The organism is Thiohalobacter sp. COW1 (assembly GCF_016629505.1).
GTDB classification, from domain to species: domain Bacteria; phylum Pseudomonadota; class Gammaproteobacteria; order Thiohalobacterales; family Thiohalobacteraceae; genus Thiohalobacter; species Thiohalobacter thiocyanaticus_A.
The window spans coordinates 2,350,893-2,408,563 of sequence record NZ_AP024239.1; the positions used below are offsets into that span (position 1 = coordinate 2,350,893).

General features: G+C 64.8%; 53 protein-coding genes (2 of these 53 cut by a window edge). 18 read left to right on the forward strand and 35 right to left on the reverse strand.

The genetic code is table 11. The annotated features are described in order from the left end of the window. On the reverse strand, positions 1–56 hold the beginning of the coding sequence (locus tag COW1_RS11040) for a mechanosensitive ion channel family protein (protein WP_096364490.1). It extends 1,231 nt beyond the left edge of the window; the window shows 56 of its 1,287 coding nt (coding positions 1–56); its start codon is at positions 54–56; the stop codon falls past the left edge of the window. Between the two features lie 209 nt (positions 57–265). On the opposite strand from COW1_RS11040, the gene trmB reads away from it, so the two are divergent. The 4 genes from trmB to COW1_RS11060 all read left to right on the forward strand — a co-directional run bounded on the left by trmB (position 266) and on the right by COW1_RS11060 (position 4,805). Beyond that, positions 266–964, forward strand: a complete 699-nt coding sequence (trmB, locus tag COW1_RS11045) for a tRNA (guanosine(46)-N7)-methyltransferase TrmB (protein WP_096364488.1) — start codon at positions 266–268, stop codon at positions 962–964. A gap of 217 nt (positions 965–1,181) precedes the next feature. Then, positions 1,182–2,054 (forward strand): phosphoribulokinase, encoded by an 873-nt coding sequence (locus COW1_RS11050; RefSeq protein ID WP_096364486.1) that lies wholly within the window; start codon positions 1,182–1,184, stop codon positions 2,052–2,054. A 373-nt stretch (positions 2,055–2,427) separates the two neighbouring features. Then, positions 2,428–3,579, forward strand: a complete 1,152-nt coding sequence (locus COW1_RS11055; RefSeq protein WP_201344222.1) for an FIST N-terminal domain-containing protein — start codon at positions 2,428–2,430, stop codon at positions 3,577–3,579. A gap of 188 nt (positions 3,580–3,767) precedes the next feature. Then, positions 3,768–4,805 carry an NADP(H)-dependent aldo-keto reductase gene (locus COW1_RS11060; RefSeq protein ID WP_201344223.1) on the forward strand — a complete coding sequence of 346 codons (1,038 nt, stop codon included), beginning with the start codon at positions 3,768–3,770 and terminating at the stop codon, positions 4,803–4,805. A gap of 110 nt (positions 4,806–4,915) precedes the next feature. Here COW1_RS11060 and COW1_RS11065 read toward each other — a convergent pair whose 3' ends face one another. Beyond that, positions 4,916–5,407, reverse strand: a complete 492-nt coding sequence (locus COW1_RS11065) for a DsrE family protein (RefSeq protein WP_201344224.1) — start codon at positions 5,405–5,407, stop codon at positions 4,916–4,918. A 67-nt stretch (positions 5,408–5,474) separates the two neighbouring features. On the opposite strand from COW1_RS11065, the gene COW1_RS11070 reads away from it, so the two are divergent. From COW1_RS11070 to COW1_RS11080, 3 genes are all read left to right on the forward strand, one after another. Next, positions 5,475–6,515 (forward strand): COX15/CtaA family protein, encoded by a 1,041-nt coding sequence (locus COW1_RS11070; protein WP_201344225.1) that lies wholly within the window; start codon positions 5,475–5,477, stop codon positions 6,513–6,515. Between the two features lie 190 nt (positions 6,516–6,705). After that, positions 6,706–7,041, forward strand: a complete 336-nt coding sequence (locus COW1_RS11075) for a hypothetical protein (protein WP_201344226.1) — start codon at positions 6,706–6,708, stop codon at positions 7,039–7,041. Continuing rightward, positions 7,031–7,891 (forward strand): HDOD domain-containing protein, encoded by an 861-nt coding sequence (locus COW1_RS11080; protein ID WP_201344227.1) that lies wholly within the window; start codon positions 7,031–7,033, stop codon positions 7,889–7,891. Before COW1_RS11075 ends, COW1_RS11080 begins: the two co-directional genes overlap by 11 nt. A gap of 458 nt (positions 7,892–8,349) precedes the next feature. On the opposite strand, the gene COW1_RS11085 is transcribed toward COW1_RS11080, so the two are convergent. The 9 genes from COW1_RS11085 to COW1_RS11125 form a co-directional block, all read right to left on the reverse strand. Next, positions 8,350–9,003, reverse strand: coding sequence for a pentapeptide repeat-containing protein (locus tag COW1_RS11085; RefSeq protein WP_201344228.1), 654 nt, complete (start codon positions 9,001–9,003; stop codon positions 8,350–8,352). Next, complete coding sequence (locus COW1_RS11090) at positions 8,966–9,442, reverse strand: hypothetical protein (RefSeq protein WP_201344229.1); 477 nt, start codon at positions 9,440–9,442, stop codon at positions 8,966–8,968. The genes COW1_RS11085 and COW1_RS11090 overlap by 38 nt, the downstream gene beginning before the upstream one ends. A 60-nt stretch (positions 9,443–9,502) precedes the next feature. Further along, a complete protein-coding gene (locus COW1_RS11095; RefSeq protein WP_201344230.1) occupies positions 9,503–10,969 on the reverse strand; it encodes a twin-arginine translocation signal domain-containing protein in 1,467 nt (488 codons plus the stop codon). 30 nt (positions 10,970–10,999) lie between these two features. Beyond that, a complete protein-coding gene (locus COW1_RS11100) occupies positions 11,000–11,623 on the reverse strand; it encodes a redoxin family protein (RefSeq protein ID WP_201344231.1) in 624 nt (207 codons plus the stop codon). A gap of 433 nt (positions 11,624–12,056) precedes the next feature. Further along, complete coding sequence (locus COW1_RS11105; protein ID WP_201344232.1) at positions 12,057–13,427, reverse strand: sigma-54 dependent transcriptional regulator; 1,371 nt, start codon at positions 13,425–13,427, stop codon at positions 12,057–12,059. After that, entirely contained in the window at positions 13,424–16,060 is a 2,637-nt protein-coding gene (locus COW1_RS11110) for an ATP-binding protein (RefSeq protein ID WP_201344233.1), read from the reverse strand. Before COW1_RS11110 ends, COW1_RS11105 begins: the two co-directional genes overlap by 4 nt. Before the next feature lie 63 nt (positions 16,061–16,123). After that, the gene (locus COW1_RS11115; RefSeq protein WP_201344234.1) at positions 16,124–19,237 is read right to left on the reverse strand and encodes an efflux RND transporter permease subunit; all 3,114 of its coding nucleotides are present in this window, start codon (positions 19,235–19,237) and stop codon (positions 16,124–16,126) included. A 13-nt stretch (positions 19,238–19,250) separates the two neighbouring features. Continuing rightward, positions 19,251–20,390: an efflux RND transporter periplasmic adaptor subunit gene (locus tag COW1_RS11120; RefSeq protein ID WP_201344235.1), complete on the reverse strand. Its 1,140-nt coding sequence runs from the start codon at positions 20,388–20,390 to the stop codon at positions 19,251–19,253. Beyond that, positions 20,380–21,249 carry an efflux RND transporter periplasmic adaptor subunit gene (locus COW1_RS11125; RefSeq protein WP_201344236.1) on the reverse strand — a complete coding sequence of 290 codons (870 nt, stop codon included), beginning with the start codon at positions 21,247–21,249 and terminating at the stop codon, positions 20,380–20,382. Before COW1_RS11125 ends, COW1_RS11120 begins: the two co-directional genes overlap by 11 nt. 291 nt (positions 21,250–21,540) lie before the next feature. Here COW1_RS11125 and COW1_RS11130 point away from each other — a divergent pair, with 291 nt between their 5' ends. The 3 genes from COW1_RS11130 (at position 21,541) to COW1_RS11140 (ending at position 24,652) form a co-directional block, all read left to right on the forward strand. Continuing rightward, positions 21,541–22,824, forward strand: a complete 1,284-nt coding sequence (locus tag COW1_RS11130) for a hypothetical protein (RefSeq protein WP_201344237.1) — start codon at positions 21,541–21,543, stop codon at positions 22,822–22,824. Positions 22,825–23,390: 566 nt separating this feature from the next. Beyond that, positions 23,391–23,975, forward strand: a complete 585-nt coding sequence (locus COW1_RS11135; protein WP_201344238.1) for a DUF302 domain-containing protein — start codon at positions 23,391–23,393, stop codon at positions 23,973–23,975. Between the two features lie 65 nt (positions 23,976–24,040). Then, the gene (locus COW1_RS11140; protein ID WP_096364448.1) at positions 24,041–24,652 is read left to right on the forward strand and encodes an RNA polymerase sigma factor; all 612 of its coding nucleotides are present in this window, start codon (positions 24,041–24,043) and stop codon (positions 24,650–24,652) included. A gap of 145 nt (positions 24,653–24,797) precedes the next feature. On the opposite strand, the gene COW1_RS11145 is transcribed toward COW1_RS11140, so the two are convergent. Continuing rightward, complete coding sequence (locus COW1_RS11145; protein ID WP_197702983.1) at positions 24,798–27,032, reverse strand: heavy metal translocating P-type ATPase; 2,235 nt, start codon at positions 27,030–27,032, stop codon at positions 24,798–24,800. Between the two features lie 70 nt (positions 27,033–27,102). Between COW1_RS11145 and COW1_RS11150 the strand changes: the two genes are divergently transcribed. The 3 genes from COW1_RS11150 (at position 27,103) to COW1_RS11160 (ending at position 29,052) form a co-directional block, all read left to right on the forward strand. Next, positions 27,103–27,810, forward strand: a complete 708-nt coding sequence (locus COW1_RS11150; RefSeq protein ID WP_096367454.1) for an MOSC domain-containing protein — start codon at positions 27,103–27,105, stop codon at positions 27,808–27,810. Positions 27,811–27,922: 112 nt separating this feature from the next. Continuing rightward, positions 27,923–28,630: a type 1 glutamine amidotransferase gene (locus tag COW1_RS11155; RefSeq protein ID WP_201344239.1), complete on the forward strand. Its 708-nt coding sequence runs from the start codon at positions 27,923–27,925 to the stop codon at positions 28,628–28,630. 2 nt (positions 28,631–28,632) lie between these two features. After that, positions 28,633–29,052 carry a CBS domain-containing protein gene (locus COW1_RS11160; RefSeq protein WP_201344240.1) on the forward strand — a complete coding sequence of 140 codons (420 nt, stop codon included), beginning with the start codon at positions 28,633–28,635 and terminating at the stop codon, positions 29,050–29,052. A gap of 75 nt (positions 29,053–29,127) precedes the next feature. On the opposite strand, the gene COW1_RS11165 is transcribed toward COW1_RS11160, so the two are convergent. The 22 genes from COW1_RS11165 to COW1_RS11270 all read right to left on the reverse strand — a co-directional run bounded on the left by COW1_RS11165 (position 29,128) and on the right by COW1_RS11270 (position 50,349). Beyond that, positions 29,128–29,325, reverse strand: coding sequence for a hypothetical protein (locus tag COW1_RS11165; protein ID WP_201344241.1), 198 nt, complete (start codon positions 29,323–29,325; stop codon positions 29,128–29,130). A gap of 479 nt (positions 29,326–29,804) precedes the next feature. Further along, the gene (locus COW1_RS11170; protein WP_096364438.1) at positions 29,805–30,140 is read right to left on the reverse strand and encodes a hypothetical protein; all 336 of its coding nucleotides are present in this window, start codon (positions 30,138–30,140) and stop codon (positions 29,805–29,807) included. Between the two features lie 80 nt (positions 30,141–30,220). Then, on the reverse strand, positions 30,221–30,622 hold the full coding sequence (locus COW1_RS11175) for a DUF302 domain-containing protein (RefSeq protein WP_172844317.1): 402 nt from the start codon (positions 30,620–30,622) through the stop codon (positions 30,221–30,223). Between the two features lie 97 nt (positions 30,623–30,719). Next, entirely contained in the window at positions 30,720–31,619 is a 900-nt protein-coding gene (locus COW1_RS11180; RefSeq protein ID WP_201344242.1) for a copper resistance protein B, read from the reverse strand. A gap of 13 nt (positions 31,620–31,632) precedes the next feature. Continuing rightward, positions 31,633–33,477, reverse strand: coding sequence for a copper resistance system multicopper oxidase (locus tag COW1_RS11185; RefSeq protein WP_197702982.1), 1,845 nt, complete (start codon positions 33,475–33,477; stop codon positions 31,633–31,635). A gap of 180 nt (positions 33,478–33,657) precedes the next feature. After that, positions 33,658–34,602 (reverse strand): cation diffusion facilitator family transporter, encoded by a 945-nt coding sequence (locus COW1_RS11190; RefSeq protein ID WP_096364434.1) that lies wholly within the window; start codon positions 34,600–34,602, stop codon positions 33,658–33,660. Positions 34,603–34,615: 13 nt separating this feature from the next. After that, positions 34,616–35,320: a DsbA family protein gene (locus tag COW1_RS11195; protein WP_096364432.1), complete on the reverse strand. Its 705-nt coding sequence runs from the start codon at positions 35,318–35,320 to the stop codon at positions 34,616–34,618. A gap of 52 nt (positions 35,321–35,372) precedes the next feature. Continuing rightward, on the reverse strand, positions 35,373–35,603 hold the full coding sequence (locus COW1_RS11200; protein ID WP_096364430.1) for an SHOCT domain-containing protein: 231 nt from the start codon (positions 35,601–35,603) through the stop codon (positions 35,373–35,375). Positions 35,604–35,750: 147 nt separating this feature from the next. Further along, the gene (locus tag COW1_RS11205) at positions 35,751–36,785 is read right to left on the reverse strand and encodes an IS481 family transposase (RefSeq protein ID WP_201344243.1); all 1,035 of its coding nucleotides are present in this window, start codon (positions 36,783–36,785) and stop codon (positions 35,751–35,753) included. A 104-nt stretch (positions 36,786–36,889) separates the two neighbouring features. Next, positions 36,890–37,402 carry a hypothetical protein gene (locus COW1_RS11210; RefSeq protein ID WP_096364428.1) on the reverse strand — a complete coding sequence of 171 codons (513 nt, stop codon included), beginning with the start codon at positions 37,400–37,402 and terminating at the stop codon, positions 36,890–36,892. A 143-nt stretch (positions 37,403–37,545) separates the two neighbouring features. After that, positions 37,546–38,502, reverse strand: coding sequence for a DMT family transporter (locus COW1_RS11215; protein WP_096364426.1), 957 nt, complete (start codon positions 38,500–38,502; stop codon positions 37,546–37,548). Next, positions 38,499–40,550, reverse strand: a complete 2,052-nt coding sequence (locus tag COW1_RS11220) for a heavy metal translocating P-type ATPase (RefSeq protein ID WP_242466425.1) — start codon at positions 40,548–40,550, stop codon at positions 38,499–38,501. Before COW1_RS11220 ends, COW1_RS11215 begins: the two co-directional genes overlap by 4 nt. 24 nt (positions 40,551–40,574) lie before the next feature. Continuing rightward, complete coding sequence (locus COW1_RS11225; protein ID WP_201344245.1) at positions 40,575–40,814, reverse strand: thioredoxin family protein; 240 nt, start codon at positions 40,812–40,814, stop codon at positions 40,575–40,577. A 52-nt stretch (positions 40,815–40,866) separates the two neighbouring features. Continuing rightward, complete coding sequence (locus tag COW1_RS11230) at positions 40,867–41,379, reverse strand: YHS domain-containing protein (RefSeq protein ID WP_201344246.1); 513 nt, start codon at positions 41,377–41,379, stop codon at positions 40,867–40,869. A 15-nt stretch (positions 41,380–41,394) separates the two neighbouring features. Further along, on the reverse strand, positions 41,395–41,871 hold the full coding sequence (locus tag COW1_RS11235; RefSeq protein ID WP_201344247.1) for a hypothetical protein: 477 nt from the start codon (positions 41,869–41,871) through the stop codon (positions 41,395–41,397). Positions 41,872–41,905: 34 nt separating this feature from the next. After that, positions 41,906–42,316, reverse strand: a complete 411-nt coding sequence (locus tag COW1_RS11240) for a P-II family nitrogen regulator (RefSeq protein ID WP_096364418.1) — start codon at positions 42,314–42,316, stop codon at positions 41,906–41,908. Between the two features lie 70 nt (positions 42,317–42,386). Continuing rightward, a complete protein-coding gene (locus COW1_RS11245) occupies positions 42,387–42,797 on the reverse strand; it encodes a hypothetical protein (RefSeq protein WP_096364416.1) in 411 nt (136 codons plus the stop codon). Between the two features lie 157 nt (positions 42,798–42,954). Then, positions 42,955–46,098, reverse strand: coding sequence for an efflux RND transporter permease subunit (locus tag COW1_RS11250; protein WP_201344248.1), 3,144 nt, complete (start codon positions 46,096–46,098; stop codon positions 42,955–42,957). A gap of 152 nt (positions 46,099–46,250) precedes the next feature. Continuing rightward, the gene (locus COW1_RS11255; protein WP_201344249.1) at positions 46,251–47,531 is read right to left on the reverse strand and encodes an efflux RND transporter periplasmic adaptor subunit; all 1,281 of its coding nucleotides are present in this window, start codon (positions 47,529–47,531) and stop codon (positions 46,251–46,253) included. Next, a complete protein-coding gene (locus tag COW1_RS11260) occupies positions 47,528–48,778 on the reverse strand; it encodes a TolC family protein (protein ID WP_201344250.1) in 1,251 nt (416 codons plus the stop codon). The genes COW1_RS11255 and COW1_RS11260 overlap by 4 nt, the downstream gene beginning before the upstream one ends. A gap of 49 nt (positions 48,779–48,827) precedes the next feature. Beyond that, positions 48,828–49,223 carry a hypothetical protein gene (locus tag COW1_RS11265; RefSeq protein ID WP_096364408.1) on the reverse strand — a complete coding sequence of 132 codons (396 nt, stop codon included), beginning with the start codon at positions 49,221–49,223 and terminating at the stop codon, positions 48,828–48,830. A 238-nt stretch (positions 49,224–49,461) separates the two neighbouring features. Beyond that, positions 49,462–50,349 (reverse strand): phosphoribosylaminoimidazolesuccinocarboxamide synthase, encoded by an 888-nt coding sequence (locus COW1_RS11270; protein ID WP_201344251.1) that lies wholly within the window; start codon positions 50,347–50,349, stop codon positions 49,462–49,464. A gap of 322 nt (positions 50,350–50,671) precedes the next feature. On the opposite strand from COW1_RS11270, the gene purE reads away from it, so the two are divergent. The 4 genes from purE (at position 50,672) to gorA (ending at position 54,924) form a co-directional block, all read left to right on the forward strand. Next, a complete protein-coding gene (purE, locus tag COW1_RS11275; protein WP_201344252.1) occupies positions 50,672–51,172 on the forward strand; it encodes a 5-(carboxyamino)imidazole ribonucleotide mutase in 501 nt (166 codons plus the stop codon). After that, on the forward strand, positions 51,169–52,299 hold the full coding sequence (locus tag COW1_RS11280) for a 5-(carboxyamino)imidazole ribonucleotide synthase (RefSeq protein ID WP_201344253.1): 1,131 nt from the start codon (positions 51,169–51,171) through the stop codon (positions 52,297–52,299). The genes purE and COW1_RS11280 overlap by 4 nt, the downstream gene beginning before the upstream one ends. Before the next feature lie 352 nt (positions 52,300–52,651). Beyond that, positions 52,652–53,395, forward strand: coding sequence for a glutathione peroxidase (locus tag COW1_RS11285; protein WP_201344254.1), 744 nt, complete (start codon positions 52,652–52,654; stop codon positions 53,393–53,395). A 146-nt stretch (positions 53,396–53,541) separates the two neighbouring features. Further along, entirely contained in the window at positions 53,542–54,924 is a 1,383-nt protein-coding gene (gene gorA, locus COW1_RS11290; protein WP_201344255.1) for a glutathione-disulfide reductase, read from the forward strand. A 202-nt stretch (positions 54,925–55,126) separates the two neighbouring features. Here the strand turns inward: gorA and COW1_RS11295 are convergent, their stop codons facing one another. Further along, complete coding sequence (locus COW1_RS11295; protein ID WP_096364396.1) at positions 55,127–56,068, reverse strand: LysR family transcriptional regulator; 942 nt, start codon at positions 56,066–56,068, stop codon at positions 55,127–55,129. A gap of 157 nt (positions 56,069–56,225) precedes the next feature. Here COW1_RS11295 and COW1_RS11300 point away from each other — a divergent pair, with 157 nt between their 5' ends. Beyond that, a protein-coding gene (locus tag COW1_RS11300) for a bifunctional diguanylate cyclase/phosphodiesterase (RefSeq protein ID WP_201344256.1) crosses the window boundary here: on the forward strand, positions 56,226–57,671 show its 5' portion. The gene runs 501 nt beyond the window's last position; 1,446 of the gene's 1,947 nt are visible here — the first part of the coding sequence; it begins with the start codon at positions 56,226–56,228; its stop codon lies beyond the right edge, outside the window.

Here is a 57,671-nt window from a genome sequence, read left to right on the forward strand (position 1 = left end):
TCGGGGTTCTGGATGCGTTCCAGCCAGACGCGGTAGTCGAGTTCGATGCCGTTCATGGGCTCCGGGTGCCAGTTCCTCAGGCGTAGGCTGGGTGGAGGCGCATGACGCCGTAATCCATCGCCCTACCGGGCCTGATGGGTTGCGCTGCGCTCCACCCATCCTACGTCATTGCGAGCGCAGCGCGGCAATCTCATAATGCGACGCCTATCGCTTGGAGATTGCCACGGCGCTGCGCGCCTAGCAATGACGGACTATCAGGATTCTAATGACCACAACCGACCACCTCCGCCGCATCCGCTCCTTCGTGCGCCGCGAGGGACGGCTCACACCGTCCCAGCAGCGGGCACTGGACGAACTGCTGCCCCGCTACGGCCTGGCCCCGGACGCCCCGCTGGACCTGGACGCGGTCTTCGGCAGGGCCGCGCCGCGCACCCTGGAAATCGGCTTCGGCAACGGCGACAGCCTGGCCACCATGGCCGCGGCCGCACCGGAGCAGGATTTCATCGGCATCGAGGTCCACCGGCCGGGGGTGGGCCATCTGCTGCGCCTGATCGCCGAGCGGGAACTGACCAATATACGGGTCGTCTGCGCCGACGCCGTCGAGGTGCTGCGCGCCGCCATCCCGGAGGCCGGCCTGAACCGGGTGCTGCTGTTCTTCCCCGATCCCTGGCCCAAGAAGAAGCACCACAAGCGGCGCATCCTGCAGCCGGAATTCGTCGCCCTGGTCGCGCGCAAGCTCGCCCCGGGCGGCATCTTCCACCTGGCCACCGACTGGGAGGACTATGCCGGACAGATGCTGGAGGTCATGGAGGCCAGCCCCGATTTCACCAACCCGGCAGGGCCGGGGCGGTTCGCCGAACGTCCGGCCGACCGCCCCCTGACCAAATTCGAGCAGCGCGGCCAGCGCCTGGGGCACGGGGTATGGGACCTGCTGTACCGCCGCGTCCATGCGCCTGCCCCCTAAAGGGTGCCGACCGGGACCGACTGTGGTAGGATGCCGGGCTTTTCCACGGGCGGAAATGGCTCCCCCCTGCCGGGGTCTGCGGAGCCCGTCCCGGGCCCGAGGGGCGCCCGAAATTTATCAATTTAGATCAAGAATTTAGTCCTGCGCCAGCGGCGCGGGCACGGCGCCTCCGGGCAGCCGATCCAGGATTTCAAAACCTTGGCTTGAGGAGAACAGCATGTCCAAAAAGCATCCCGTGATCGCGGTCACCGGCTCGTCCGGCGCCGGCACGACCACCGTCAAGGTGGCATTCGAGCACATCTTCCGCCGCGAGGGCATCAACCCCCTGGTCATCGAGGGCGACAGCTACCACCGCTATGACCGCGCGGCCATGAAGGAGGCCATGAAAAAGGCCGAGGCCGAAGGCAACCGCAACTTCAGCCACTTCGGGCCCGAGGCCAACATCTTCGACAAGCTCGAGGAGACCTTCAAGACCTATGGCGAGACCGGTGCCTGCCAGCGCCGCTACTACCTGCACAGCGACGAAGAGGCCGCCCCCTACGGCCAGAAGCCGGGCGAATTCACCCCCTGGGAGGACATCCCGGCCGGCACCGACCTGCTGTTCTACGAAGGCCTGCACGGCGGCGTGGTGACCGAGGACGCCAACGTGGCCCAGTTCGTGGACCTGCTGATCGGCGTGGTGCCGCTGGTCAACCTGGAGTGGATCCAGAAGATCCACCGCGACGCGGCCGAGCGCGGCTACTCCGCCGAGGCCATCGTCGACACCATCCTGCGCCGCATGCACGACTACGTGAACTACATCACCCCGCAGTTCTCGCGCACCGACATCAACTTCCAGCGCGTGCCGACGGTCGACACCTCCAACCCCTTCATCGCCCGCGACATCCCTACGGCCGACGAGTCCTTCGTGGTGATCCGCTTCCGCGATCCGAAGAAGCACAGCGTCGACTTCCCCTACCTGCTGAACATGCTGGAGGGGTCGTTCATGTCGCGGCGCAACACCATCGTGGTGCCGGGCGGCAAGATGGGCTTCGCCATGGAGATCATCCTGGCGCCGATCATCGAGCAGATGCTGGCCGGACGCGGCTGAAGTCGAGCACCATCGCAACACGCAAACCCCCGGCTGGTCCGGGGGTTTTTGCTGTAGGACGATAGCTTCAACCCGGACACTGGTGTATTTTTCCCTTAACATTACCGAAGCGCCTGGTGCCGGCACGGGAATGACGGGAAGAGGCGTAGGTCGGGTTAGCCCGGCAGGGCGTAACCCGACAGGGGACGCGGCTCATGTCGGGTTACGCTGCGCTAACCCGACCTACAGGATTAGATTTTTCCGTCATTCCCGCGAAGGCGGGAATCCAGGTGTTCCCGAGGCATGGATGCCCGCCTGCACGGGCATGACGGCAGGGGTAATGATCTGAATTTTCTCAGCGGAATCCGTTCATCCATGACCCCCGGTAAACGGCATGAAGGAACAGCCCCACAAACAGGCCGACACACAGCGCTTCCGTTACGGCCACAGCGCCGGCGCGGACTGGGAACAGAGCGCTGAGCAGTGCCTGCGCCAGATCGGCTACATCCCGCCGGAGACCAATCTGGGCTTTCTCTACGTCACCGACGAGCACGCCGCCATCCTGCCCTCCATCCTGGAGCACTTCCGCGAACAGACCGGGATCGACGACTGGGTGGGCACGGTCGGCATGGGCATCTGCGCCACCGGCACCGAGTACTACGAAACCCTGGCCATAGCCGCCATGGTCGGCGCCTTCGGACCGGACGACTACCGCATCCTGCCCACCCTGCAGTCGCTGGAGATGAGCGAGCTCGACGCCCTGGACAACTGGTTGGCGGACAGCGCCGCCCACCTGGGCATCGTCCATGGCGATCCGCGCAATGCCGCCGGCCCCGAACTGATCGAACGCCTGGCCGCGCGCCTGCCCGGCGGCTTTCTGGTCGGCGGCCTGAGTTCCTCGCGCGACCAGGAACCGCAGATCGCCAACCGCATCGTCCAGGGCGGCCTGTCCGGCGTGGTCTTCTCCGACCGCGTCCGGGTCGTGACCGGCCTGAGCCAGGGCTGCACCCCCATCGCCGGCAAGCACGAAATCACCGAGTGCGAACGCAATGTCATCAGCCGCATCGACGACCGCCCGGCGCTGGAGGTGTTCTACGAGGACATCGGCGAGATCCTGGCCCGCGACCTCAACCGGGTGGCCGGCTACATCTTCGCCGGCCTGCCGCTGCAGGGCTCGGACACCGCCGACTACCTGGTGCGCAACCTGGTCGGGGTGGATACCCGCAACCAGCTGCTGGCCGTCGGCGACCTGCTGCAGCCGGGCCAGGAAATCCAGTTCTGCCGCCGCGACGGCGCCTCGGCCTGGGAGGATCTGGAACGCATGCTCGCCGATCTGAAGCAACGCACCGGCGACCGCCCCATTCGCGGCGGCGTCTATTACTCCTGTCTGGGCCGGGGCAAGAATCTGTTCGGCGAGGAGTCCGACGAATTGCGCGCCATCCGCGACCGGCTGGGCGAGTTCCCGCTGGTGGGCTTCTTCGCCAACGGCGAGATCTTCCACAACCGGCTCTACGGCTATACCGGGGTGCTGACATTGTTCTTGTAAATGCCCCGTCTACCGGCATCCAGGGGTAGGTCGGGTTGCGCCCTGCCGGGCTAACCCGACCTACTGCTTGCGCAGGACGGGTGGAGCGCAAGCGCAACCCATCGCTGGCCGCCGGCCGATGGGTTACGGCGCGGAGCGCCTTCACCCATCCTACACACTGAATACCACCTGGCAACGGAACCCATACCATGCACTACCGCAAACTCGGCCGCACCGATATCGACGTCAGCCTGATCTGCCTCGGCACCATGACCTTCGGCGAGCAGAACAGCGAGCGCGATGCGCATGAACAACTCGACCGCGCCGTGGCGGCGGGGGTGAACTTCATCGACACCGCCGAGCTCTACCCGGTGCCGCCGCGCGGGGAGACCCAGGGGCGCACCGAGGCGTACATCGGCAGCTGGCTGGCGCGGCGCGGCAAACGCGACGATCTGGTCATCGCCAGCAAGGTGGCCGGTCCCACCGACTGGTGCCCGCACATCCGCGGCGGCAGCAGCCATCCCGATGCGGCCAACATCAAGATCGCGCTCAATGACAGCCTGCGCCGGCTGCAGACCGACTATATCGATCTCTACCAGGTGCACTGGCCGGACCGCAGCGCCAACTTCTTCGGCAAACTGGGCTATGAATACGACGCCAGTCCATCGCTGCCCATCGAGGATACCCTGGAGGCGCTGGCGCGCCAGGTCGAGGCAGGTAAGATCCGCCACATCGGCATCTCCAACGAGACGCCCTGGGGCACCATGCGCTACCTGCAGCTGGCCGAGGCGCGCGGCTGGCCGCGCATCGTCAGCATCCAGAATCCCTACAGCCTGCTGAACCGCTCATTCGAAGTGGGCCTGGCCGAGATCAGCCAGCGCGAGGAGGTGGGCCTGCTGGCCTACTCGCCCCTGGGCTTCGGGGTGCTGAGCGGCAAGTACCTGGACGGCGCCCGACCCGAGGGCGCGCGCCTGAGCCTGTTCGAGCGCTTCAGCCGCTATTCCAACCCCCAGGGTGAGCGCGCCACCGCGGCCTACGTGGCATTGGCCCGCGACCACGGCCTGGACCCGGCGCAGATGGCGCTGGCCTACGTCAACAGCCGGCCCTTCGTGACCGCCAACATCATCGGCGCGACCCGGCTGGAGCAGCTGGAGAGCAATCTGGGGAGTGCGGATCTGACGCTGTCGGAGGAAGTCCTGGAGGGGATCGAAGCGATTCATCAGGCGCATCCCAATCCCTGCCCCTGAAACCACCTGCGCCGTAGGATGGGTGAAGCGCAGCGCAACCCATCATTCGCACTTCAAACCGATGGGTTGCGGCGCAAAGGCGCCTCCACCCATCCTACGAATAGCGACAGCTACATCCTGACGTAACCCTCCCGCTCCAGCCGCTCCACCTCGGCCGGGCCGAAGGGCACGATCTCGATGAAGGCGGGCAGGTCATCGCTACTCAGACCGAGAGACTCCATGCGGGTCTGGCAGGCCTTGACCTCAATCACCCCGAAGGCGTCCAGGCGGGCGGCCAGATCCACCATGTCCCGGTATTCGGCGTAGTTGGCGATGGCGAAGAATTCGATCTCGGGGCCGTGCAGCACCAGGGCGATGCGGGACGGGTTCGAACCCGGACTGGGGCCGGGCGTGACCTCATCCAGGCGCTGCAGCAACCGGCGCAATTCCTGTGGCTCATGCAGGTTGATGTCATAGAGCCGGTGCCGCTGTTCCAGTGTCTCGGGAATCGGTTGAGCGCGTGGGGCATCGCCGCCCGCAGGCAGCGGCGCTGCCTGCAACACCCCGGGCCCGCCGCCTGTCAGCAGCACCAGGACCAGCAGGAAATTCCGCCTCTGCTTCATGCCTTCCCCCGAAGTCGGTATAGTTCACGGCTGGGATGAGCCTCCCAGGACAGAAAATAACCCCATCATGACAGAACAACAAACCCGCAACCGCATCATCGCCTGGTGGCTGTTCCTGTGCTGCGCCATGGTCTTCTCCATGATCGTGCTGGGCGGGCTGACCCGGCTGACCGGCTCCGGGCTGTCGATGGTGGAGTGGGACCCGATCTTCGGCATCCTGCCGCCGCTCAACGAGGCCGAGTGGCAGGAGGTGTTCGACAAGTACCGCGGCTCGCCCGAGTACCTGCACGTCAACGCCGGCATGAGCCTGGAGGGGTTCAAATCCATCTACTGGTACGAGTTCGCCCACCGGCTGTTCGGGCGCACCATCGGCACCGTCTTTCTGCTGCCCTTCCTGTTCTTTCTCTGGCGCGGCTGGATTCAGCGCCCGCTCATCCCGAAACTGGCCGCCCTGTTCGTACTCGGCGGGCTGCAGGGCGTGCTGGGCTGGTACATGGTGATGAGCGGCCTGGTGGACAGACCGCACGTCAGCCAGTACCGCCTGACCGCCCACCTGATGCTGGCGGTGCTGATCTACGCCTGGATGTTCTGGCTGGCGCTGGACCTGTATCACAACCGTGCCGACCACCGCTGGCGCGCCGGGGTCCGCTTCGGCTGGCCGGCGCTGGGGCTGATCCTGCTCACCATCGCCTCCGGCGGCCTGGTGGCCGGGCTCAAGGCCGGCCTGGCCTACAACACCTTCCCGCTGATGGACGGCCGGCTGCTGCCGGAGGTGATGTTTCCCTTCGAGCCCTGGTGGCGCAACTTCTTCGACCATGTGGCCACGGTGCAGTTCGACCACCGGCTGCTGGCCCTGACCACCTTCAGCGTCATCCAGCTGGGCTGGCTGCTGACCCGCCCCGGCCTGCCCCCCGGGCGGGCCCGTCTGAGCCTGCACCTGCTGGCGCTGATGGCCCTGGTCCAGGTCTCGCTGGGCATCGCCACCCTGCTGCACCAGGTGCCGGTCAACCTGGCCAGCGCCCACCAGGCCGGCGCCATCCTGTTGCTTACATTGGCAATTATCCATCTCCACGCCCTGACCCAGGCGGCCCCGCCCAGGTCCGACTGAACATCGCCGATCACCGCCGGCGGCACTGCTGGACAAAATTCCACCATTGCTTCACCCTTGAACAGGGTAATAACAACAAGCCGTCCGGTCGCGCCCCGCGATCCGAGGCATGCGCGCGCAAGACCGCGACCCCGTCAGCAGGGTGAGGGGCAGTTGCCCGCGCGCGAATACAACGGGGTCTGAAACAGCTGTGGCAACAATAACAAAGGATCTCGGCGAACTGCGGGAAGGCATGGTCCTGGGTGCGGACGTGTCCTCGCCCCGCGGCCAGATGCTGCTGGCCGCCGGCGCCACCCTGACCGATCGCCACCTGCGGCTGCTCGCCGCCAACGGGGTGGCCCGAGTCGAGGTCGACGTCGCCGGCGACGACACGGTGCAGCCGACCGGCCCGGCGCTGAATCCCGTACAGCTGGAGGCCCGACTGGAAACGCGCTTTGCGCACAATGACCCGGCGCATCCCCTGATCAGGGAACTCAAACGGATTTGCCGCAGCCGCAACGAGGGTGGAGAAACGGATGGAGACTGAACTCAACGCACTGGTGCACCGGGCCAACGAACTGGCCTCCCTGCCGGAGGTGGTCATGCGGGCCGTGGACATGATCAACGACCCGGAGGCCTCGGCGGCCGACATCGGCAACGTCATCGCCGACGACCCCGCCCTGACCGCCCGACTGCTGAAGATCGTCAACAGCCCCTTCTACGGCTTCCCCTCGCGCATCGACACCGTCTCCCGCGCCATCACCGTGATCGGCACCCTGGAACTGCTGGACCTGATCCTGGCCACCAGCGTGATCAAGGCCTTCAGCGGCATCCCGCCGGAACTGGTGAACATGGACGAGTTCTGGGAGCACAGCCTCTACACCGGTGTGGTATCACGCGTCCTGGCCACCCGCCACCGCGCCCCGAGCAGCGAACGCTTCTTCATCGCCGGTCTGCTGCACGACATCGGCTCGCTGGTGATCTATCGCCATCGCCCGGAACAGGCCGCCATGATCCTGGAACAGGCCCGCGGCAGCGTGGTGCCACTGCATGTACTGGAACGGGAGGCCTTCGGCTTCGACCACGGCCAGGTCGGTGCCGCGCTGATGCAGACCTGGCACCTGCCCGAACACCTGATCGCCAGCGCCTGCTGGCATCACCAGCCGCTGGAGGTCGACGAACACCGGCTCGAGGTGGCCATGGTGCATCTGGCCGACGTCATCGCCAGCGCAGTGCATTCCACTGCCTCGGAAACCGAACGGGTCCCGCCCATGGATGCGCGCGCCTGGGATCTGGTCGGACTGCCGGCGGACAGCGTGGATGCCATCATCAGCGAGGCGGACAAGCAGTTCGCCGATGCCCGTGCGGCGATTCTGCCCAGCGCCTCGGCGGCGTAGGGCAGCATTCCCGGCAATATTCGGCGGCAAACCAAAGGAACCTCTGATTTATTCGTCATGCCCGCGAAGGCGGGCATCCATGTCGCTGAAACCACTGGATTCCCGCCTTCGCGGGAATGACGGCAGGGGAACTAATCAGCGTTCCCCAAAAAAAAGGTTCTTCGCAGATTTGCGGGGTTGCTCAAGAGTCGCTGCAGCCCCCACAGGTAAACCAAGCCAGCATCCGTCATTGCGGCGCAGGCCGCAATCCAGAGGCCGCCGAGGTATCTGGATCCCGGCCGGAGCCTGTGCCGGCGCAGGCCGGTACCGGGATGACGGCTCTGGGTTACCGGCCTGCCGGCTGGGCTGGTTCGCTTGCCTTGCCCGGAAATGCGCGATGAACCAAAAAAAAACGGGACGCGAAGGTCCCGTTAAGAGGGTGGAGGAGCACATCCCACACAGCAAAAACAAATCTTGTTCTACCAGTCACACGGGCCCTGGCTGCGGTCGGGGCACACGGTCAGCGAATCCGTCACCGCCCCCCCGAGCATCGCTTCGCCCAGGTCCGCCGAGTTCATGTCCGCGCCCTGCAGCTGCGCGTCGCTGAGGTCGGCGAAGAAGAACCTGGCACTGTAGAGATCCGCCTCGCGCAGATCGGCGCCGACCAGGCTGGCCCCGTCCAGATTGGCATTGTCCAGGCGCGCATACCGCAGGCCGGCCCCGTCCAGATTGGCCCGCTGCAGCCGGGCGCGGGTGAGGAAGGCGTCCTCCAGGCGCGCCTCGGTGAGCACCGCGTCGGCCAGGTTGCAGCCGCCCAGAATGGCGCCGCGCAGATCAGCGCCGGTCAGATCGGCCTCGTGCAGATCCGACCCCGTGACCGCGGTGTCCGCCAACTTAACCTGGCGCAGGCTGGCCCCGTGCAGATCCGCCCCCAGCAGGTTCTTCCCGGACAGATCGGTCCCGTCGAGATTGCAGCCGGGACAGGCGTTGGTCTCCAGCAGCCGCTGCACCGCCTGCGCACCCGAATCCGGCGCGGCGAACACAGCCCCCAGGGGCAGCAGCAGCGCGAGCGTGAGCCCGGTTTTCAAGGCGCGATCAATGCGCATGGTCAGCGTGACCATGATCGTGCTCATGATCGCTCTCGGTCTTGGCCTTCGCCTTCGTCAACTCGGCGTAGCGCACCTGCAGCGGCGCCTGGCCGCGCATGCTCAGGGTCAACACCGCGCGCGGGGAATCGGTCGCGCTGATGCGTGAATCCTCGGCCAGCATCCGGCTGTCGCCGTCCGGCTCGAGATCGAGGACGACGCGCTCACCGTCCTGGAACAGGATCAGCTGACCCTGTGCGCCCGCGGTCGGCCGCGGCTGATTGGCGTGATCCATGACCCAGACCACCGCCCTGCCTGACTCCACCACCAGTTCCAGGTGATAGGGCCCTGACATGCGCATCATGCCGCCATGCACGGCACCATGCTGGTCAAGATATTCGTCGGTGTGCGCCTGCAGCGCAGGCTGAACGGCCACCAGGCCGGCGATCATGAACAGCGCTTTCACTACCTGACTGATGATTTTCATAATCGACTCCAGATTGCATAAAGAAGTGACCCGGCAGATGCCGGGTCACGACAAACGGCCTCAGACCGAAGTACTGCGCGAGGACTTCAGGCCCTCCCAGCTCTCCGGCACCACCACGTGGTCGTGCATGCCGCCGGGGTTCGGCAGGCGTGCGACGATCTCGTCGGTGTCGGCGTGGATCACCACCATGCCGGACTGACCGGACTGGTGACCACTGTACACCGTGGTGATGAACTCGCCGTCGATGGTGCAGTCGCAGGTGTGCGGATCCGGACCGGTATCCCACTTGGCGACCACCTTCCAGGTCTTCGGATCGACCTTGCAGATGTAGCCGTTGTGCGGCTTGCGCGCCCAGATGGTGAAAAAGGCCCAGCGCGAATCCGGCACGTTGCCCATGTGCAGGGGCAGGTACTTGCGCCCGAAGCCCTCGACGAAGGCCTCCTTCTTCCACTTCATCGGGTCCGGATCCTCGGAACGGTAGACCGCGATGTTGTTCTGCAGCACGTTGTTGCAGGCCAGGAAGTACTCGCCGCTGGTGATGAAGCCTGCTTCGTGCAGCGGGGTCAGCACGGACGGCACCGAGTAGGTCCAGGTGTAGCCCTGCTGCTTGACCAGCGGGAAGTTGTCCGGGGCGCCCTTGCCGGTGGACAGCATGGCCTTCACTTCCCAGGTCTTGGTGTCGACGATGGCGCAGCAACCCAGACGGCGGATCAGAATCGCGCCCAGCGCGTGCTCGGGGTGCCAGGTGAAGGCGTCGACGAACACAGCGGTCGGGTCGGCCGGCATCAGCTCCTCGCCCAGCATCGCCTCGTGGCTGGTCTTCATGCCCTTGCGGTCGATGTAGTCGAACTTGCCGGTCGACTGGTCCGGGAATACATGGGAGACGTTGACCTGACGGGCGACCGGATCGTAGTCCACGCGGAAGGCCTTGACGATCTTCGGGTTGTCGCTGATGTCGGTGATCAGCACCATGTCCTTCTGGCCGTCGGCGAAGGCGACATACTTGTTGGCGTTCGGGCCCACGCCGATGGAGACGTGCACACCCAGGGCCATGCCGGTGGTCTCGCTGACGTCGTTGACCACGGAGATCTTGTTCTGCTTGCCGCTGCCGTCGTAGCGCATCTTGTACATCTTGAACGCGCCGCGGTCACGCCACTCGGGTGAGTTCTCGTTGACGTAGGGGGCCGCGGGCGGCTGCATGGTCTGGTAGAAATCGAAGGTCTTGTAAGGATCGGCCGAGGGCATGGCGGCGATATGGTGCGGGATCGGCATGTCGATCCCGGCCAGGCCGTAGTTGTACCAGGCCAGGGTCTCGGGCACGGACAGATCCAGCGCGGAGACCGAACCGCTGTACTTGCCGGGCAGCAGGATGACGTTGCCCTTGAACTGCTTGAACAGGTCGTGCTGGCGCTCGCCGGTGGCGTCGTGCACCGCGGCCATGGCCGGGTTCATGGCAAAGCTGCCGGCGGTGCCGGCAACGCCGGCGGCCATGGCGCCCTTCATGAAATTGCGTCGGGAAATACTCATTGAAAATTCTCCTACGATTCGCTGACTGTCTCAGACCCTGGTGTCAGACCAGTCCTGCGGTCCGACATAGACTTTTTCCACCTTGCCGTTCTTGTCGATGACGAACACCGTCGGCAGACCGCGGAAACCGAGCTTGTTGGACAGGCCGGTCGGGCTCAGGGCGTCGTTGGGCGCGACAAACATCGGATGCTTGATGTTCTCCTCACGCTTGATCACACGCACGGTGCGGGCGGTCTCCTGGACCGGGTCCACGCCGAGCAGCTTGCCGCCGACCTGATCGGAATTCACGAACAGCAGCTGGGTGTCGCCCTTGCCGGTAAAGGCGTTCTGCAGCTTCTTCAACTCTTCCACGGACACGGGCACGGCGGAGATGAAGAACGCCAGCACGGTGCGCTTGCCCTTGATCAGCTTGCTGACATCGGTCTTGTTGCCGTTGGCATCGTAGATGTCCCAGTCGGTGGGGAACCGGTCTCCGGCCTGCACGCCTCTGGGGAACACTTCGCCGCCGACTTCGTCGGCCGTGGGGAAGTTTCCGTCGATGCTATCGGCCACTGCAGTGCCCGGAGCAGCGAGTGCGAGCATAAGTGCACCGGCCGCAGCCGAACACCCGACAGTCAGCCGACCGCCCCGGGCCGGATGTCTGGATGTTTTCATGTTGATTCCTCCTTCAGTTTCGATGTGTACTCACTTGAGTTGGCAGGAAGCTGCGTGCTGTCCGTCTGCAAAGCGAGAACTGGAACGACCCGGCGCACCTGCCGCCAATCCCTACACTCAAGTTCCATGCCAGACTTTGTCACAACGCTATCTGAATGATTTAACAGGAATGTCATAAACCACGCGGGATATCACCCATACCCTCGTTTCAGATTGAACCGAGGTGAAAACGCACTACGGGTTTCAGTAAGAAACACCCGCCGGGGAAGCGGGTGCAGAGGGGAATGGAACTTACATAAGCCGGACTTCAGTCTATCCGTCATTCCCGCGCAGGCGGGAATCCAGCATTTGCGGGTTCTGCCAGGCACTGGATCCCCGCCTGCGCGGGGATGACGCGGCTGAAGTAAGTGCCATTCGGTGCAGAGGGGGGGATTCAGGATCTGCTGCGCGAGGTGCCGCGCGGGCCGCGGCTGATATTGTACTGGCGCAGCTTGCGCCACAGGGTGGTGCGTCCGATGCCGAGGTTGCGTGCCACCTCGGTAAGGCTGTCGTAACGTTCCAGCGCCGCTTCGATTACCTGCTGCTCGTTCTCGGCCAGGCTCGTGGGCTGTTCCCTGCGCGCAGGCTCTTCAGCGGCGCGGCCGCTCTGCTGCAGCACTTCCTCGGGCAGGGCATCCAGATCGATCACGCCCGAATCGTCCGCGAACACGACCATCTGCTCCACCATGGTCTCGAGTTGCCTGACATTGCCGGGAAAGGCATAGCCCAGCAGCCGCTGCAGCGCCGCGTCTGACAGGCTCAGTCCGGAACGGCCGTAACGGGCGGCGTATTTATCCAGGAAATGCGTCAGCAGCTGCTCGATGTCCTCCACCCGGTCGCGCAGGGGCGGCAGGTTGATGTGATAGCCGTTGACCCGGTAATACAGGTCGGGCCTGAATTCACCGTTCTCGATCAGTATCGACAGGTCGCGGTTGGCCGCGGTGATCACACGGATATCGACCTTGCGCGGCTGATTGGTGCCCAGGCGGCGGATTTCACGGTCCTGCAGCACGCTCAGCAGCTTGGCCTGGATGGCCGGGGTCAGGGTATCGATCTCGTCGAGGAAGATGGTGCCGCCGTCGGCCTCCTCGAACAGGCCCTTGCGGGTCTCGCTGGCGCCGGTGAAGCTGCCCTTGGCATGCCCGAACAATTCACTCTCCAGCAGCTGCTCCGGCAGACTGGCGCAGTTGAGGCTGACGAAGGTCTTGCCGGCGCGCTGGCTGCGTTCGTGGATATAGCGTGCCAGCAGGCTCTTGCCGGTTCCGGTCTCGCCGGTGATGAGGATACTCAGTTCGGTGCCGGCAATCCGCTCGGTGCGGATCAGCACGCCGCGCATGACCGGGCTGTTGGCAATCAACCCGCCATCGGTCACGGCCGCCGCGCCGCCCGCCGGCCCGGCCTGGGCCAGGGCATGGGCCTGCTGGATCTTCTCCAGCACCTCGTCCTCATCGAAAGGCTTGGTCAGGTAATCGTAGGCACCCAGCCGCATCGCCTCGACCGCGCTTTCGATGCTGCCGTAGGCGGTGATCAGGATCACCGGCAGCTGCGGAAAGCGATTCTTGACCTCGCGCAGCAGATCGATACCGGACATGCCGTCCATGCGCAGATCACTGACGATGAGATCGTAGCCACCGTCCTTCAATGCCGTCAGGGCCTCTTCGCCGCTTGCCGCCTCCCCGGCCTGCATGCCGGCGTTCTTCAGCAGCAGGCCCAGGCTGCGGCGCGGACTGCGCTGATCATCGACCACCAGTACGCGCAGACTCATGATGCCAGCTCCCGGTCGACGGCCCGCGATTCAGCCACAGGGAAGCGCATGGCGAAGCAGGCCCCGGGCGGCCCCCAGATGCGCAGCCGGCCGCCCCATGCCTCCACGTGCTGCAGCACGATCGCCAGCCCCAGACCGGCGCCCTCGGAGCGCTGGCTGAAGAAAGGCTCGAAGATCTGCGTGCGTTTTTCGGGCGGGATACCCGGGCCGTCGTCGGCGACGGCCAGGAAGGCATGACTGCCATTCTGATTCAGGCGCACCCGCAGCCGGCCACTGCCGTGCATCGCCTGCACCGCGTTCAGCATCAGGTTCCACAGCACTTCCTGAAAACCGTCTGCATCGAATATCACCGGGGCATAGCCGCCTATGACCTCCTGCTCCACGCTCACCTTCATTTCCTCATGCTGAATGTGGCGCTCGATACGTTCGCATACCCGGGCGACCAGCCCGCCCAGATGGACACGGCTTGCGGCGCTCCGGGGCGAACGGCCGAAGCTCATGAAGTTGTGCGTCAGCCGGTCGAGGCGATGCACCTCGTCATCGATGATCTCGATGGCCGACCCGACGCTGTCGTTGCCGTCGTGGACGTTGCGGCGCAACACGGCCAGGCAGTTGTTGATGGCACTGAGCGGGTTGCGCACCTCGTGGGCCACGCTGGCCGCCATCTGGCCGAGCACGGCCAGCCGCTCGGCACGCAGGCGTTCCTGTTCCGAATGGCGCAGTTGCGCGTTGGTCTCCCTGAGCGCCTCGTAGGCGCGGGCGTTGACCAGTGCCACCCGCACCTGTTCGGCGAGCAGTTCGCCCTGTTCCAGGGTGGCGGTGCTGAACGGAATCCGCTCCCTGCGCATGATCAGCATCACTCCGATGAGCCGGCCGGCATCCAGCATGGGGAACAGTGCCACCGCACCCCATATGCAGCCGCTGGTGCCCAGCGGGAAGGGTGGCGGCTGATCCTCCGCCTCGGGCCTGACCAGGGCCAGGGGACGGCCGGCTTCGCGCAGTTGACGAAACAGTTCGCGGCCCGCCTCACTGGCGATCCACTCAGGCTGCGCGGGTGCCGCATCCTCCCCGGCTGCGTCCGGCATGCAGCGGCTGACCAGCTGCATCTCATCGGTCTGTTCGTCGGCAAGCAGCATGCCGGAGGCCTCGCTGGCCAGCATGTGCGCACTTTCACCGCATACCGCTTCCAGCACGCGGGGCAATTCCAGGGTCGAGCCCAGCATGGCCGTGACCCGCAGCAATGCGGCCCGGAAGGCGATGGCCTGGGTCCAGCGGTAATGCAGCAGGGCGTTGAACAGAATCGGACCGACCTCGGCGGCGACCACGTTGAGCTGCTCCACCCGCGCCGGTTCCGGGTGCCCGCCGGCGATCTCCAGACGCAGATAGCCGAACACCTCGTCATGGGCGCGCAGCGTCAGGCACATGCAGGCGCGGCCATCGGCGCTGCGGCTGCAGCTGTAGACCGTATGCTCGTCATTGCCCCCGACCGCCTGCACCAGCCGCACACAGGGCATGTGCTCGGCCCTGACACGCACGTTCCAGCGCAGGGTCTGACGCTGCAGGCCGCGCTGGAACTCCTCGACCTCGTCCTCGGCCACGCGCAGCACCAGCGAGTAGCGGCACTTGCCCACGAATTCGGACAGGGTGTTCTCGATCACCTCCAGGGTCTGATCCAGGCTGCGCGCCCCGATACTGGCGTTGACCATGGTGTTGCGCAGCCGCAGTTCCCGGTTCATGTCATCGAGCCTGTCGTGCGTGACCCGCAATTGACGGTTGATATTGTCCTGCACCACGCGCGCGCGCTGCACGGCGCGCAGCGACAGTACCAGGCCGGCGGCGATCACCACCAGGCTGCCCAGGTACAACCCGACCTTGACGAAATGCCAGGTCCACCAGGCCGAGTCCCACATCTGGGAGAAGCGGAACAGGTAGGCGCTCTCGGCGAACAACATCAGGATGGCGCCGATGACCAGGATCAGCCGCTGCCCGGTCCCCCGGTAATAGAGAAAGGCCAGCAGCGCGGCGAAGGCATACAGGATCCCGGAGAATTCATGGGCACGGTAGGCCCAGATGGAAAAGGTATAGAGGTTCTCCAGCGAGCCCACCGGCAGGATGATGTGATAGGCCAGTACCAGGCCGATCAGCAGCATCAGGGTGAAGGCCGCCTCGCGCGACAGCCACAGCGGCAGCCCCGGCAGGCGGTGCCTGCGATAATGCAGGACGGTACCCAGGCAGAACAGCACGCCGCCGAACAGGGTGGAGAGGGTGTGGGCGGAGACGAACAATCCCGGGTACACATCCGGCGGCGTGACCGCATGCACCACGTCCAGCAGCCCCATCACCAGGAAGCCGAGCGCGAACAGCAGCAGCGTGCGTTCGCGTTTGTGCCGCGACAGAGCCAGAACCAGCCCGGCGATCAGCAGGGCCATGATGCCGCAGAACAGTTCGATGACCGCATGCATGCGGACATCGATCAGGTACTCCGGCACCAGCAGGGTGCCGGAGTCCAGTCCGTGCAGCAGCAGCGGCATGGCCACCAGCGCCACCACCCAGGCATAGAGCAGCCACTGCTGCCAGCGCGCGGCGCCGGCGTCGCGCGCCTCGCCGGCACTGAGCGTCGGTAGAAGGTTCATTCCAGCCTGTGGATTCGTCTGCATGGGGTTCTGAGGGCAGGTTCAGCCTTTCAGCATACACCCTCAGCCCCGGCCGGCGTAAGCCAGGCGTCCCGGCCAGCGTCGCAGCGCCCAGGCATAAACCGACGGTAAAACCAGCAGATTCAACAGGGTGGAACTTATCATGCCGCCCAGCAGGACGATCGCCAGGGGCCGCTGCAACTCCTTGCCGGTGGGATCGCCGATCAGGAAGGGGATCACCGCCAGCGCCGTGGTCAGGGCGGTCATCAGGATCGGCAGCATGCGGTCCAGCGCCCCCTGCATGGCCAGGGCCTCCGGCGTCGAGCCATCCTGCTCGCGGGCGATGCGCTGGTAGCGCGTCACCAGCAGGATGCTGTTGCGGGTGGCGATGCCCAGCAGGGCGATCAGCCCCAGCAGCGAGGAGACGTTGAGGTTCTCGCCGGTGACGACCAGGGCGAACACGCCACCGATCAGGGCGAACGGCAGATTGGTCAGGATCAGGCCGACCAGGGTGGTGTTGCGGAAGGCGCGCAGCAGCACCGCGATCACCAGCACCACCGCCACGGCCCCGGAGATCATCAGGTCGCGGGTGGCGCGCTGCTGGCCTTCCCAGTCGCCGCCGTACTCGATGGAGTAACCCGGCGGCAGCGTCATCTGCTCCGCCACCCGCTCGCGCACCTCTCCGACCACGGCGTTCAGGTCACGCCCGTCGACATTCCACTGCACCACTGCCCGGCGGGCGCCGCCGTCGCGGTTGATCATGTAGGGCTCGCGCACCGGCACCACCTCGGCCACGGCCTCCAGCGGCACCACGGCGTCGCTCGATGCCTGCAGGGGCAGCCGGCCCAGATCCTCCATGCTGTCACGGGCATCGGCCTCGATGCGCACGAACAGATCATAGGTGCGGTCATGCTCCTGCACCTGCGAGACCGCCACACCGTTGAGCGCCTCGCCGACCTGGCGCACCACCTCGCCCGGCGTGAGGCCGTAGGCGGCGGCCGCGTCGCGGTCCACGCGCAGGTCCACGCCGGGCACGGTCACCATCGGCTCGGACTGCAGGTCGACCACGCCCTCGACGCCTTCCACCGCCCCGTGCAGTTCCTGCTGCAGATGGGCGAGCATGTTCAGGTCCGGGCCGAAGATCTTGACCACCATCTGGGCGCGCACGCCGGACATGATCTCCTGCATGCGGTGGGTGATGAACTGGGAGACGTTCATCGAGGCGCCGGGAATGGTCCGGAGCTGTTCGCGGATCGCGTCCATCACCGCCGGCACGTCCTCCACCTCCGGCTTGAGGGTGACGTCGAACTCGCTGAAGTTGACCGGCTGGGCGTCCTCGTCCAGGCGCGAGCGGCCGGCGCGCTGGGCGATGCTCTTCACCTCGGGCATGGCGCCGACCAGGTTGTTCACCTGACGGCCGATGCGCAGGCTCTCCTCCAGCGAAGTGCCCGGCATCAGGGTCATGGCGATGACGATATTGCCCTCGTGAAAGCCGGGGATGAAGGAGCGCCCGAGCGACAGGATCAGCACCAGGCTCAGGCCGAAGGCGACGATCGCGCCGCCGAACATCAGCCGCGGCACGGCCAGGGTGCGCTGCAGCAGCCCCTGGTAGCGGGCCTGCAGCCAGCGGGAGAAACCGCCCAGCCTGGCCTGCTGCTCGGCCTGGCGGCCGCCGAAGAACCAGGAGCACAGCACCGGCACCAGGGTCAGCGCCACCAGCAGCGAGCCGGCCACGGCGGCCAGGTAGGCGATGGCCAGCGGCGCGAACACCCGGCCCTCGATGTCGCTGAGGAAGAACACCGGCATGAAGGCGATCACGATGATGAAGGTGGCGAAGACCACCGAGTTGCGGATCTCGCTGGAGCCCTCGAACACGATATCCAGCAGCGGCCGCGGCTGCCGTGCCTGGCGGTTCTCGCGCAGCCGCCGCAGGATGTTCTCCACGTCGATGATGGCGTCGTCGACCACCTCGCCGATGGCGAACACCAGTCCGCCCAGCGTGAGGGCATTGAGGCCCACGTCCAGCAGCCACAGCACCAGGATGCCCATCATCAGCGAGGTGGGGATGGCGATGAGACTGATGACGGTCGGGCGCCAGCGCACCAGGAACAGGAACAGCACCAGGGCCACGATGATGGCCGCGTGCAGCAGCGCTTCCTCCAGGTTGTCGATGGAGCGCTCGATGAAGCTGGCCTGACGGAACACGTCGGGGACCAGTTCCACGCCCTCCGGCAGGGTGGCGGCCAGCTCGTCCAGGGTCTGCTCCACCCGCTGGGTGGTGGCCAGGGTATCGCTGCCCCAGAGCTTGGAGACGGTGCCGATCACGGCCGGGCCGCCGTACATCTGGCCGTCGCCGCGCTTGATCTCGCCGCCGAAACGCACCTCGGCCACGTCGCCGAGGGTCAGCGGGCTGTTGCCCGGCAGGCCCAGGCTGCTGCGGGCGATGTCCTGCAGCGAGCGCACCCGGCCCTCACTGCGCAGGAAGTATTCCTCCTCCGGGGTCGGGTACAGGAAGGCGCCCGGCGCGACCCGGTTGGCCGCGCGCGCGGCATCGACCACCTGGCTGAAGGGCAGGCCCAGCCGCATCAGGGCGTCGGGGTCGACCTGCACCTGATACTGCTTGACTTCGCCGCCGACCGCGACCACCGAGGCCACGCCCTCCTGCGCCAGCAGCCGGTTGCGGAACTCCCAGTCCACCAGGCTGCGCAACTCATAGCTGCGGTCCTCGCCGGACCAGTCGATCAGAGCGAACTTGAGCAGCCAGCTGATGGCGGAGGTCACCGGCATCAGCTCCGGCTCCTGCACACTCGCCGGCAGGGTGCCGCGCGCCAGCTGCAGGCGCTCCTGGGCCAGCACCCGGGCGTTGTAGATGTCCACGTCGGGGTCGAACACGATGGTGATGCGCGACAGCCCGATGGAGGAGTTGGAACGGATCTGGTCGACATTGGGCATGCCCTGCAGCGCCACCTCCAGCGGCCGGGTGACCAGCAGTTCCACGTCCTGCGCGGCGAAGCCCGGGGCCTCGGTCTGAATCTGCACCTGCGGCGGGGCGAATTCGGGGAACACATCCACCACCATACGGCTCAGGGCGAACAGCGATGCCACCGCCAGCACGATATACAGCAGGACGACGACGACCCGATTGCGCAGCGCCCCGGAAATGATCCAGTCGAACATCTTGCCTCCTCGCTCAGTGATGGTGGTCGTCGGTCGGGACGCCGGCGCGCTGCAGCCGGTAGGCGCCTTCCAGCGCCATCTTGCCGTGGGTCACGACGCGGGCGCCGGCCTCCAGGCCGTCCACCGGGACCCAGTCGCCGACTGCCGGCCCCGGCTCCACGCTGCGGCGCTCATACCGGCCGGGCTCCAGTTCCACGAACACGACCGACTCGAAGCCCTGGCGCATCAGGGCCGCGCGCGGCAGCCAGGTCTCTTCCCAGCGCGGCACCAGCAACTCGACCTGCAGCGGCTGGCCGGGGAACAGCCCCGCGCGCGCCTCGAGCCTGGTCATGAGCCGCACCAGCTGGCGCTGCGGATCCAGCGAGGGCGAAACCGCCTCCACCGCCTCCTCGACCAGGCTGCCGTCCGGCAACTGCACCTGCAGCCGGGCATCGCCGGGCCGCACGCCGGCGGCGGCATCGGGGAAGATCAGGGTTTCCAGCCACAGGGAGCGGGCATCCGGCACGATGCGGGCCAGTGCCTGACCCATCACCACGAAGTTGGCCATGTTGCGGTCGCCGGCGTTGAGCAGCTCGCCCGGCTGCACCAGGACCTCGGTGATGATGCCGTCATCCGGCGCCCGGATCGTGATGCCCTCCAGCGGGATACCGGTCTGCTCCAGCGCGAAGATCTCCTCCTCGGTCAGCCCCCACCAGCGCAGGTTCTCGCGCGCGTCCTCCATGTAGTTGCCAAGCCGGCCCTCGCCTTCCAGGATCGCGAGCTTCTCGTCGTTGCCCAGCAGGGCGACATAGGCCTTCTGGGTGAGCACGAACTCCGGGCTCTGGATCTGGGCGATGGGATCGCCCTCGCTGACCCGGCTGCCGGGACGCACATGGATCTCGATCACCTGGCCGCTGATGAAGGAATTGATGTCGTGGGTGGAATTGGCCGGGGTGACCACCGTGCCGATGCCGGCGCGCCGGTCCTGCAGTTCGCGCTGTTCGACATCGGCAACGCGGATCAGGCTGCTGTCGACCTCGATGGCGCCGGGCGCGGCCGGCTGCTCGGCGTGATCATGTTCGTCCTGCTCGGCGAATCCGGTGGCGTCCGAATGGGCCTGAGCCAGGCCCGGCAGTGTCAGGGCGACGGCGAATATCAGGGCTTCAATGCGCATGTCCGGCCTCCTCCTGCTGCGTCTGTTCGGGCTGCAGGGACACGCTGAGCCGCTGGCCGTCGCGCAGCCCCAGCAGGCGCGCACTGGCCAGCGGCTCCAGACGCACGGTGCGCCGCAACCCCGTGCCGCCCACCATGGGCACCACCTCGGAGACACTGGCCTCCAGCGGCGGCGCCGATGGCGACGGATACACCCAGGCGGCATCGCCGGTCGAGAGCCGCGCAGCCACTTCCAGCGGCAGCTCGACGTCGATCGTCACCGCCTGGTCGCTGGCGATACGCATCAGGGTGGTGCCGCTGAGATTGAACAGACCGGCCTGGGCGCCGGGGTTGACCACCTGCCCCTCGGTGACATTGACGTCCAGCAGGTAGCCGTCGCGCGGCGCCTTCACCCGCAGCCGCTTGACCGGTTCACGCTCCTGCTCGAGCCTCTCGATATCCTCGGGATACAGGCCGCGCCACTGCAGGTTCATGCGGCCCTCGATCAGCTTCTCCTCGGCAGTCACACTGATCTCGCGGATGTACTCCATGTTGGCGTAGGTCTCGGCGTAGGAACGCTGCACCGTTTCCAGTTCGGCGCTTTCGTACTCCGCCAGCACCTCGCCCGCACGCACGGGGCGGCCGATGTAGAGGTCATGCAGATCGGTGATCCTGGCATTGACCTTGAGCACCACGCCGGCGATCTCGCGCGGATCGACCCGCACCTGCGCGGCGTAACGCCGCGGCCCCTGCGACTCGGCCCCGCCGCCGAAGCGCGACATCTCGTCGGCAAAGCCGCTGGCGTCGCTGTGCGCATACACACCTGCCGCCATCCACCAGAACAGCAGCAATACCCGTGTGACAAAGCCTGTTGCAGACATATTCGCTCCCGGACCCGTGTTCCCAGTTGCACGCCTTACCTGTATTCAGGCGATAGCAACATGCATGCCACGGGATAAACAGCGCAATTACGGGAAATAACTGTTTCAGCACAGCGGAGCGTTTCAATTTTTCGTTTCGTTCTGAAACGCAGGCCTGCATTCGTCGGCAGATACACGCACAAGTTCGCGTATTTTCACCCCCGGGCACACTGGCACAGGCATTGCTCATGCCCCGTCACGATTTCGATTACCACCCCACCGAAAAACACCAAATCGAGAGGAATGGACAACATGGCCGATAAGAACAACATCCACCGACTGCTATCCCTGGCCGGAACCGGCATCCTCATGGCCGCCGGCACCGCCGCAGCCGGGCCGCAGCCGCAGGCCACAGGCCTGACAGAGGCAATCACCCAGGGCAGCGTCTATGGCCAGATTCGCCCGCGTTATGAATACGTCGATGAACAGAGTCTGAGCAAGAACGCCAATGCCTTCACCCTGCGCACCCGGCTGGGTTATCGCACCGCCAACCTGAACGGTTTCGAGGGTCAGCTGGAATTCGAGGACGTCAGAAGCCTGGGCAGCGAGAAGTTCAACAGCACCACCAACGGCAAGGCGCGTTATCCCCTGGTGTCCGATCCGGAATCCACCGAGGTCAACCAGGCCATCCTGGCCTATACCGGAATTGCCGACACCCGGCTGCAACTCGGCCGTCAATACATCAGCCTCGACAACGAGCGCTGGGTGGGTCCGGTCGGATGGCGCCAGAACTCGGTGACCATGGATGCGTTCAGCCTGACCAACCAGTCACTGACCGGGCTGGAGGTGTTCTATGCCTACGTGGACAATGTCAATCGACTGTTCGGCGAGAAACACCCGACCATGGATGACTGGGACATGGACAGCCACATCGTCCACCTCGCCTATAGCAGCCTGCCGTACGTCAAGCTCGTGGGCTACGGCTACTTCCTGGAGTTCGAGGACCAGGCCAGCCAGGCACTGTCCACCCGTACCCTGGGCGGGCGCTTGAGCGGTGGCTATCCGCTGAACGATGACCTGAAGTTGCTGTACGCCGCCGAATACGCTGAACAGGACGACTACGCCGACGGCCGGACGCGTGACGCCGAGTACTACTGGCTGAGCGCGGGCGTGAATTTCAATGGTGTCACGGTAAAGGTCAGCCAGGAGCAGCTGAGCGGCAACGGCACCTACAGCCTCACCACGCCGCTGGCAACAGTGCATGCACACAACGGCTGGGCCGACCAGTTCCTGGCCAGCGCCCTCTCCGCCAACGGCGTGCCCGACGGCCTGATTGACACCCGGGTGCATATCAGCGGGAAACTCGCCGGGATCAAGCTGGTCGCCAGGTATCACGACTACTCCAGCGACAACGACGACTATGACTACGGCACGGAGTGGAACCTGCTCGCGGTCAAGCCGATCAGCAAGCAGCTGAAGGTGGTCGCCAAGTACGCGGACTACTCGGCCGACGACAACGCCACCAACAGCGCGCGCAACCCGGTGCAGAGCACCGATACGCGCAAGTTCATGCTGATGGGCGACTTCATGTTCTGAGGTCCGAACCGGAGACAACCGCACCCCTCGCCCCTGTGTGGGGCTCTTTGCAGGGTGGGAACCCGAACCTCCCTCTCCCTGCCTTATCCCCTCCCGTCCTCCGGGAGGGGATTTTTTTGTGCGCCTCTGACGGCCACGCAGGATCCGGGCCTCCGCCTGTCCCCGGCCCAGCCAGAACCACCAGATGAAGAAGACGATCAGCCCGGCACCGGCCAGGTTCACCAGCAGGTCGGTCATGCCTTCACCCCCCCGCCGCCGCAACCGCCTCACTCCGGTCACACGCGCGTGATCGATTTGACTTTGTACAGATCCTGAAGGTTGGCGTCACAGCCATGGTGGTTGCTCAAAAGCAGGGAGAACAGCCATATCAACTGTCAGCTTCCGTTATACCTGAAGCCGCAAGCCCGCTCACCTGTTCCGAACCAACATACATACGCCTGCAGATGTTCCATCTGGAAACAGGATCGGTGCCGGTATGGCGGAACAGCCGGGTTATTCGTGCACCACTCATCACTGGCACAGATGTTGCTATTAGCCAAACACTTCGCAGAAGGAGGCATACCGCAGTGCAGACAGAAGCCGGCTCATTTCCGACATCCCTCCACAGGAGTGGACGCATATTGCGCCGAGCGATGCGTGATATTCGTGACTCTGCGGCACGACTGCTTTGGGCGACACTGCTGGGTGCAACTACAGTCACCACTGCTGTCGCCCAGGAAACGCCCGGCACAGGCATTCAGGTCACACAGCTGGCATACAGCGCCACGATGGACGATGATATCACCTCCGTTAAGGACAGTTTCGTCTCCGCCCTGGAGGGACGCAACTACACCATCGTCAATATCCTTGACGTTCAGCGGGCACTCGAAAACCGCGGCATTGAGGCCGAACCAATTGTGCTCGTTGAATTCATCAACCTTTCCAAGGCCTACCTGGTCACAAGATCGGACAAACGCTTCGAGCTGTTCGCACCGCTGCGCGCGGCCATATTCGGGGAGCAGGACGGGGTAAGGCTGCTCATCCTGCGTCCGAAGTTCATCGGCGATACGCTTGGCCAAGAGCATCTCTCCGATCCCGCGCGCGCAGTATTGAAAGAGTTCGACCGGGATCTGCGCGATGTGGCCGAAACGGTCCGGAACGGAGGATTCTGACCTTCGTTCACAGGGGATTCACGGCATCTGCCGACACTGCCCCTGAAGCACGGCGACTCAGCACAATGGATATCTTGAACCGCTTCGCCAGGAACCGGCGGCTGCGCAGGGCACTCGATGACAGCCGTGACCGGCTCTATCGAATGGCCCTGGCCTGGTCCCGGAACCCGGTATTGGCGACCAGGCTGACAGATAAGGTCATCGAGCGCGAACTCCGGAGCGGGCAGGCACAGCATGAACCCGGCCAACTCCTGTTGCAGCTGTTCGGCTCCCTGTCCAGGTGCTGGCATGAGCACAGACAACTCATGGCGCCTGGCGAACCTGAATGCGGGTTCGAACCGGCTGTGCACCCGCTGCCGGTGCAGACGCACGAGGACACGTCCGCCAGCACCCGGGCCGCAATCGGCCGGCTGCCTGTTGTCGAATGCCAGGTTTTGACCCTGGTCAATATCGAACAACTGTCCTATGAACAGACAGCGCAGGTCCTGGAAATGCCGAAAAGCGCGGTGATTCACAGCCTGAACCAGGCCCGTCTCAGGCTACTCGGCATGCTGGCGCCAGAGATATCGCAACAGGCCCGCTGCACTGACTGCTGGTGCAGCAGCAGTCCGGCGCAGTGCGGAAGCGCGCGCAACTCAGACCCGACTGCTCAGCCGCGGCGTTCGAGCCAACCGTAATACCTGGGCCGACGCCGGCTGGCGGGTCGAGTGGCAACATGCTGCCCGCCACGGGTCCGGTCTCAACCCTGCGGTTTTCTCCAGAACCAGCGGACAATGAACACAACCAGCCCGAGCCCCGCCAGATTCACGATCAGATCGACCATCATTGCACCCTGTCCGGCGTGAACCTGCGCAGCCGATTGGCGTTGGTCACCACCGTGACCGAGGAAAACGCCATGGCCGCGCCGCCGATCATGGGATTGAGCAGCATGCCCAGCGCCGGATAGAGCACGCCGGCGGCGACGGGGATACCGAGACTGTTGTAGATGAAGGCGCCGAACAGATTCTGCCAGATGTTGCGCACCGTGGCGCGCGACAGCTGGATCGCTGTGAGCACACCCTGAAGCGAGGCGCGCATCAGAGTGACATCGGCGCTCTCTATCGCGACATCGGTACCGGCGCCGATGGCAAAGCCGACGTCGGCCTGGGACAGGGCCGGGGCGTCGTTGATGCCGTCTCCCACCATCGCCACCACCTCGCCTTTCGCCTGCAGCTGCTGCACATAGTCGATCTTGCCCTCGGGCAGCACCTCGGCCCGGACCTCGTCGATGCCGATCTGCCCGGCCACGGCCTGCGCAGTGATGCGGTGGTCGCCAGTGACCAGCGCCACCTTCAATCCCATTCCGTGCATGGCGCGGATGATGTCGGTCATGCCGGGTCGGATCGGGTCTTCGATAGCGACCAGACCGATCAACTCGCCGTCCGCGGCCACGCAGACGGGTGTAGCGCCGCGCCCGGCCAGCGCCTCGATGCGCGCGGCCCAGGCCGCTTCCGACACACCCTGTTCCCGCATGAAGGCGGCCTGCCCGACCAGGACCTCCCGCTCGCCGATTCGTCCGCGCAGCCCCTTCCCGGTCAGGTTCTCGAACCCTTCAGCCTTCGGCAGTTCCAGCGTGCGCGCCTCGGCGGCGGCCAGGATGGCGGCGGCCAGCGGATGGTTGGAGCCTGCCTCCAGGGCGGCGGCCAAGCGCAGCACCTCATTTTCATTCCTCCCGGATGCGGCCTCGACCGCGGTCACTGTCGGTCGGCCCTCAGTGACCGTGCCGGTCTTGTCCAGCACCAGGGTGGTCAGGCGTCCGGCCTGCTGCAGGGCGTCGCCGCTGCGGATGAGGATGCCGTGCTCGGCCGCCTTGCCGATGCCGACCATGATGGAGATGGGCGTGGCCAGCCCCAGCGCGCAGGGACAGGCGATGACCAGCACCGTGATGCCGGTGACCAGGGCATAGCTGAGCTGCGGCGACGGGCCGAGGTTGTACCAGACCAGGAAGGTGAGCACGGCGATGATCATCACCACCGGCACGAACACCCCGCTGACCCGGTCGGCCAGGCGGCCGATGGCCGGCTTGGAGGCCTGGGCCTGGCGCACCAGTTCGATGATGCGCGCCAGCGCCATGTCGCGGCCGATGCGGCTGGCCTGGAACAGCAGGGTGCCGGACTGGTTGATGGTGCCGCCGATGACCTCGTCGCCGGCCTGCTTGGCCACCGGGATCGGCTCGCCGGTGAGCATGGACTCGTCCACCGCCGACTCGCCCTCGATCACCTTCCCGTCGACCGGGATGCGGTCGCCGGGCCGTACCCGCAGCGTCTCCTCCAGCCCGACCTCCTCGATCGGCACGTCGATCTCCTTACCCTCGCGCACCACCCGCGCGGTCTTGGGCTGCAGCCCCAGCAGGCGCTTGATCGCCTCCGAGGTCTTGCCGCGGGCGCGCATCTCCAGCGCCCCGCCCAGGTTGATCAGCGCCAGGATGACCACGGCGGCCTCGAAATAGGCATGGCGCGCCAGCACCGGCACACTGTCGGGAAACAGGGCCACCACCATGGAATAGAGCCAGGCGCTGCCCGTGCCCAGCGCGATCAGGGTATCCATGTTGGCCTGGTGGTGGCGGAAGGCCGACCAGGCGCCGCGGAAGAAATGCCCGCCGGAGTAGATCAGCACGCCGAGTGTGAGCAGGCCGGTGATGAGCCAGAACACCTGTCCGGCCGGCGTGTCGATGGGCGGCAGTACATGGAACACCATCTCGCCCAGCATCAGCGGCACGGCCAGCAGCGCGGCCACGCCGGTCATGCGCAGGCGCTTGCGGTAATGGGCCATCTCCATGGCCTCCTTGTCCGCCTCATCGGCCAGGCCGCGCAGCTCGGCGGCCTCGTAGCCGGCCTGGCGCACCGCTTCGACCAGGCGCTCCGGCGGCGCCGTGCCGGTGACCCGGGCGGTGTGCTCGACGAAATTCACCGTTGCTTCCTGCACGCCCTCGACCCGGCGCAGGGCCTCCTCGACGGCGGCCACACAACCGGCGCAACTCATGCCGGCAACGGACAATCGTATGGATTCATCACTCATGGGGGACTCGCGCGGACGGATGGGTTTTGCGAAGATTGAGGATACCACAACCTGCCCGGGCATCCGGACCATGACCATACACATCCTGAGGGGTATTTATGCCGGCCGGATCGATCCCGACTATGGCCGGGGCCGCGCCAGCGCCATCGCCAAGCAGCCGCTGGACGGCGAGGTCCGGATCGGCGCAGACGGCATCGCCGGGGATGAACAGGCCGACCCGGTCAATCACGGCGGTCCGGAACGCGCCCTGCTGCATTACAGCCTGGACAACTATCGCTGGTGGCAGGCGCAGTATCCGGAACGCGCGGCCGCATTCTGCCCGCCCGGGTTCGGCGAAAACCTCTCCAGCACCGGGATGGATGAACGGAATGTCCACATCGGCGATGTCTATCGTATCGGGCGTATCGGGCGCATCGGCGGCTGCCGGCTGCAGGTCAGTCAGCCGCGCAGCCCCTGCTGGAAGCTGGATGTACGCTTCGACATCGCCGGCATGGCCCGGCAGGTCCAGGACAGCGCCCGGTGCGGCTGGTTCTACCGGGTGCTGGAAGCGGGTACGCTGCGGGTCGGTGACGGTATCGATCTGCTCGAACGCCTGCCCGACAGCCTGAGCATTGCGGCAGCGATGCAGGCCATCTACGGCGACACGGAGGAGCGCGAACTCTGGCGGCGTCTGGCCGACTGCACCGCCCTGGCGCCCAACTGGCGCGACAAGGCGCGGCGGCGGCTGGCAGGCCGGGCCGATATGCGCAGCGCACAGCGCCTGACCGGCGGGGAGTAGGATGGGTGGAGCGCAGCGCAACCCATCATTGATCCCGCATCGGTGATGGGTTGCGGCGCGGGCGCCTTCACCCATCCTACGCACTCGGTCATTCCGACACAGGAGCACGCACTTGCGGGTCCATTTTCTCCAACACGTTCCCTACGAGGGCCTGGGCAGCCTGCAGGACTGGCTGCAGCGGGGCGACCATCAGGTCACGGCCACGCGCCTGTATGCCGGTGACGGTCTGCCGCGGCCGGATGCACTGGACCTGCTCATCGTCATGGGCGGCCCCATGGGGGTATACGACGAGGCCGACCATCCCTGGCTGATCGCCGAGAAGCGTTTCCTCGATGCCGTGCTTGCCGGCAGGGCGCGGATGCTCGGCATCTGCCTGGGCGCCCAGCTGCTGGCCGAGCGGCTCGGGGCCCGGGTGCTGACCGGCGGCGAGATGGAGATCGGCTGGTTCCCGGTCCAGCGCAGCCCGGCCGCCGCCGACACTGCGCTGGCCGCGGCCCTGCCCGAGACATTCATGGCCTTTCACTGGCACGGCGACAGCTTCGAACTGCCGGCCGGGGCCGTGCACCTGGGCCGCAGCGAGGCCTGCGCCAACCAGGGGTTTCTGCACGAAGGACGGATACTCGGGCTGCAGTACCACCTGGAGATGACCCCGGCCGGGGCGCAGGATCTGATCGACTGCCACCGGGATCAGCTCGGCTGCGGCCCGTTCAGTCAGACCGAGACGCAGCTGCTGGCTGCAGAGGCGCACTTCAACGAAGCCAACCGCCTCATGGCGCAGCTGATGGATGCGTTCACCGCGACGAACCCGGAGGAGGTCTGAACATGCCCATGAGTATCGGGGACATCATGACCGAGGAGGTGATGGCCATCCACATGGACGATACCCTGCTCACGGCGCACACCCTGTTCAAGCAGCTCGGGTTCCATCATCTGCTGGTGATCGAGGAGCGCAGACTGATGGGGGTGCTCTCGGACCGGGACATACTGCGCTGGATCGGGCCGCATCTGGACACGCCTGCGGAAACGCGGGCAGATCTCGAGCGCATGCGCCGGCCGGTCCATCAATTGATGACGCGCAAACCGGTCACGGTCACCCCGGATACCGCCATCACCTATGCCGGCAACCTGATGCTGGAGCAGCGCGTGTCCTGCCTGCCGGTGGTCAACGATCGGGGCCACCCGGTCGGCATCGTGAGCTGGCGCGACCTGCTCAGCGCCCACGTGATGCTGCAGCACGTGTGAGCCGGGGATGAGAACGCAAAAGAAACGGGCGGGGTACAACCCCGCCCGTTTCTTTGTACAGCCGGGCTGTCGGGGTCAACGACCGCCCTGCATGCCGCCACCCATGCCGGCGCCCATGCCGCCGCCGGCTGTGTCCGGCCGCGAACCGCCGCCCGCGGAAACCAGGGAATCGGCCAGGAACTCGTTGCCGGTGACAGTATCGTCGTCCATGGTATCCAGGCGGGCGTCATGGACATCCATCATGTCCGTGGCCCAGCTGGTGTCCCGTCTCACGTCTAATGACGCCTTCAGAGCCACCAAGCCGCGTCAGTGCAAGGCGCAGCGCGCAGGCAATGGCGCCTCCCTTGTCAAGCGCTGCAACGCCGCAATGGCGCGGCTTGGTGGCTCCCTTCGGGCAAGGCGATAAGCGGCCATCTGCGGCGTTGCTTGCCCTTGAGGTAGAATGACTACCCCGGCGGGCAAGCGCCTGGCATCTGGCCGCTTATCGCCTCGCTGAAGGCGTCATTAGACGTGAGACGGGACACAACCCCAGGGGCTGTTGTGGTCGGCGCTGGCAACCAAGGCGCTGCCGGAGAGGATCATACCCAGTACAGATGCTGCAATAGTCGTCCGTTTCATGACTGCTCCTGTGTGTCGTTGGTTCAAGCAGAAGTCATGTTAGCGGGCCGGCGTGGCCGCGTCCCTGTCACGGCCTGTCACTGCGCCGTTATGTGACCGGGCTCACACCGGGGGCCGTTCAGGAGGGGCGTGGTTCAGATGTGGCTGATGAGCTTGGCCTCGGGCACCCGGTTCTGCACCGCCCAGGCGATCTCGTTGCGCATGCCGGTCACCGGACGCATGCTGATCCAGAGCAGGTTGAGCTTGAGGTTGAGTTCGGCAAAGACCACGACTTCCTGGAAACAGGCCAGGACGGCCTGGATGTCGTCCAAGGTGCGCTGCAGCAGCTGGCGCGGCTTTTCCCGCAGCCCCGGGATCAGCATCATGAAATCGCTGAGGATCTGGCCGTCGCCGTCCACGCTCGGCGCGCGCTTGAACAGCGGCTCGTTGGCCTCCAGCAGGGGAAAGACGGCATGTCTGGGCAGGTTCATGGCAGGTCCCGGCGTGTCTGATCTGACTATAACAAAAGCGGCCCGGATTGCCACAGGCCTTAGCGGCCCGCCGCCGGGCCTCAGGCCGCCAGGGCGTCGCGGACCCGCTCAAGGCGTGTGCGCACCTCAGCGGCCAGGGCTTCAACACCTTCTTTTTCCACCAGTTTGAGCACGGCCGAGGGATCCATGAATCCGACCGTCACGCTGCCGTCGTCCTCCTGCCGCACCACGACATTGCAGGGCAGCAGCAGGCCGATATCGGGATCGGCCTCCAGCGCCTGGTTGGCCAGCTTCGGGTTGCAGGCCCCCAGGATCCTGTAGGGCGCGCGATCGATGTCGAGTTTCTTCTTCAGCGTGGCGCTGACGTCGATCTCGGTCAGCACCCCGAAGCCTTCCTTGCCCAGTTCTTCGGTCACCTTGTCGATGGCCGTATCGAAATCACCATTGAACTTCACATTGAATCCGTACATGGATACCTCCAATCGGTTGAACATCGCTGTCCGGGAGTATAACAAGCCTGCCCTGTGGCTAGAAAACAGATAAGGACTGCGTCGACGCCGCATCGCCGCACAGATTGATCTAGAAAGCGAAGCGCAATCCACCCATGAAGTAGAGGAAGTCGGATTCCTGCCCGGCCGCGTCAGCAATATCTTCTGTCTCGCCGGTCAGCGTCCGGTAGCGGATGCCGACATAAGGGGCGAATTCGCGCCTGATTTCATAGCGCAGCCGCAGATCCAGACTGACATCCGTCAGGCCCGCACCAAGACTGCGTTCAGAGATATCCTGTGCTGCGACGGCCAGTTCGGCGCGCGGCTGCAATACCAGCCGCTGGGTGATCCGGAGGTCGTATTCACCCTCAAACTCGACGGTCACATCCCCGTCTTCCGACAGGTACAGGGCATTGTCGAGTTCGAACTTGTAGGGCGCCAGCCCCTGGACCCCGGCCACGGCGGACCACCGGTCCTCGTAGCTGCCGCCCTCCCAGCCATTGGCGTACTGGACGCCGGCCTGAAGATTCCAGAAGGGCGTGATGAGTCGCGAATAGAGCAGGTCGGTTTCCGACTCCCCCTCGTCCGTGCCCTCGAACACCGCCTCGCCTTCCTGCTTCCACCAGAACTTGTGGAAGTCCTTACCGACCCAGCCCTGCGCCTCCCAACCGAGGTGATCGGACGCGTCATCCGCCTCCAGCCGGTATTCAAGCTGTTCGATGAAGGTAAAGACGTAGACACGGTCATCCGGGACCGTCCGGGGATAATCAGACGGTGGCGGGGTCTCGGCGTACTTGAACGCCTCCTCCAGCGTCATGCCCTCGGGTACGGGCGGATTTTCCACTGACGGCGGCTCTCCCTCATGCTGCCGGGCCGACTCATAGTGCATGGGGCGGTCCGAGGTCTCCGGCATGTCACCGCGATCCTGAGCCAGGGCGCCGCAGGGCATGAGTGCGGTCGCCGCCAGCAGGAAGAGAGGGACAGGAATCACGGGAGTGCTCACTTCAGGCGCCGACATCGATCGGCCCTCCTTCCAGCGACCTGACCACTGCGACAGTGCGGAACATGCCGGCCTCCATGTGATACAGCAGGTGACAGTGGAAAGCCCACTGTCCTGGGGCGTCGACCAGAATGTCCACGGTCAGCAACTCGGCCGGCTGGACGATCACCGTATGCTTGCGTGGATTGTCACCGTAATCGTCGGCACCTGCATACAGGTCCATCCACATGCCATGCAGGTGGATGGGGTGACTCATCATGGTGTCATTGATCATGTTGATACGGAGCCGTTCGCCGTACTGGAAGCGGATCATGTCCGATTCCGACCACTTCCTGCCGTCGAAGCCCCAGATGTACTTGTGCATGTTGCCGGTCAGGTGCAGATCGAACTCGCGCGTCGGGGGACGACGTCCGTACGGCCGCTCCAGGGCACGCAGCTGGCTGTAGGTCAGGACCCGCCAGCCGTCTTCGCCCAATCCCGCCCCCGGGTAGTCGAGGCGACGGTAGGCGGTAGCGGCCATGGTGATACTGGCCGGGCCATGTTCATCCGGGCCGTGCCTGATGCGGTCCGGGAGGTTGGTGACCGGCAATTCCCCATCGTCCTGATGTGACATGGGCTCAGACACACCGGCCGCATGCATCCCATCGTGCATTGCCTGATCACCCCCATGCCCGCCGTCGTGCATCATGCCCATATCCGCCATAGTCAGCATCGGTCGCCGTCTCTGTTCAGGCACTGCGGCGGCCATGCCCTGACGAGGAGCAAGCGTACCGCGGGCGTAACCGCTGCGGTCCATGGTCTCGGCAAACAGTGTGTAAGCCCGGTCATCCGGCAGTGTCACCACCACATCATAGGTTTCCGCCACCGCGATCCTCAGTTCGTCGGTCTCAACGGGTTTGACATTCTGACCGTCGGCCTGCACCACCGTCATCGGCAGCCCCGGAATGCGGACATCATAGAAGGTCATGGTGGAGGCATTGGCGATGCGCAGGCGCACCCGTTGGCCGGGCCTGGCGATAAAGGTCGGATTCTCATGCGCCGCCTTGCCGTTCATCAGGTAGGTATAGGTCGCGCCCGTGATATCCGCGATATCGGTCGGGTCCATGCGCATCCGGTCCCAGGCCAGGCGCTTTTGCAGCACCTCGGACATGGACATGCCGGTCGCCCGCATCTGTTCGTCGATATTGGCCAGGGTGGGCCGCTGGAAATTGTAGTAGCCCTCCATGGTCTTGAGCTTCCAGAGCACCCGATGCGGATCCTCGAAGGTCCAGTCGGACAGAACAATGGAATACTCAATATCGTATTCCACCGGATCCGGCCCGGCCGGCTCGACAATGAGCTGGCCGTAATGCCCCAGCTGCTCCTGCAGACCGGTATGACTGTGATACCAGTAAGTGCCGTTCTGGCGGACCGGGTAGCGATAGGTGAACGTCTCGTTGGCAGGAATGCCGGGGAAACTGATGCCCGGCACCCCGTCCATGTTGAACGGCAGCAGAATGCCGTGCCAGTGGATCGAGGTCGATTCATTCAGGCGGTTGTGGACGCGAATGAGCGCCTCCCTGCCTTCCTGCATGCGGATGACAGGGCCGGGGATGGAGCCGTTGATGGCAATGGCCCGCCCGGGCTTGCCGCCGACGAGCAGGTCACGGTATTCGAGATAGAGATCGATACCGCCGGGGTCGGTGGCATTCAGTTCGCCGAATTCTCCGGCATGACCAGGCACGCCCGAAGGTTTAGCGGTGAGCACCCCTGGAAAGTACAGGCCCAGCGAAGCCAGCGAGGCCGCCTGTATGAATTGTCGTCGGGAGAGAACCCCAAGCCCGGGGGGCTTCGTTTTGCTTTCCATCATACTCACCTGCTGAAAGACATTCCGGAGTTACAACCACGGATTGTGTTCCGGATTGATTACCCGGGACGATTGGCCCTATGCAACCCGGATTCACACCCTAGCACATCATTTCCGACCCAATGCACGAAACCATGTGCATAGCAGGGCAAAGGGTAACGCGCAACAACAGCGGGACGGGATTCATGATCTGGATCCGGCACCCCCTCGCCCATGCGCCACGTCGATCGCCTCCGCACCCGATTCATCCAGGCGTTCGGTTTCGACCTGCAGGGTGACAAAGAAGAAGCGGAACCGCTCCTTTAGCATGGCGACGGCTGCGGACAGCACCTGTTGGGGATCCGCCCCGTCGGCGGCACGGATATGCCCGGAAAACACATAGCGTCCGCTGGTCAGCGCCCAGGCATGAACATGATGCGCATCCTCGACGCCATCCTGTTTCTCCAGGGCCTCGACCACCTCCGCCAGGCTCACGTCCGCCGGCGTGCCCTCCATCAGCAGATGCGCGGCATCCCGCAGGATGCCCCAGCTCGCCCACAGCAGCACGAATCCGAAGGCCATGCCCAGGATGGGATCGATCAACAGGAACCCGGTGTAACGGATCACCACTGCGGTGACGATGATGAGCAGGCTGCCGACGAAGGTCTGGATGATATGCCACAGCGCACCCTTGACGTTGAGGTCGCTGCGACTCTCCTTCCAGATAAGACCGAGGGAGATGAACTCGGTCACCAGGCCGCCGGCCGCGGCCAGCAGCATCGGGCCTGTGGGCAGTTCAATCGGGTCGGCCAGGCGCATCGCGCCCATAACGATGACCACCAGGGCCATGCCGAGCAGAAAGCCGCCATTGACCAGGGCGCCGATGATCTCCGCCCGGTACCAGCCGAAACTGCGATCCTCGTCGGCGGGCCGGCGGGCCAGCCGCGCGGCGATGATGGCCACGAGCACCCCGCCCACGGCGGAGAAGGTGTGAAAGGCATCCGAGATCACGGCGATGGAACCGGTCCAGATACCGATGCCCATCTCAATGATGAAATAGATCCCGGTCAGCCAGGCCGATATCGCCATTCCGCGCCCGCTCGACGGCATGTGCCCGGCGTGGCCCGTTGCATGCGCATGCTCGTTCATGGCTGCCGCACCCTCAGCACCAGCTGGCCTGACCGTACAGCGGATCACTGAGCAACTGCATGACATTGGCCTCGATCACACGGTAACCCACATTGCCGTACAGCCGCTGCCGGCCCTCGTTCAGCACCAGGCAGGGGCTGCCCGGCACCTGATGCAGCTCCTTTGCCTGCAGGTCCAGGTGGGCGGCGGCATGGGCCCGGCCGGAATCGATGCGCTCGCTCAGCTTCTCCATGGGCAGGCCCAGGGACGCAGCGGTATCGTCCTGCACGGCTCGATCAGCGATATTCCCGGCATCCCGGAAGAACCTTTCCCGCAACCGCCAGGCGAGCTCCTCGGCGCCTGAGCGCACTGAATCTCCAGGCACTGCAGTATCCAGTTCCCCGTCGGATTCCAGCAGCTGGGCCGCCTTGACAAAGACATGGGCCGGTACGGATGAGGCCGGCACGTTGCGCTGCCAGATCTCAGGGTTGATCTCGACATGATCCCATGTGCCGGCAGTCTCACGCACATGCCTGCCGAAGCCTTCGAACCCGCCGCGGTCCCGCCAGCCCTCGCCTATGCGGCTCGCCGTGTCCCCGAACAGTGGGATGTAATGGTGCCGAACAAGGACTTTGTCACCGAACGCGCGCCGCAGCTCATCCAGCTTGATCTGCGCGCCGTAGGCCCATACACACAACAGATCCGAAAAATAATCGATTTTGACTCGAGGCTCTTTCATTTGTATTCCCGGGTAAATTTCCGCCCGGACCGTGCTGGAGCGGCACCGCCCCTCAACGATCCAGATCCTTCATTTTGCGTTCATATTCTTCTTTATCGATTTCGCCTCTGGCATAGCGCTCCTTCAGGATCTCGCGGGCACTGGGTGTGCTGCGCCCCCCGTCCCCTCCGCCCCTGCCGCTCAGCCCCACGACCAGGCCGACGACGAGCACGATCGCCACAATCCAGAATATCAGGCCGAAGCCGTGTCCGAAGAAGCCCCAGCCCCAGTCATCAGAATGCATGATTCTTCCTCATGTAGTAATCAATCATATTGGTACTAGCGGCGGGGAGAGCGCAAAACCGCCCTCCCCGGATCCACTAACGTGTAGTAGTCGCGATCTGATCTGACAGTTACCGGCTCCGAGGAAGCCGTGGCTGTCAGGTCAAGTTCAGGCGATGAACTTTTCCTTCCAGATTTGTTTGCCATCCTCCCATGTCGCCATGGGCGTGCGTCCGCAGCACATCTTGCCCTGATGGGTGCGCTCATTATTGTAGTACGCCAGCCAGGTGTCCAGATCCGCCTGTAGGGATTCCAGGTTCGTGTAGATGTGCTTGCGGAACGTGACCTGGTAGAACTCCTGGAGAATGGTCTTGTGGAAGCGCTCGCAGATCCCGTTGGTCTGCGGGGAACGGGCCCGGGTGCGGGTGTGCTCGATGTCGTTGACCGCCAGGTAGAGCTGGTAGTCATGGCGATCGGCCTTGCCGCAGTATTCCGTCCCTCGGTCGGTCAGGATGCGCAGCAGCGGCAAGCCATGCTCTTCATAGAACGGCAGCACCCGGTCGTTGAGCAGATCCGCCGAGGTGATCGGCGTCTTGGTCGTGTAGAGCTTGGCGAAGGCCACCTTGGCGTAGGTGTCGACAAAGGTCTGTTGGTAGACCCGGCCCACGCCCTTGAGCGTGCCGACGTAGAAGGTGTCCTGGGAGCCGAGGTAGCCCGGATGGGCGGTCTCGATCTCGCCGCAGGCCACGTCGTCCTCTTTCTTCTTCTCCAGGGCGGCGACCTGAGCCTCGGTCAGCACGATGCCCTCCTGCGCCACCTTGGCCTCCAACGCCTTGAGCCGGTCGCGGAAGCAGGCCAGCTCGTGGCGCAGCCACACACAGCGCACGCCGCTGGGGGAGACAAAAATCCCACGCTTTCTCAACTCGTTACTGGCACGGACCTGGCCATGGGCCGGGGCCTCCAGGGCATACTCCACCACGGCGGCCTCTGTGGCCTCGTCGGTGCGGTTCTTGATGTTGGGCTTACGGCGGGACTGGTCGAACAGGCCCTCGACCCCGCCGTCCTCGACGGCGGCCTTGTAGCGGTAGAAGGTGTCGCGGGACAGGCCCATGACCTTGCAGGCGCGGGAGACGTTGCCCAGCTCCTCGGCCAGATTCAGCAGGCCCAGCTTGTGTTTGATGATTCTCTCGTTAGTATTGAGCATGAGGGTTACCTCTTTTGGTTCCGATGGTGAGTTCGCACTTCCATCAGAACCGGTAACCCTCACTTTTTCAAGTCAGGTGTCAGATCAAGTCGAAACTACTTCAACTAACGGTTGTGCATCCTTTCGTGCTCCTGCTGATGCTCCATCATCTGGTCCATCATCATCTGCATCATGTCCATGCGACGATCCATGTGCTGAACCTTCTCGCTCATCATGCCGTCCGACATGCGTGAGTCCGACTTTCCTTTCATTCCGTCATCATGCATGCCCTTCTGGCCACCCATCATTCCACCGCTCTTTCCTGAGCCATCCATCATGCCGCCGCCCTGTTTCGAGCCGCCCATCATGCCCATGCCGCCGCCCATGTTCTCCATCATGCTGCCGCGGCCACCGGACATCTGATGCATTTCCTTCATGGTTTCGCGCATCTGCTTCATGTGCTTTTCCATCATGTCATGGCGATGACTTTCGTTCTTGGCGTTGCGGGCCTGTTCCATGGTGTGATCCATGTCCTGCATCCGCTTCTGCATGTTCATCATGCCGCCATTATCAGCAGCAATCGCTGCAGGCGCGGAAACACTCAGAGTAATCAACATTGCGCTAATCATGGACTTCATGACATTCCTCCTTTCATTGCCGGAACAGGGTACTTGCTGAGCATTTCCGGGAGCCGGCTTATCTCCCGATAAGCTCAATAGTGAAACCGGATTTGAAATCCGCTCATGCATCCATTGCCTCGACGCATCGATATCCAACACAGTCATTCATGCTCGCGCGCCAGCCGGCAAGCAGCCTGCTGGGTCTCCGTGCGCACATCGCCACGGGTCACGAACCAGACCCCCAGCAGTGCCACGAATATCCCCATCGACTCGTATCCCCCGATCCTTTCACCAAACAGTGTCAGCCCCATGATCAGACCGAAGATGGGGGTCAGGAAGCTGAATGTGGTCAGACGGCCGAGTGCTGCCCGGCGCAGCAGCACGAACCACAACAGGGAGGCCAGTGCTGTGCCCACCAGACTGAGTGTGAGCCATGCGAACAGAAAGTCCCGGCTCCAGTTGATGGCGGAGATCCCGCCCTCGCCAAGATAGCCGGCCGCCAGCAGGGGCGTACTGCCGATCAGAAGCTGCGATCCCACGACCATCAGGGGATCGGCGCGGCCGACCAGACATTTCAGGACGACGTTGGCGAGCGCCACCCCCGCCGCCCCGGCCAGCAGATACCCTATGCCGATGGGCGAACCGGTACCCTCGAGATCCAGCAAACGCGGGAGGCTTATCACCAGGATGCCCGCAAAGCCCAGACCGAGCCCGAGTCTGCGCCGCGGGCCCAATGCCTCGCCCAGCAGCAGCCAGGCCAGGACGGCGGTCAGCAGAGGCTGGGTGTTTTCGATGACGGTCGCCAGGCCAGGCGCCACCCAGCCGCCGCCGATGAACATGCCGAAGAACCCCAGGCTGGTCGCACTCAGTCCGACCATGGCCAGCATCGCCCACACCCGCAGGCCGCGAGGAACCGGCCGACCGAGCAGCAATCCGACTCCCAACAGCACAACACCGGCCAGCAGCGCCCTGAGTCCGGCAAACATCAGCGGCGGTGATGCGGCCAGTCCGATATTGATCAGGGGAAAACACAGCGCCCAGAGAAAGGCCAGCAACACCAGCAGCGCCACGGTGCCCGGCGACAGTGCCGAGCGGCTTTGCGTGATATCTCTGTTCATTGCGCATACCGCCCCAGCAGTTTCGCATTGATCGCCACGATCACCGTGCTGAGCGACATCAGCGCCGCGCCCAGGGCGGGCGAGAGCACCACCCCGGCGGTGTAGGCCACACCGGCGGCCAGCGGGATGGCAAAGGCGTTGTAGCCCGTTGCCCACCACAGGTTCTGGATCATCTTGCTGTAGGTGGCTCGGGACAGGGCCATGATGTCGGCCACGTTGCGCGGGTCGGATTTGACCAGCACGATATCCGCCGACTCGATCGCCACGTCCGTGCCGGCACCGATGGCCACACCGAGGTCGGATTCCACCAGGGCGGGGGCATCGTTCACCCCATCGCCGACCATGGCCACGCTCAGACCCCGCTGCTTCACCTCACGGATCTTTTCCGCCTTCTGCTCCGGCAGCACCTCGGCGAAGTAGTCATCCAGCCCGAGTTCGCCGGCCACGGCGCGGGCCACCGCCTCGGCATCGCCGGTGAGCATCATGCACTGGATCCCCATCGCCTTGAGCCGGTCGATGGCAGCGCGGGATTCCTCACGCACGATGTCGGACAGGGCCACGGCGCCGACGGGCCGGTTGTCCTCCAGCACATAGACCACCGTCTTGCCCTGCGCCATCAGCTGCCCCGGGCGATTGTCGTCCAGTTCGATCTTTTCGCTGCGCAGGTAACCGGGGCTGACGACATGGACCAAGGTGCCGTCCACCCTGGCCCGGGCGCCCTGCCCCGGCAGGTTCTCGAAGTCGGACACCTGGCCGGGCGTGATGCCGCGTTCCTGCGCCGAACGCACAATCCCGGCGGCGATGGGGTGCGAGGACTGGCTCTCCAGCGCGGCTGCCAGTTGCAGCACCTGCTCTTCGCTGCGGCCCTCCAACGCCACCACATCGCTGACGCCGAAGCGGCCTTCGGTGAGGGTGCCGGTCTTGTCGAAGACGACGGCCTGGAGATTACGGGCGCGCTCGAAGGCGGCGCGATCCCGGATCAGCAGGCCGCTGCCCGCCGCCAGACTGGTGCTCACCGCCACCACCAGCGGCACCGCCAGGCCCAGGGCGTGCGGGCAGGTGATCACCATGACGGTGACCATCCGCTCCAGCGCGAAGTTGAACTCCCGGCCCAGCCCCAGCCAGGCCAGCAGGGTCAGGCCGCCGACGGACAGGGCGATGTAGGTCAGCCACTGGGCCGCGCGGTTGGCCAGGTCCTGGGTGCGCGAGCGGGTTTCCTGCGCCTCCCGCACCATCTCGATGACCTGGGAGAGGTAGGTCTCGTCGCCGGTCTTGCGGATCTCCAGGGTGATGGCGCCCTCGCCGTTGATCGCCCCGCCGATGGCCTCCTCGCCCTCGCCCTTCTCCACCGGTCGGGACTCGCCGGTGAGCATGGATTCATTGAGGCTGGTCCGGCCGCTGACGATCACCCCGTCGGTCGGCACCTTCTCCCCCGGTTTCACCAGGACCCGGTCGCCGGGCTTGAGTTCCGTGACCGGCACGTCCTCGCTGTCGCCATTCTCGTTCAGGCGGTGGGCCGTGGTCGGCATCAGCTTGACCAGTGCCTCGAGCGCCCCGGAGGCCCCCATCACCGATTTCATCTCGATCCAGTGCCCCAGCAGCATGACGTCGATCAGGGTGGCCAGTTCCCAGAAGAACACCTTGCCCGCCAGGCCCAGAACCACGGCTGCGGAATAGAAATAGGCCACCGAAATCGCCAGGGCGATCAGGGTCATCATGCCTGGCTGTCGCTGCCTGAGTTCGGACAGCAGCCCGCCGATGAAGGGCCAGCCGCCGTAGAAATACACCACCGTCGAGAGCGTCAGCAGGGCATAGGCATCGCCGGGGAACGCCAGTGCCTGCTCCAGGCCGAGAAACGCCTGGATCATCGGCGACAGGACCAGAATCGGGACGGTGAGGGCCAGCGATATCCAGAACCGCCGCCGGAAATCGGCAATCATCCCGGCATGGTGGCCATGGCCGGCATGCCCGTGCCCCTGATCGCCGGCGTGGTGGTCAAGTTGCCCCTGCCCGGTCGCCGTATGGCCGGCATGCTCATGTGATGACATGGAAGCGTTATCCGGCATCAGACATCAGCCCTTGGCGTCGGCATTCTCGAAGAAGGCGCGCAGTTCGTGCTCGCTCGGCTGCCCGTGGAACACAACCCTGTCATCGACAATAAGGGTGGGCGAATGCCGTACCACATAACGCGCCACCGCCTCCGGGTTCTCCTCCACGAACAGCAGTTCATAAGGCACGCCGAGCTCATTCAACTCCCGTTCCAGATTGGGGCGATGGATGCATTCCCTGGTTGCCATGATCTTGACGTTCATGCTTGATCTCCATGTTCACTGAATGAATGAATGTTCGGACACGAGCACCGTTTCAGTGATGGCGATGACCGGAATGTGCTGAACCGCCCATGGGTTCGACCTCCCGCGATGCGGATTCAGTCTCCTCAAGCAGATGCACGAAGGAGCGCTTCAGGCGCTCGCCCCAGCCTCCGCCAAGGTCTACACCCGCCGCTTCCAATGCCCCTTCTATCTGACGGGCCGTGATCTGCATCAGGTCGTAATCGACCTCCAGCACATCCGTCTTCGGTCGCCTGGCTGTAACGCTCATCAGCCCGTTCAGCCGGTTTATGACCTGTTCGGCCTGGTGTTGATCGAGCGGCTTGCCCAGATGGATCCGGCGTGATTTTCGCCAGGCCTCATCCGAGTGCTTTGCCGCCGGTTCACCGGGATTACCAATGAACAGGCCAGGGTTGTCCTGGAAACGCTCCCGGCATTCCTCGGAGCAGAACGCGAAATGCATACCGCGGAATTCCAGAGGGTAAGAGACAGGACTCACCCACATGCCGCATACAACATCCCGTATCTGATCCTCCACATGCTGCATACCGTGGCTCCTACGCTATTTTTTCGGGGGAAACTCGGCATCGCTGGGAGAATCACCCTGCGCCTCCCGCTGCACGAGCAAGGCGCTGTTCGCACCTCCGTGCTGGAGATCCCGATAGAGGACATCCACCACATGCCCGGCCCCGTCAAACATCAACGTATAGCTCCTGGACGCAGGGTGGTCATACGTGTCCAGCATCGTCATCTCCCCACCGCCCGGCCGCCTGAAGGTCTCCGGCTTCCCGCCTCTATGTATCTCATACACCCATCCCGTGAGACCGTTGACCAGAGACACGGTCCGGTGGGCCTTGCCGTGATGGGAAAAGGCTGCCTGCCTGTCTATCTGCCCCAACGGATACCGTTCCAGTATCTGTTCCGGGCTGGTTTCCAGGTTAAAGACAGGTGGCATGGGTGCATGATCCGTCTCGGCATGCGCCATGGTCGCCAGCAACAACGCCAGCGGCAGAATACGTTTCAGGGAAATGCCTTTCATTTGAGTCCCTCCTGTGGAACACAACTTGACACGATCAGAGTTCCGCTGCTCCAGCCGGTTTCTTCGACTGAATTCTGAACACCCCGGTGACCGGCAGGACGGCGACCGGTCCATCGCTCGCTTCGCCTGTACGGGCGGTTTGCACGATGGCATCGACCAGGGCGGTGCTGCGATGATCCGCGGTAAATCTCTCCACTCTTACGGGCCGGGTCAGCGGATCTTCATGAAAGAAATCTTTGTGCTCTCCGAACCCCTGCATCGGTGTCACGCTCATGCCGCGCGCCCCCTGACCAATCACCGCCGTCTCCACGCATCCAGACAGCGGCTGCGAACGATTGCCGTCACTTTGCGATCTTTCATGGATGTCTCCGGGAAGATGAAGGCTAGGACAGAATCCTCTCATGGCAAGGGCCCGGAATCGGCCGGCGCCCGAATGTATAGCCATGTCTCGCCGCCGCCCCGCCGGGCGGGCACGTGCAAACGCGGTCAGGTAGACCGTGGCTCCCGGTGCGGGATCAGATTTGCGGAGGGATATAGGGTGGAGAGAGTTCGATGCCGCGCAGCGCCGACTCCGTATGCGCGCACATCAGGGGGTGGAAGTCAGGATTGGCATTACCGACTCCGCCCGGCAATGTCAGGATACTGCCGGAGGCATGCAGGCATTGATCGCAGGAAGGGCAGTCGCAAACCATTTTACAGCAGTCCATCCCTCGATCAGGATCGGCAAGCTCCTGTCCCTCAGGTTCATTCCCGGCACGCTGCATTGCCATTTGCTGGCAGTGCGCTGCGGTCAAGGCGCTGTCCGGCGACTGCCCCTGATCGAATGCGGCAGGAATGGCAACGGCAAGGCGGGCGGGCACCAGGGCGATAACCAGTACCAGCAGATACACCAGAAAGGCTGTGGTTTTGTGATGCTTGCCCGGCATGAGGGTTACCCGTCCCGGTGTGTTCAAGTATTGCTTTTACACCATTCCACAATTATAGCTGTCATACCATGACATGCATCAAGTCAGGCCAATCGATGACAGGCGACGAACTGCCGCATCAGCCAGACCAGAACGGGTGGTATCACCAGCCTCTGCATCAGCGCTCGAGCCCGCGCCCGCGCCAGAGCAGGAACACCGCCGGTATCACCAGCAGCGTCAGCACGGTGGCGCTGACCATGCCGCCGACCATGGGCGCGGCGATGCGCTGCATCACCTCGGCGCCGGTGCCGCCGCCCAGCATCACCGGCAGCAGGCCGAAGATGATGGTCGCCACGGTCATCAGGATGGGCCGCACCCGCATCAGGCCGCCTTCCAGTACCGCCGCATGCAGATCCTCGCGGTTGGGAGAGCGTCCCTCCCGGCGCGCCTGTTCACGTCGCCGCCTCCAGGCCAGGTTGAGATAGACCAGCATCACCACCCCGATCTCGACCGCCACGCCGGCCAGGGCAATGAAGCCCACGCCGACGGCCACGCTGAGGTCGTAGCCGAGCCCGTACAACAGCCAGACCCCACCGACCAGCGCCAGCGGCAGGGTGGCGAGGATGATGGCAACCTCGGTCAGGCGGCGGAAATTGAGGTAAAGCAGCAGCACGATGATCCCGGCCGTCACCGGCAGCACCAGGGCCAGGCGCTGCTGCGCCCGCTGCATGTATTCGTACTGGCCCGACCAGCTGACCGAATAGCCCGGCGGCAGGGAGACCTGTTCGCGTACCGCGGCCTGCGCGGCCTCGACGTAGCCGCCCAGATCACGGCCCTCGATATCGACGAAGATCCAGCCGTTGGGGCGGGCGTTCTCGCTCTTGATCATACCCGGCCCCTCCTCGACCCTGATGCTGGCCACATCGCCCAGCGCCAGTTGCTTGCCGTTGGCTGCGACGATGGGCAGGTTGCGCAGTCGGCCCAGGGAATCGCGCAGTTCGCGCGGGTAGCGCAGATTGACCGGGTAACGCTCCAGCCCCTCGATGCTCTGGGTGAGATTGATGCCGCCGACGGCGGTGCGCACGATGTCCTGCACGTCGGCGATATTCAGCCCGAAGCGCGAGGCCGCACTGCGGTCGATGTCGATGGTGACATAACGGCCGCCCGCCACCCGCTCGGAGAAGGCGCTGGCCGTGCCCGGGACCTGCTTGAGCACCGCCTCGATCTCGGCACCGACCTCCTGGATCACGTCCAGGTCCGGCCCGGCGACCTTTACACCCACCGGCGTCTTGATGCCGGTGGCGAGCATGTCGATGCGGGTCTTGATGGGGAATGTCCAGCTGTTGGCCAGGCTGGGGATCTTCACGACCCGGTTCAGTTCCTGCTTGAGCCCCTCCAGGGTCATGCCCGCGCGCCACTGTTCGCGCGGCTTGAGCAGGATGGTGGTCTCGATCATGGTCAGCGGCGCCGGGTCGGTCGCGGTCTCGGCGCGTCCGATCTTGCCGAACACCCGTTCCACCTCGGGCACCGAAGCGATCAGCTTGTCGGTCTGCTGCAGCAGTTCGCGCGCCTTGCCGATGGACAATGCCGGAAAGGTGGTCGGCATGTAGAGCAGATCACCCTCGTCCAGAGGCGGCATGAATTCCGAACCCAGACGCTTGTCCAGCGGCCACCAGCCGGCCAGCGGCCAGGCCATGGAGACGGCCACCAGCAGGGTGACGGCCAGGACGGTACGGGGAAACCGCAGCACGCCATTGATCACCGGGCGGTAGGCCGCCACCAGCGCCCGGTTCACCGGGTTGCGCTGCTCAGGCAGGATACGGCCGCGGATGAAGTAGCCCATCAGCACCGGCACCAGGGTGATCGCCAGACCGGCCGCGGCCGCCATGGCATAGGTCTTGGTGAAGGCCAGCGGCGCGAACAACCGCCCTTCCTGTGCCTGCAGCGTGAACACCGGCAGGAAGCTCAGGGTGATGATGAGCAGCGAGAAGAACAGGGGCGGACCGACCTCGCCGGCGGCCTTTGCCACCGTCTCCCAGCGATCAACGGCCACGTCCTTTGCCTGTTCCAGATGCTTGTGCAGATTCTCGATCATCACGATCGCCGCATCCACCATGGCGCCGATGGCAATGGCGATTCCGCCCAGCGACATGATGTTGGCATTGATGCCCTGGTGCTTCATCACGATGAAGGCGGCCAGCACCCCCAGCGGCAGGCTGATCAGTATCACCAGCGAGGAACGCAGATGGAACAGGAACAGGGCACAGACCAGGGCCACGATCAGGAATTCCTGTACCAGCTTGTGCTTGAGTGTCGCCACGGCACGCTCGATCAGACCGGAGCGATCATAGGTGGTGACGATCTCCACCCCCTCGGGCAGGCTGGGCCGGAGCTGGTCGAGCCTGGCCTTGACCGCCTCGATGGTGGCCTGGGCGTTGCCGCCCCAGCGCATGATGACGACACCGCCGACCACCTCGCCCTCGCCGTCGAGCTCGGCGATGCCGCGGCGCATCTGCGGCCCCAGCCGGATGTCGGCGATATCGCCCAGCAGCACCGGGGTGCCGTTGGCATTCACCCCCACCGGGATGCCCTCGAGATCGTCGATGCTCTGGATGTAGCCGTTGGCGCGGACCATGTATTCGGCCTCGGCCATCTCGATGACCGAGCCGCCGACCTCCTGGTTGCCGCGCTGAATGGCCTGCTTGATCTGCGCCAGCGGGATGCCGTAGGCGCGCAGCCGGTTGGGATGCACCACCACCTGATACTGTCTGACCATGCCGCCCACGGTGGCGACCTCGGACACGCCTTCCACGGTCTGCAGTTCGAACTTGAGAAACCAGTCCTGCAGGCTGCGCAGCTGCGCCAGATCGTGCCTGCCCGTACGGTCGACCAGGGCGTACTGGAAGATCCAGCCCACGCCGGTGGCATCCGGCCCCAGTGCCGGCGTGACCCCGGGCGGCAGCCGGTCCTGCGCCTGGGAGAGATATTCCAGCACCCGCGAGCGGGCCCAGTACAGATCGGTGCCCTCGTCGAACAGGACATAGACATAGGAATCGCCGAAGAATGAGTAGCCCCGCACCGTCACCGCGCCCGGCACCGACAGCATGGTGGTGGTCAGCGGATAGGTCACCTGGTCCTCCACCACCTGCGGCGCCTGCCCCGGATAGCTGGTCTTGATGATGACCTGCACATCGGACAGGTCCGGGATCGCATCCAGCGGCGTGGTCTTCAGCGAGTAACCGCCCCACACCGCCAGGATGACGGTCAGCAGCAGGACCAGGAAGCGGTTGTGGATTGACCAGCGGATGATGGCTTCGATCATTTATCTGTACTCGTTACCTGAATCAATGCCCACCACGAACAAAATCAACCGTCATCCCGGCGCAGGCCGGGATCCAGAGACCACGGCGGGCCATGGATTCCGGCCTGCGCCGGAATGACGGGGCAAAACAACGTTGCACTCCAACCATTGTTCTATTCGCGTTCATTCGCGTTCATTCGCGGCTGATCCCTATGCTCCGAAACTCCACTCGCATCCAGCCGGTTCAGCGCGCCCCTGATGCTGGCCTCGGAATCGATCAGGAACTGGCCGGAGGTGACCACACGGTCACCCTCCGCCAGCCCGCGCCGGATCTCCACCCAGTCGCCGGATTCGATGCCGGAGACGACTTCCCGGGCGCTGAAGCGGCCTTCGCCCAGGGCCAGGATGACACGCTCGTTCTCGCCGGTGCGGATCAGCGCCTCGAGCGGGATGACCAGCCCCGGCTCGCTGGCGCCGGCGAAGATGCGCACATCCGCGTACATATCCGGCTTGAGCCGCTCCTGCAGATTATCGAAGCGCAGCCTCACCTTCAGGGTATGGGTCCTCGCATCCAGGGTCGGATAGACGAACTCGACCTCGCCCTCCCATACCTCGCCCGGCAGATAGGGCAGGCGCACCTCGGCCGGCTGGCCGACCTCGACCCAGTCGGCCTGGCGCTCGAACACGTCCGCCATCAACCAGACGCTTGACAGATCCGCCAGTGTCATCACCTCGGTTTTCGGCTGCACATACATGCCTTCGCGGATGTTGAGCGCGGCAACGATGCCGTCCTGACGGGCATGGTAGGCCACGCGCTGCTCGACCTTGCGGGTACGGCCCAGCCGATCGATCTGGGCCGGGCTCATGCCCAGCGCCTGCAGCCGTTCGTGCGAGGCCAGCTTGAGGCCCGCATTGCCCGTATTCAGCGCCTGCAGGTATTCCTCCTGGGCGTTGACCAGTTCGCGCGAATAGACCTCGAACAGCACATCCCCCTTCTGCACGCGTTCGCCGTCCGACTTGACGTACAGCCGGTCGATCCAGCCATCGGTGCGCAGATGGATGTGGCTGATGTAGTTTTCGTTGTAGTCGACATAGCCGACCGTATCGATGCGCCGCCACAGACGCTCGCGCTGGACCTCGGCGGTACGCACCCCCAGGTTCTGCACCATCACGGGATCGATTTCGAGCCGGTCGCCGGCGCCGGCCTCATCGGCATAGACGGGTACCAGGTCCATGCCCATGGGCGACTTGCCCGGCTTATCGCGGCGGTAGCCGGGATCCATGGGCGCGACCCAGTACAGGATCTCGCGCTCGCCTGCCGCCCCTGCCGGAGCAGTGGCATCGGAGCCATCGGCAGTCTCCGCTGCATCCGTCCCGCGCTGGCGATCCTGACTGCAGCCGCCGAGACCGAGCGCCAAGGAGATCCAGATTATTGTCAGCATCTTCCGGGTCATGATTCCTCTCCCACCAGGTAGCGCAGCCGGGCCGCGGTCTGGGCCAGGTCGGTCCGCAGCCGCAGTGCGGTCAGCCGCGCGTCCAGCTGGATCAGCCGGGCCCGCATCAAGGCGGTGAAATCCGACACCCCGCTCTGATAGGCCTTGAGCGAGGCCTCGGCGTGCTGGCCGGCCTCGGGCAGCAGCCGCTCGCGGTAGCGCGCCAGCCGTGCCTGCAACCGTTCGCGCTCGGCCAGGGCGGTCTCAAGCTGCTGGCGCAGTTCACGCCGCAGTTCATCGCGTTCGAGCTCGACCGCGGTGACTTCATACTGGCGCGCTGCCAACGCCCGATCCTGGCGCTTGTCGGTGAACAGCGGCAGATCCACCATCACCATGGCCGAGAGCAGGTCGCTGCGGCCGCTGCCGTCGGCCTCGCGGCCATTGCGCTCACCGTAGGTGACATCCAGGCTCCAGCCCGGCTTGTAACGCTCGCGGGCCGCGTCCACCTCCAGCCGGCCGGCCTCGATCTCCCGGTTCACCTGCTGCAGCTGCGGATGGCGGTCCAGGGCCTGATGCATGACGGACGGCACGGACAGGGCCGGCTGCTCGGGGAAGTCCTCGGCCAGGGGCCGCTGCGCGGCCTCCGGGCCGACCAGCCGGGCCAGCTCGGCCCGGGCCGTTTCCAGCCGGGTGCGCACCCGCTCGCGGCGGTCATCCAGCAGGGACAACTCCACCCCGGCACGCAGCACATCCTGCTGGTTCTTGCGCCCGGCGCCGTAGTAGGCCCGGGTGATGTCGACCAGGTCCTCGAACAAACGATAGGTTTCGTCCAGGATGCGGGCCGCCCGCGACTGGTAATAGACTTCCAGGAAGGTCTGCCGCAGTTCGCGCAGCACCTCGCGCCGCCGGGCCTCGGCCCGGGCACTCATACCGGCGGCCAGGCGCTCCTGACGCTGTCCGGCCAGGGCCAGGGTGCGTCCCGGCGGAAACCGCTGCTGGATACCGACCTGCAGCTGACTCATGGGGGTGTCGGAACGGTCGAAGGACTCCACCGGCAGGTTGCCCACGCCCAGCTTCAGGGTGGGGTCGGGCAGCTGGGCCGCGGCCACGGCCTGCTCGTGCCGGGCCCGGGCCCCGGCCTCGAACGCCGCGGCGCGGCGGTCATGGATCAGCGCCAGCGCCTCGGCCTCTGCCAGAGACAGGTGTGCCGCGACAAGGCCAGTCGGATGGATGAGGATCCCGGCCAGGATCCAGGGTAGTGCGCGCATGGGAAGCTCCTCGAATGAACCGGATCAGTAGCGGATACGAGGAGGATAGCTATTCCAGAAAGGCGCAGTCCCGCAGATACAGGGACGCTGAAGCAGGCGGACAGGTACGCACTGCGGCGATGGTTGGCGGCGGCCCGCGCCAGGCCTGCCAGGCAGCGCCGCCCCCCGGTTGCAGGGCCGGCTGATCGGGAAACCCGGCCGGGATCAGCGCGGCCGGCTCGGTGATCGGGCCGCTGCCGACCTCGGCCACCGGGCACAGGCCACCCTGGTGCTCGTGCTCGCAGCACTCCGGCGACTGCGGCTCGGGCTGCATGTGCTGGCAGTGATCGGCCGGCGGCGGCGCCGCGCCGGCCGCGGCCCAGCAGTGACCGCAGGCCAGCGACAGCCAGCCGGCCAGCAGTATGCCGACCAGGCTCAGAATGGATGAATGCCGCTGCCTGTGCATGACACCAAATATAACCCGCTGACACAAAAGGGCAAGCCGGTGATAAAGGGCGCCACGGAAAACACGGAAAAAATACATTTGAAAATCAATCAGCAGGTTGGGGCAGTTCAGTCCTGCGGGCCAGGTTAGTACAGCGAAGCCGACACGGACGCTGCATGTTGGGTTACGGCGCAATGCGCCTAACCCAACCTACATTCACTATTCCGTGTTTTCCGTCTATTCCGTGGCGCTCTTGATATCAATCGCCCGTCAGCCGGCGCTGGGCCTCGCGGTACTTCTCAGCCGTCTTCGCCACCACCTCCGGCGGCAGGTGCGGCCCCGGCGCGGTCTTGTCCCAGTCCAGGGTCTCCAGGTAGTCGCGCACATACTGCTTGTCGAAGCTGGGCGGGCTGGTGCCGACCTGATATTCATCCGCCGGCCAGAAGCGCGAGGAATCCGGGGTGAGCACCTCGTCGATCAGGAACAGCTGGCCGGTCTCGTCCAGACCGAATTCGAATTTGGTGTCGGCGATGATGATGCCGCGCTCGCGGGCATAGGCGGCGGCCTCGCTGTAGATGCCCAGGCTGACATCGCGCACCATGGCGGCCAGTCCCTTGCCCAGCAGGGCCTCGGCGCGGTCGAAGTCGATGTTCTCGTCATGATCGCCCACCTCCGCCTTGGTGGAAGGGGTGAAGATGGGCGTGGGCAGCTTGTCGGCCTGCTGCAGCCCGGCGGGCAGGTCGATACCGCACACCGCACCGGTCTGCTGGTAGTCCTTCCAGCCCGAACCGATGAGATAGCCGCGCACAATGGCCTCCACCGGCAGCGCCTTGAGCTTGCGCACCACAACGGCGCGGCCCTCGACCTGTTCCCGCTCGGCCGCATCCGGCAGCACCTGCTCCAGGGGCGTGTCGCACAGGTGATTGGGCACCATGTCCGCCATGTGCTCGAACCAGAAGTTGGACACCGCGGTCAGCACCGCCCCCTTGCCGGGGATGGGCTCGGGCAGCACCACGTCGAAGGCCGACAGGCGGTCGGTGGTCACGATCAGCAGCCGGTCCTCGCCCACGGCATAGATGTCGCGCACCTTGCCGCGCGCGACCAGCGGCAGGCTCTTGAGATCGGACTTGAACAGGGTCTCGCGCATGGGGGCGCTCCGGTCAGGCAAAGGCGGGATTGTAGCCTGACAGGGCAATTCACCACAAAGGAGGTCCCAAAGGCTTAAAACCGCGAAGGCGCAGAAGACGCGCGAAGTCATATAATGCTAATCGGAACTTGTATGTGTTACGTCATTCCGGCCTTCGTCGGAATGACGGCAAAGATATAGCAGGTGTACACGCACGCTTATGGCTTCTGCGCCTTTGCGGTTCAGGTTTTCAAGCCGCCGCGCGCCTGCCGCCGCCAGAGGTTCCCCAACCCCGCCCGCAGTGCTAGAATTACTTGTTTCCCAACGGAAACAGGTCACTACGATGAATGACGACAGCCCCCGCGTGGGCCTGGTGATGGGCTCCGACAGTGACTGGCCGGTGATGCAGAAGGCCGCCGAAATGCTGGAGCGCTTCGGTATCCCCTACGAGGCGAAGGTCGTCTCGGCCCATCGCACCCCGGACCGGCTGTTCGACTATGCCGCCACGGCGCGCGACCGCGGCCTGGCCTGCATCATCGCCGGCGCCGGCGGCGCGGCCCATCTGCCGGGCATGCTGGCCGCCAAGACCACCGTTCCGGTGCTGGGCGTACCGGTACCCTCGCGCTATCTCAAGGGTATGGACTCGCTGCTGTCCATCGTGCAGATGCCCAAGGGTATCCCGGTCGCCACCTTCGCCATCGGCGAGGCCGGGGCGGCCAATGCCGGCCTGTACGCCCTCAGTCTGCTCTCCATCGGCAATACCGATCTGGCCGCACGCCTCGACGCCTATCGCGAGGAGCTCAAGGCCATGGTCGACGCCATGCAGCTCCCGCCGCAGTCGTGATCCTGCCCGGCGCCACCCTCGGAGTTCTCGGCGGCGGCCAACTCGGCCGCATGTTCGTCATGGCCGCGCATGCCATGGGCTACCGGGTGATCGTGCTCGACCCCGATCCGCACAGTCCCGCCGGCCTCATCGCCGAGCAGCATCTGCGCGCCGACTACCAGGACCATGCCGCGCTGCAGGTGCTGGGCGATACCTGCTCGGCGGTAACCACCGAATTCGAGAACGTGCCGGCCGCCAGCCTGGATTATCTGGCCCGGCTGTGCCCGGTCCGTCCCGGACCCGCGGCCGTCGCCATCGCCCAGGACCGCATCCGTGAAAAGCGCTACATCCAGGAACAGGGGCTGGCCACCGCGCCCTTCGCCGTGATCGAGGAGCCCGAGGACCTGGACGAGGCCTTCGCCCGACTCGACCCGCCGCTGCTGCTCAAGACCGCCTCGCTGGGCTATGACGGCAAGGGCCAGGCGCCCGTCGACAGCCTGGAGCAGGCCCGCGCCGCCTTTGCCGAACTGGGCGGCCAGCCCTGTGTACTGGAGGCCCGGGTGGAACTCGAGCGCGAGCTTTCGGTCATCCTGGCCCGCAGTCTGAAAGGCGAGACCGCGGTCTATCCGGTGGGCGAGAACCATCATGTCGACGGCATCCTGGACACCACCATCGTGCCGGCGCGGATGCCGGCGGCGGTCACCGACCAGGCCGTGGACATGGCCCGCACCCTGGCCGAGTCCATGGATTATGTCGGCGTCATGGCGGTGGAATTCTTTCATACCCGTCAGGGTGAGCTGCTGATCAACGAGTTGGCCCCGCGCCCGCACAACAGCGGCCATTACACTCTGGATGCAACCATCACCTCCCAGTTCGAACAGCAGGTGCGCTGCCTGTGCGGTCTGCCGCCCGGCGACACCCTGCTGCTCTCACCGGTCGTGATGGTCAATCTGCTGGGCGATCTGTGGCAGCCCGAACCGCCCTGGGAGAAGCTGTTCGCCTACCCCGCCGCAAAGCTGCACCTCTACGGCAAGCGCGTGGCCCGCCCGGGGCGCAAGATGGGCCATTTCAACTGCCTGGCGCCGGAGCTGGACAACGCCTTGGCCCAGGTCGAACGGATCCGTGAAGCGTTAAGCGTTAAGCGTTAAGCGTTAAGCGTTAAGCGTTAAGCGTTAAGCGTTAAGTATCGCAGGATGGGTGGAGCGCAGCGCAACCCATCGATACCGGCAATTATGATGGGTTGCGGCGCAGGCGCCTCCACCCATCCTACCCGGATAGCGCAGGATGGGCTGACGCAGCGAAGCCCCTCACTCCTCACTCCTCACTCCTCACTCCTCACTCCTCACTCCTCACTCCTCACTCCTCACTCAATAATAGTCTACACCTATCGTTTGAATAGTTACTTTCGATTTCACAAATAACCACCCCGCCCCTATTCTTGTCTCCAAGCCAGACAGCACTGGCCATGATTTCCAACCGCAAGCTACAGGAGACACCGACATGCTGCAGGACAAGACCGGAAGCCGCATTCCGAACATCACCTTCCACACCCGTCAGAACAACGAGTGGGCGGACGTCACCACGGACGAGATCTTCAAGGGTCGCAACGTGGTCGTCTTCTCCCTGCCGGGCGCCTTCACCCCGACCTGCTCCTCGGCGCACGTGCCGCGCTTCAACGAGCTGGCTCCGGTGCTGCGCGACAACGGCATCGACGAGATCGTCTGCGTATCGGTCAACGACACCTTCGTGATGAACGAGTGGGCGAAGGATCAGCAGGCCGAGAACATCCGCTTCATCCCGGATGGCAACGGCGAGTTCACCGCCGCCATGGGCATGCTGGTGGACAAGGACGACCTGGGCTTCGGCAAGCGCAGCTGGCGCTACTCCATGCTGGTGCGCGACGGCGTGATCGAGAAGATGTTCATCGAGCCCGAGGTCCCGGGCGACCCCTACGAGGTCTCGGATGCCGACACCATGCTCGACTACATCAACCCGCAGGCCGTGAAGCCGCACGACGTGGTGCTGTTCACCAAGCCGGGCTGCCCCTGGTGCGCCCGGGCCAAGGGCATGCTGTCCGAGGCCGGCATGGAGTTCGATGAAATCAGCGTCGGCGAACAGGTCTCACTGCGCGCGGTGCGCGCCGCCAGCGGCAGTGACACCGTGCCGCAGGTCTGGATCGACGGCGTGCACATCGGCGACTCCGAGGCGCTGGCCGAGTGGATGCAGCGGCGGGAGGCTGCCTGATACGGCGGCGGCATTAACGCCGAGGACGCGGAGGCGCAGAGACGCAGAGATTTCATAAACTGATTTTACTTTGCGCCTCTGTACCCATAGGGCATAAACGCCTTTGCGCCCTCTGCGTTGTTATCACCATACCCAGGGAGATACCAATGAACAAGCACTATGACCTCATCGCCATCGGCGGCGGCAGCGGCGGGCTCGCCGTGGCCGAACGCGCCGCCCAGCTCGGCCGGCGGGTGGCCGTGATCGATGCGCAGCCGCTCGGCGGCACCTGCGTGAATGCCGGCTGCGTGCCCAAGAAGGTCATGTGGCACGCCGCCCAGGCCCGCGAGGCCGTGCATCAGGCCGGCGCCTTCGGCATCCGGGTACAGGACAAGGGTCTCGATTGGGAACGCCTGGTTGCCGGCCGCAACGCCTATATCGACGGCATCCGCGATTACTGGGCCGGCTATGCGCAGGACCAGCGCATCGACTGGATCCGCGGCCGGGCCCGCTTCATCGACGCCCATACCCTGCGGGTCGGCGACGAGCACTACCAGGGTGACCACATCGTCATTGCCACCGGTGGACAGCCAATCGTCCCGCCGGTGCCGGGAGCGGAGCTGGGCATCACCTCCGACGGCTTCTTCGAACTCAGGCAGCAACCGCGGCGCGCGGCCGTGATCGGCGGTGGCTATATCGGCGTGGAGCTGAGCGGTGCATTGCGCGCGCTGGGCTCCGAGGTGTCGATCATCGCCCTGGAGGATCGGGTGCTTGAAGCATTCGACCCCCTGATCAGCGACACCCTGATGGAAGCGATGCAGCAGCAGGGCATCGTGACCCACATGGGCTTTCAGGTCAGCGGGCTGGCGCGGGGCAGCGACGGTATCGATATCGTCTCCGCCCGGGGCGAACGCCTGGGCGGTTTCGACACCGTGATCTGGGCCGTGGGCCGGCGCGCCAATACCGAGGGCCTGGCGCTGGACCGCGCCGGGGTCGAGGTCAATCGCAACGGTGTCATCCCGGTGGATGCCTTCGATGCCACCAATGTGCCGGGCGTATACGCCATCGGTGACGTCACCGGCCGCATGCCGCTCACCCCGGTGGCGATCCGCGCCGGCCGGCAGCTGGCCGCGCGTCTGTTCGGCACTGCCACCGCGTCGATGGATTACACCAACATCCCCACCGTGGTGTTTGCCCACCCGTCGGTCGGGGCCCTCGGCCTGACCGAGCCGGCGGCCTGTGCCGAATACGGTGATGCGGTCAGAGTCTACGAGACCCGCTTCACGCCCATGCGTCACGCGCTCGGCAATGGCGGCACGCCGACAGCGATGAAGCTGGTCTGCGCCGGCTCGGAGGAACGTATCGTGGGTTGCCACCTGATCGGCGACGGGGTCGACGAGATGCTGCAGGGCTTCGCCGTGGCCATCAACATGGGCGCGACCAAGGCCGACTTCGACCGCACCGTCGCCATCCACCCGACCAGTGCGGAGGAACTGGTGACGCTGAAGCAGTCACGGCCGGGCGGCTGTGTGTTGGCGGATGTTGCCTGAGTCTGGGCGGGATTAACGCAGAGGGCGCAGAGTCGCGGAGACACGGAGACTATTGAAATACGAGATTGCTCATCCTTGCCCCTCCTCTGAAAGCACAGACTCACAAGCCAGCGAGGAGATACCAACATTATTCATTATCTTTGCGTCTCCGCGCCTCTGCGTCCTCTGCATTCCCCGCGCAAAGGCATGAAGACACCGCTGGTCAGCCCGCGTCCTTGTGCCGCGGACGGCTCACCTCGGGCAGACTGAGCAGGTTCCTGGCCTCCTTGAGCAGGAAGTGCTTGAAGGCCTGGGCCGCGGTGGACAGGCGCTTGCCGCGTCGGTGCACCACATACCAGTGACGCATGATGGGAAAGGTCTCCACATCCAGGATCGCCACTCGCTTGAGCGCCAGTTCCATCTCCAGGGTGTGCAGCGACAGCAGCCCCAGCCCCAGGCCGGCCTCGACACCCTGCTTGATGGCCTCGCTGGTACCCATTTCCATAGTGCTGCTGAGTTCCAGTCCGTGCTGGGCGAAGTGCCGTTCCATGGCCGAGCGGGTGCCCGATCCGCGTTCGCGGATGAGAAAGGTTTCGCTGGCCAGCGCCGCGAAGGGAATCCGGCTGCGCTTGCGCGTCAGCGGGTGATTGGTCGGGGCGATGACCACCAGGGGGTTGTCCATGAAATTCTCCGCCACCAGGTCCATGTCCTCCGGGGGCTTGCCCATGATCACCAGGTCGGTCTCGTTCTCGGCCAGGGCCCGGAGCAGACCCTCGCGGTTGGTCACGTCCAGACTGACAGTCACGTCCGGGTAACGCTGGAAGAAGGTGGCCAGCAGCCGCGGGGCGAAGTAGTTGGCGGTACTGGCCACGGCAATGCTCATATGGCCGCGCCGCATGCCCTTGAGCTCCTCGAACACCTGGGCGGCTTCCTCGAGCTTGTCGGTCACGGCGCAGGCATAGCGGTACATCTCCTCGCCGGCCTCGGTGAGGTAGGTCTTCTTGCCCTGCTGATCCAGCAGCGGCAGGCCCACGGCCTGTTCCAGCTGCTTGATCTGCATGGACACGGCCGGCTGGGTCAGATGCAACTCCTCCGAAGCGCGGGTGAAGCTCAGGTGACGGGCCACGGCCTCGAAGATGCGCAGCTGACGCAGAGTGACATTCATAAGCAATACCTTGTGGTCCGGTAGGGAATCATAAACCTCGTACCGACTCTATGCTACACTGCCGGAGCAGGCCTCCTGCCCCACGGGGGAGGCCTGTCATGGCATGGAAGCCTTTGGTTTGTTTTTGTTTTATTTTTGAGTTGCAGTTGCCAGGCTTATGAATGATACCGACACCTCCGGTGACGGCGGCGCCTACGCGCGCGTCCCAGCCCCCGACCAGGACACCATCTACCTGGACGCAGCCTCCAATCGCAGGCCCCAGAGCCTGTATCTGCGCAACGCCGGCATCGCCTTCCTCCTGATCGGCAGCGCCGCGCTGCTGCAGATGGCGGTGGTCTACGAATCCTTCCAGCCGCAGTTGTTCGTCATACCGGCACTGGTCGCCCTGGTCATCGCCTTCCTGCTGGCCCGGGTCAGCCTGCTCAAGGCACAGGTGCAGCGCGAAAACGCCCGCTTCCGCGCCGTGGCCGATGTGGGCCAGGAATTCACCTATTTCTGCTCCCGTGACGGGCACTATGAATATGCCTCGCCTTCGAGTGTGCAGCTGACCGGTTACCGGCCGGATGAATTCTACGCCAAGCCGGAACTGATGTCGGAACTGATCCACCCCCAGGATCGGGAACGCTGGCAGCAGCACCTGGCCAACCTCGGCACGAACAGGCAGAGCGACAACATCGACCTGCGGCTGATCCACAAGGATGGCCACACTGTCTGGTTCCAGCACATCTGCGGCCCGGTCCATGATGCCGCCGGCCGACTGATCGGCATCCGCGCGACCAACATCGACATCACCGAACGCAAGCAGTTCGAGGCGCGGATCGAGCGCATGGCCTATTACGACCCGCTCACCGACCTGCCCAACCGGCGCGCACTTAACGGTGAGATCGAGCAGCTGATGCGCAAATACCCGGCTGCCGAAAACCGCTTCGCGGTACTGTTCCTGGATCTGGACCGGTTCAAGCACATCAACGACAGCTACGGCCATGAGCTGGGCGACCAGCTGCTGGTCAAACTGGCCGACCGCCTGCGGCGCTGCTGTGAAAACCGGGCCACCATTTCCCGCTTCGGCGGCGACGAACTGGTGGTACTGGTACCTGACGTGGACAGCCCGAAAACGGCGGTCGACTATGCCGCTCACCTGCTCGACAGCATCGAGCGCCCCTTCATCCTGGAAGACAAGGAACTCTACATCAGCGGCGGCGTGGGCGTGACGCTCTACCCCTACGATGGACAGGACGCCGCCACCCTGATCCGCAACGCCGATGCCGCCATGTATCGCGCCAAGCAGTCGCGACACACCCGCATCGCGCTCTACAGCGAGGAGTTGATCGACAACATCGCTGCCTTTGTCAGCACCGAGAACCGCATCCGTCGCGGGCTCAAGGAAAACGAGTTCATTGCTCACTACCAGCCGCAGGTGGACATGCACAGCGGCCGGATCGTCGGCGCCGAGGCCCTGGCACGCTGGCAGTCGCACGACCGCGGGCTGATATCACCGGCCGAGTTCATTCCGGTAGCCGAGGAAACCGGCCTGATCGATCAGCTCGGTCGCAGCATCCTCAGTCAGGCCTGCAGCCAGATCCTGGAGTGGCAGCGCGCGGGC

Bases quoted from the DNA above. Each gene is read 5' to 3' on its own strand.
- COW1_RS11060 (WP_201344223.1), top strand. From the start codon at position 3,768: ATGCACTACCGCAAACTCGGCCGCACCGATATCGACGTCAGCCTGATC.
- COW1_RS11130 (WP_201344237.1), top strand. From the start codon at position 21,541: ATGGCCGATAAGAACAACATCCACCGACTGCTATCCCTGGCCGGAACC.
- COW1_RS11070 (WP_201344225.1), top strand. From the start codon at position 5,475: ATGACAGAACAACAAACCCGCAACCGCATCATCGCCTGGTGGCTGTTC.
- COW1_RS11190 (WP_096364434.1), bottom strand. From the start codon at position 34,602: ATGAACGAGCATGCGCATGCAACGGGCCACGCCGGGCACATGCCGTCG.
- gorA (WP_201344255.1), top strand. From the start codon at position 53,542: ATGAACAAGCACTATGACCTCATCGCCATCGGCGGCGGCAGCGGCGGG.
- COW1_RS11080 (WP_201344227.1), top strand. From the start codon at position 7,031: ATGGAGACTGAACTCAACGCACTGGTGCACCGGGCCAACGAACTGGCC.
- COW1_RS11255 (WP_201344249.1), bottom strand. From the start codon at position 47,531: ATGACCCGGAAGATGCTGACAATAATCTGGATCTCCTTGGCGCTCGGT.
- COW1_RS11220 (WP_242466425.1), bottom strand. From the start codon at position 40,550: ATGTCATCACATGAGCATGCCGGCCATACGGCGACCGGGCAGGGGCAA.
- COW1_RS11270 (WP_201344251.1), bottom strand. From the start codon at position 50,349: ATGCGCGAGACCCTGTTCAAGTCCGATCTCAAGAGCCTGCCGCTGGTC.
- COW1_RS11230 (WP_201344246.1), bottom strand. From the start codon at position 41,379: ATGCAGCATGTGGAGGATCAGATACGGGATGTTGTATGCGGCATGTGG.
- COW1_RS11105 (WP_201344232.1), bottom strand. From the start codon at position 13,427: ATGAGTCTGCGCGTACTGGTGGTCGATGATCAGCGCAGTCCGCGCCGC.
- COW1_RS11160 (WP_201344240.1), top strand. From the start codon at position 28,633: ATGCCCATGAGTATCGGGGACATCATGACCGAGGAGGTGATGGCCATC.
- COW1_RS11205 (WP_201344243.1), bottom strand. From the start codon at position 36,785: ATGCTCAATACTAACGAGAGAATCATCAAACACAAGCTGGGCCTGCTG.
- COW1_RS11240 (WP_096364418.1), bottom strand. From the start codon at position 42,316: ATGGCTATACATTCGGGCGCCGGCCGATTCCGGGCCCTTGCCATGAGA.
- COW1_RS11285 (WP_201344254.1), top strand. From the start codon at position 52,652: ATGCTGCAGGACAAGACCGGAAGCCGCATTCCGAACATCACCTTCCAC.
- COW1_RS11055 (WP_201344222.1), top strand. From the start codon at position 2,428: ATGAAGGAACAGCCCCACAAACAGGCCGACACACAGCGCTTCCGTTAC.
- COW1_RS11245 (WP_096364416.1), bottom strand. From the start codon at position 42,797: ATGCCGGGCAAGCATCACAAAACCACAGCCTTTCTGGTGTATCTGCTG.
- COW1_RS11185 (WP_197702982.1), bottom strand. From the start codon at position 33,477: ATGATGGAAAGCAAAACGAAGCCCCCCGGGCTTGGGGTTCTCTCCCGA.
- COW1_RS11260 (WP_201344250.1), bottom strand. From the start codon at position 48,778: ATGCGCGCACTACCCTGGATCCTGGCCGGGATCCTCATCCATCCGACT.
- trmB (WP_096364488.1), top strand. From the start codon at position 266: ATGACCACAACCGACCACCTCCGCCGCATCCGCTCCTTCGTGCGCCGC.
- COW1_RS11120 (WP_201344235.1), bottom strand. From the start codon at position 20,390: ATGCGCATTGAAGCCCTGATATTCGCCGTCGCCCTGACACTGCCGGGC.
- COW1_RS11085 (WP_201344228.1), bottom strand. From the start codon at position 9,003: ATGAGCACGATCATGGTCACGCTGACCATGCGCATTGATCGCGCCTTG.
- COW1_RS11090 (WP_201344229.1), bottom strand. From the start codon at position 9,442: ATGAAAATCATCAGTCAGGTAGTGAAAGCGCTGTTCATGATCGCCGGC.
- COW1_RS11210 (WP_096364428.1), bottom strand. From the start codon at position 37,402: ATGAAGTCCATGATTAGCGCAATGTTGATTACTCTGAGTGTTTCCGCG.
- COW1_RS11110 (WP_201344233.1), bottom strand. From the start codon at position 16,060: ATGAACCTTCTACCGACGCTCAGTGCCGGCGAGGCGCGCGACGCCGGC.
- COW1_RS11140 (WP_096364448.1), top strand. From the start codon at position 24,041: ATGGATATCTTGAACCGCTTCGCCAGGAACCGGCGGCTGCGCAGGGCA.
- COW1_RS11150 (WP_096367454.1), top strand. From the start codon at position 27,103: ATGACCATACACATCCTGAGGGGTATTTATGCCGGCCGGATCGATCCC.
- COW1_RS11065 (WP_201344224.1), bottom strand. From the start codon at position 5,407: ATGAAGCAGAGGCGGAATTTCCTGCTGGTCCTGGTGCTGCTGACAGGC.
- purE (WP_201344252.1), top strand. From the start codon at position 50,672: ATGAATGACGACAGCCCCCGCGTGGGCCTGGTGATGGGCTCCGACAGT.
- COW1_RS11050 (WP_096364486.1), top strand. From the start codon at position 1,182: ATGTCCAAAAAGCATCCCGTGATCGCGGTCACCGGCTCGTCCGGCGCC.
- COW1_RS11125 (WP_201344236.1), bottom strand. From the start codon at position 21,249: ATGTCTGCAACAGGCTTTGTCACACGGGTATTGCTGCTGTTCTGGTGG.
- COW1_RS11145 (WP_197702983.1), bottom strand. From the start codon at position 27,032: ATGAGTGATGAATCCATACGATTGTCCGTTGCCGGCATGAGTTGCGCC.
- COW1_RS11115 (WP_201344234.1), bottom strand. From the start codon at position 19,237: ATGTTCGACTGGATCATTTCCGGGGCGCTGCGCAATCGGGTCGTCGTC.
- COW1_RS11225 (WP_201344245.1), bottom strand. From the start codon at position 40,814: ATGAACGTCAAGATCATGGCAACCAGGGAATGCATCCATCGCCCCAAT.
- COW1_RS11170 (WP_096364438.1), bottom strand. From the start codon at position 30,140: ATGAACCTGCCCAGACATGCCGTCTTTCCCCTGCTGGAGGCCAACGAG.
- COW1_RS11195 (WP_096364432.1), bottom strand. From the start codon at position 35,320: ATGAAAGAGCCTCGAGTCAAAATCGATTATTTTTCGGATCTGTTGTGT.
- COW1_RS11215 (WP_096364426.1), bottom strand. From the start codon at position 38,502: ATGAACAGAGATATCACGCAAAGCCGCTCGGCACTGTCGCCGGGCACC.
- COW1_RS11200 (WP_096364430.1), bottom strand. From the start codon at position 35,603: ATGCATTCTGATGACTGGGGCTGGGGCTTCTTCGGACACGGCTTCGGC.
- COW1_RS11265 (WP_096364408.1), bottom strand. From the start codon at position 49,223: ATGCACAGGCAGCGGCATTCATCCATTCTGAGCCTGGTCGGCATACTG.
- COW1_RS11100 (WP_201344231.1), bottom strand. From the start codon at position 11,623: ATGAAAACATCCAGACATCCGGCCCGGGGCGGTCGGCTGACTGTCGGG.
- COW1_RS11095 (WP_201344230.1), bottom strand. From the start codon at position 10,969: ATGAGTATTTCCCGACGCAATTTCATGAAGGGCGCCATGGCCGCCGGC.
- COW1_RS11250 (WP_201344248.1), bottom strand. From the start codon at position 46,098: ATGATCGAAGCCATCATCCGCTGGTCAATCCACAACCGCTTCCTGGTC.
- COW1_RS11235 (WP_201344247.1), bottom strand. From the start codon at position 41,871: ATGAAAGGCATTTCCCTGAAACGTATTCTGCCGCTGGCGTTGTTGCTG.
- COW1_RS11295 (WP_096364396.1), bottom strand. From the start codon at position 56,068: ATGAATGTCACTCTGCGTCAGCTGCGCATCTTCGAGGCCGTGGCCCGT.